The sequence below is a fragment of the Pseudonocardia xishanensis genome, assembly GCF_039541715.1.
GTDB classification, from domain to species: Bacteria; Actinomycetota; Actinomycetes; order Mycobacteriales; family Pseudonocardiaceae; genus Pseudonocardia; species Pseudonocardia xishanensis.
Map to the genome: position 1 here is coordinate 1 of NZ_BAABGT010000070.1, position 48607 is coordinate 48607.

Annotated in this window: 53 protein-coding genes and 1 tRNA gene; 35 read left to right on the top strand and 19 right to left on the bottom strand. The window is 73.4% G+C overall.

Going from position 1 to position 48607, the window contains the following annotated elements; genetic code table 11:
- Window positions 1–41 precede the first annotated feature (41 nt).
- Window positions 42–1247, bottom strand: coding sequence for an O-antigen ligase family protein (locus ABD993_RS22665; protein WP_345421965.1), 1206 nt, complete (start codon window positions 1245–1247; stop codon window positions 42–44).
- A gap of 195 nt (window positions 1248–1442) precedes the next feature.
- On the opposite strand from ABD993_RS22665, the gene ABD993_RS22670 reads away from it, so the two are divergent.
- Complete coding sequence (locus ABD993_RS22670) at window positions 1443–2537, top strand: serine hydrolase domain-containing protein (protein ID WP_345421968.1); 1095 nt, start codon at window positions 1443–1445, stop codon at window positions 2535–2537.
- A 112-nt stretch (window positions 2538–2649) separates the two neighbouring features.
- Here ABD993_RS22670 and ABD993_RS22675 read toward each other — a convergent pair whose 3' ends face one another.
- Complete coding sequence (locus ABD993_RS22675; protein ID WP_345421970.1) at window positions 2650–4260, bottom strand: glycoside hydrolase family 13 protein; 1611 nt, start codon at window positions 4258–4260, stop codon at window positions 2650–2652.
- Between the two features lie 63 nt (window positions 4261–4323).
- Here ABD993_RS22675 and ABD993_RS22680 point away from each other — a divergent pair, with 63 nt between their 5' ends.
- Together ABD993_RS22680 and ABD993_RS22685 are read left to right on the top strand one after the other, a co-directional pair.
- Window positions 4324–5322 carry a LacI family DNA-binding transcriptional regulator gene (locus ABD993_RS22680; protein ID WP_345421973.1) on the top strand — a complete coding sequence of 333 codons (999 nt, stop codon included), beginning with the start codon at window positions 4324–4326 and terminating at the stop codon, window positions 5320–5322.
- A gap of 21 nt (window positions 5323–5343) precedes the next feature.
- Window positions 5344–5565, top strand: coding sequence for a hypothetical protein (locus tag ABD993_RS22685; protein ID WP_345421976.1), 222 nt, complete (start codon window positions 5344–5346; stop codon window positions 5563–5565).
- Window positions 5566–5575: 10 nt separating this feature from the next.
- Here ABD993_RS22685 and ABD993_RS22690 read toward each other — a convergent pair whose 3' ends face one another.
- Window positions 5576–5992 carry a MarR family winged helix-turn-helix transcriptional regulator gene (locus ABD993_RS22690; RefSeq protein ID WP_345421979.1) on the bottom strand — a complete coding sequence of 139 codons (417 nt, stop codon included), beginning with the start codon at window positions 5990–5992 and terminating at the stop codon, window positions 5576–5578.
- A 79-nt stretch (window positions 5993–6071) separates the two neighbouring features.
- On the opposite strand from ABD993_RS22690, the gene ABD993_RS22695 reads away from it, so the two are divergent.
- Window positions 6072–7268 (top strand): FAD-dependent oxidoreductase, encoded by a 1197-nt coding sequence (locus tag ABD993_RS22695; protein WP_345421982.1) that lies wholly within the window; start codon window positions 6072–6074, stop codon window positions 7266–7268.
- 17 nt (window positions 7269–7285) lie between these two features.
- Here ABD993_RS22695 and ABD993_RS22700 read toward each other — a convergent pair whose 3' ends face one another.
- Window positions 7286–9373, bottom strand: a complete 2088-nt coding sequence (locus ABD993_RS22700) for a copper-translocating P-type ATPase (RefSeq protein WP_345421985.1) — start codon at window positions 9371–9373, stop codon at window positions 7286–7288.
- Window positions 9374–9531: 158 nt separating this feature from the next.
- Here ABD993_RS22700 and eat point away from each other — a divergent pair, with 158 nt between their 5' ends.
- The 4 genes from eat to eutC are packed head-to-tail and all read left to right on the top strand — an operon-like array spanning window position 9532 to window position 13227.
- Complete coding sequence (gene eat, locus ABD993_RS22705; RefSeq protein ID WP_345421988.1) at window positions 9532–10935, top strand: ethanolamine permease; 1404 nt, start codon at window positions 9532–9534, stop codon at window positions 10933–10935.
- A complete protein-coding gene (locus tag ABD993_RS22710; protein WP_345421991.1) occupies window positions 10932–12311 on the top strand; it encodes an ethanolamine ammonia-lyase subunit EutB in 1380 nt (459 codons plus the stop codon). The genes eat and ABD993_RS22710 overlap by 4 nt, the downstream gene beginning before the upstream one ends.
- Window positions 12308–12499 carry a hypothetical protein gene (locus tag ABD993_RS22715; RefSeq protein ID WP_345421993.1) on the top strand — a complete coding sequence of 64 codons (192 nt, stop codon included), beginning with the start codon at window positions 12308–12310 and terminating at the stop codon, window positions 12497–12499. The genes ABD993_RS22710 and ABD993_RS22715 overlap by 4 nt, the downstream gene beginning before the upstream one ends.
- Window positions 12496–13227, top strand: a complete 732-nt coding sequence (eutC, locus tag ABD993_RS22720; RefSeq protein WP_345421996.1) for an ethanolamine ammonia-lyase subunit EutC — start codon at window positions 12496–12498, stop codon at window positions 13225–13227. Before ABD993_RS22715 ends, eutC begins: the two co-directional genes overlap by 4 nt.
- On the opposite strand, the gene ABD993_RS22725 is transcribed toward eutC, so the two are convergent.
- The gene (locus ABD993_RS22725) at window positions 13216–13602 is read right to left on the bottom strand and encodes a DUF6401 family natural product biosynthesis protein (protein WP_345421999.1); all 387 of its coding nucleotides are present in this window, start codon (window positions 13600–13602) and stop codon (window positions 13216–13218) included. The genes eutC and ABD993_RS22725 overlap by 12 nt on opposite strands.
- A gap of 301 nt (window positions 13603–13903) precedes the next feature.
- Here ABD993_RS22725 and ABD993_RS22730 point away from each other — a divergent pair, with 301 nt between their 5' ends.
- Complete coding sequence (locus ABD993_RS22730) at window positions 13904–15037, top strand: macrolide family glycosyltransferase (RefSeq protein WP_345422001.1); 1134 nt, start codon at window positions 13904–13906, stop codon at window positions 15035–15037.
- Window positions 15038–15103: 66 nt separating this feature from the next.
- Here ABD993_RS22730 and ABD993_RS22735 read toward each other — a convergent pair whose 3' ends face one another.
- The gene (locus ABD993_RS22735; protein ID WP_345422004.1) at window positions 15104–16144 is read right to left on the bottom strand and encodes an alpha/beta fold hydrolase; all 1041 of its coding nucleotides are present in this window, start codon (window positions 16142–16144) and stop codon (window positions 15104–15106) included.
- Window positions 16145–16306: 162 nt separating this feature from the next.
- The gene (locus ABD993_RS22740; protein WP_345422007.1) at window positions 16307–17854 is read right to left on the bottom strand and encodes a benzoate-CoA ligase family protein; all 1548 of its coding nucleotides are present in this window, start codon (window positions 17852–17854) and stop codon (window positions 16307–16309) included.
- A 127-nt stretch (window positions 17855–17981) separates the two neighbouring features.
- Between ABD993_RS22740 and ABD993_RS22745 the strand changes: the two genes are divergently transcribed.
- From ABD993_RS22745 to ABD993_RS36860, 3 genes are all read left to right on the top strand, one after another.
- A complete protein-coding gene (locus ABD993_RS22745) occupies window positions 17982–19784 on the top strand; it encodes an AAA family ATPase (protein ID WP_345422010.1) in 1803 nt (600 codons plus the stop codon).
- Between the two features lie 3 nt (window positions 19785–19787).
- A complete protein-coding gene (locus tag ABD993_RS22750; protein ID WP_345422013.1) occupies window positions 19788–20594 on the top strand; it encodes a PIG-L family deacetylase in 807 nt (268 codons plus the stop codon).
- Window positions 20595–20787: 193 nt separating this feature from the next.
- On the top strand, window positions 20788–21360 hold the full coding sequence (locus ABD993_RS36860) for a helix-turn-helix domain-containing protein (protein WP_425569110.1): 573 nt from the start codon (window positions 20788–20790) through the stop codon (window positions 21358–21360).
- Here the strand turns inward: ABD993_RS36860 and ABD993_RS22765 are convergent, their stop codons facing one another.
- Window positions 21361–21861: a GNAT family N-acetyltransferase gene (locus ABD993_RS22765; RefSeq protein WP_345422019.1), complete on the bottom strand. Its 501-nt coding sequence runs from the start codon at window positions 21859–21861 to the stop codon at window positions 21361–21363.
- Between the two features lie 191 nt (window positions 21862–22052).
- Between ABD993_RS22765 and ctaD the strand changes: the two genes are divergently transcribed.
- The 3 genes from ctaD to ABD993_RS22780 all read left to right on the top strand — a co-directional run bounded on the left by ctaD (window position 22053) and on the right by ABD993_RS22780 (window position 25831).
- Entirely contained in the window at window positions 22053–23807 is a 1755-nt protein-coding gene (gene ctaD, locus ABD993_RS22770; protein ID WP_345422020.1) for an aa3-type cytochrome oxidase subunit I, read from the top strand.
- Window positions 23808–25040, top strand: a complete 1233-nt coding sequence (gene serB, locus ABD993_RS22775) for a phosphoserine phosphatase SerB (RefSeq protein ID WP_345422022.1) — start codon at window positions 23808–23810, stop codon at window positions 25038–25040.
- A 128-nt stretch (window positions 25041–25168) separates the two neighbouring features.
- The gene (locus ABD993_RS22780; RefSeq protein ID WP_425569106.1) at window positions 25169–25831 is read left to right on the top strand and encodes a peptidyl-tRNA hydrolase; all 663 of its coding nucleotides are present in this window, start codon (window positions 25169–25171) and stop codon (window positions 25829–25831) included.
- Between the two features lie 132 nt (window positions 25832–25963).
- Here the strand turns inward: ABD993_RS22780 and ABD993_RS22785 are convergent, their stop codons facing one another.
- Complete coding sequence (locus tag ABD993_RS22785) at window positions 25964–27988, bottom strand: ATP-dependent DNA helicase (protein WP_345422025.1); 2025 nt, start codon at window positions 27986–27988, stop codon at window positions 25964–25966.
- A 131-nt stretch (window positions 27989–28119) separates the two neighbouring features.
- On the opposite strand from ABD993_RS22785, the gene ABD993_RS22790 reads away from it, so the two are divergent.
- Complete coding sequence (locus ABD993_RS22790; protein ID WP_345422028.1) at window positions 28120–28989, top strand: thioesterase family protein; 870 nt, start codon at window positions 28120–28122, stop codon at window positions 28987–28989.
- Here ABD993_RS22790 and ABD993_RS22795 read toward each other — a convergent pair.
- Window positions 28986–29612 (bottom strand): TetR/AcrR family transcriptional regulator, encoded by a 627-nt coding sequence (locus tag ABD993_RS22795; protein WP_345422031.1) that lies wholly within the window; start codon window positions 29610–29612, stop codon window positions 28986–28988. The genes ABD993_RS22790 and ABD993_RS22795 overlap by 4 nt on opposite strands.
- A 107-nt stretch (window positions 29613–29719) precedes the next feature.
- Here ABD993_RS22795 and ABD993_RS22800 point away from each other — a divergent pair, with 107 nt between their 5' ends.
- Window positions 29720–30919 carry a cytochrome P450 gene (locus ABD993_RS22800; protein ID WP_345422034.1) on the top strand — a complete coding sequence of 400 codons (1200 nt, stop codon included), beginning with the start codon at window positions 29720–29722 and terminating at the stop codon, window positions 30917–30919.
- Window positions 30920–30982: 63 nt separating this feature from the next.
- On the opposite strand, the gene ABD993_RS22805 is transcribed toward ABD993_RS22800, so the two are convergent.
- The gene (locus ABD993_RS22805; RefSeq protein ID WP_345422037.1) at window positions 30983–31762 is read right to left on the bottom strand and encodes a class I SAM-dependent methyltransferase; all 780 of its coding nucleotides are present in this window, start codon (window positions 31760–31762) and stop codon (window positions 30983–30985) included.
- 77 nt (window positions 31763–31839) lie between these two features.
- Here ABD993_RS22805 and ABD993_RS22810 point away from each other — a divergent pair, with 77 nt between their 5' ends.
- On the top strand, window positions 31840–32706 hold the full coding sequence (locus ABD993_RS22810) for an AraC family transcriptional regulator (RefSeq protein WP_345422040.1): 867 nt from the start codon (window positions 31840–31842) through the stop codon (window positions 32704–32706).
- Here ABD993_RS22810 and ABD993_RS22815 read toward each other — a convergent pair.
- Both ABD993_RS22815 and ABD993_RS22820 read right to left on the bottom strand, forming a co-directional pair.
- A complete protein-coding gene (locus tag ABD993_RS22815; RefSeq protein ID WP_345422043.1) occupies window positions 32693–33244 on the bottom strand; it encodes an isochorismatase family protein in 552 nt (183 codons plus the stop codon). The genes ABD993_RS22810 and ABD993_RS22815 overlap by 14 nt on opposite strands.
- Window positions 33244–34530: a nicotinate phosphoribosyltransferase gene (locus ABD993_RS22820; RefSeq protein ID WP_345422046.1), complete on the bottom strand. Its 1287-nt coding sequence runs from the start codon at window positions 34528–34530 to the stop codon at window positions 33244–33246. The genes ABD993_RS22815 and ABD993_RS22820 overlap by 1 nt, the downstream gene beginning before the upstream one ends.
- A 55-nt stretch (window positions 34531–34585) precedes the next feature.
- Between ABD993_RS22820 and clpS the strand changes: the two genes are divergently transcribed.
- The 8 genes from clpS (at window position 34586) to ABD993_RS22860 (ending at window position 39748) form a co-directional block, all read left to right on the top strand.
- Complete coding sequence (clpS, locus tag ABD993_RS22825) at window positions 34586–34888, top strand: ATP-dependent Clp protease adapter ClpS (protein ID WP_345422049.1); 303 nt, start codon at window positions 34586–34588, stop codon at window positions 34886–34888.
- Window positions 34885–35436 carry a DUF2017 domain-containing protein gene (locus ABD993_RS22830; protein WP_345422051.1) on the top strand — a complete coding sequence of 184 codons (552 nt, stop codon included), beginning with the start codon at window positions 34885–34887 and terminating at the stop codon, window positions 35434–35436. The genes clpS and ABD993_RS22830 overlap by 4 nt, the downstream gene beginning before the upstream one ends.
- 66 nt (window positions 35437–35502) lie before the next feature.
- A complete protein-coding gene (locus ABD993_RS22835; protein WP_345422053.1) occupies window positions 35503–35862 on the top strand; it encodes a hypothetical protein in 360 nt (119 codons plus the stop codon).
- Window positions 35859–36428, top strand: coding sequence for a DUF3558 family protein (locus ABD993_RS22840; protein ID WP_345422055.1), 570 nt, complete (start codon window positions 35859–35861; stop codon window positions 36426–36428). The genes ABD993_RS22835 and ABD993_RS22840 overlap by 4 nt, the downstream gene beginning before the upstream one ends.
- A 16-nt stretch (window positions 36429–36444) precedes the next feature.
- Window positions 36445–37899, top strand: a complete 1455-nt coding sequence (locus ABD993_RS22845) for a hypothetical protein (RefSeq protein ID WP_345422058.1) — start codon at window positions 36445–36447, stop codon at window positions 37897–37899.
- Window positions 37900–37950: 51 nt separating this feature from the next.
- Complete coding sequence (locus ABD993_RS22850) at window positions 37951–38421, top strand: M67 family metallopeptidase (RefSeq protein ID WP_345422061.1); 471 nt, start codon at window positions 37951–37953, stop codon at window positions 38419–38421.
- A gap of 51 nt (window positions 38422–38472) precedes the next feature.
- On the top strand, window positions 38473–38751 hold the full coding sequence (locus tag ABD993_RS22855; RefSeq protein ID WP_345422063.1) for a MoaD/ThiS family protein: 279 nt from the start codon (window positions 38473–38475) through the stop codon (window positions 38749–38751).
- Between the two features lie 46 nt (window positions 38752–38797).
- On the top strand, window positions 38798–39748 hold the full coding sequence (locus ABD993_RS22860) for a PLP-dependent cysteine synthase family protein (RefSeq protein ID WP_345422066.1): 951 nt from the start codon (window positions 38798–38800) through the stop codon (window positions 39746–39748).
- A gap of 65 nt (window positions 39749–39813) precedes the next feature.
- Here ABD993_RS22860 and ABD993_RS22865 read toward each other — a convergent pair whose 3' ends face one another.
- Window positions 39814–40269, bottom strand: a complete 456-nt coding sequence (locus tag ABD993_RS22865; RefSeq protein ID WP_345422069.1) for an MFS transporter — start codon at window positions 40267–40269, stop codon at window positions 39814–39816.
- Window positions 40269–41267, bottom strand: a complete 999-nt coding sequence (locus tag ABD993_RS22870) for an MFS transporter (RefSeq protein ID WP_345422072.1) — start codon at window positions 41265–41267, stop codon at window positions 40269–40271. Before ABD993_RS22870 ends, ABD993_RS22865 begins: the two co-directional genes overlap by 1 nt.
- Window positions 41268–41408: 141 nt before the next feature.
- On the opposite strand from ABD993_RS22870, the gene ABD993_RS22875 reads away from it, so the two are divergent.
- The 7 genes from ABD993_RS22875 to rdgB are packed head-to-tail and all read left to right on the top strand — an operon-like array spanning window position 41409 to window position 45720.
- Window positions 41409–42041, top strand: a complete 633-nt coding sequence (locus ABD993_RS22875; RefSeq protein WP_345422075.1) for a rhomboid family intramembrane serine protease — start codon at window positions 41409–41411, stop codon at window positions 42039–42041.
- 7 nt (window positions 42042–42048) lie between these two features.
- A complete protein-coding gene (gene murI / locus ABD993_RS22880) occupies window positions 42049–42861 on the top strand; it encodes a glutamate racemase (protein WP_345422077.1) in 813 nt (270 codons plus the stop codon).
- Window positions 42862–42871: 10 nt separating this feature from the next.
- Window positions 42872–43234: a hypothetical protein gene (locus ABD993_RS22885; protein ID WP_345422080.1), complete on the top strand. Its 363-nt coding sequence runs from the start codon at window positions 42872–42874 to the stop codon at window positions 43232–43234.
- The gene (locus ABD993_RS22890) at window positions 43227–43631 is read left to right on the top strand and encodes a hypothetical protein (protein ID WP_345422082.1); all 405 of its coding nucleotides are present in this window, start codon (window positions 43227–43229) and stop codon (window positions 43629–43631) included. The genes ABD993_RS22885 and ABD993_RS22890 overlap by 8 nt, the downstream gene beginning before the upstream one ends.
- Window positions 43628–44392, top strand: a complete 765-nt coding sequence (locus ABD993_RS22895) for an MBL fold metallo-hydrolase (protein WP_345422085.1) — start codon at window positions 43628–43630, stop codon at window positions 44390–44392. The genes ABD993_RS22890 and ABD993_RS22895 overlap by 4 nt, the downstream gene beginning before the upstream one ends.
- A 9-nt stretch (window positions 44393–44401) precedes the next feature.
- The gene (gene rph / locus ABD993_RS22900) at window positions 44402–45121 is read left to right on the top strand and encodes a ribonuclease PH (RefSeq protein WP_345422088.1); all 720 of its coding nucleotides are present in this window, start codon (window positions 44402–44404) and stop codon (window positions 45119–45121) included.
- Complete coding sequence (rdgB, locus tag ABD993_RS22905) at window positions 45118–45720, top strand: RdgB/HAM1 family non-canonical purine NTP pyrophosphatase (RefSeq protein ID WP_345422091.1); 603 nt, start codon at window positions 45118–45120, stop codon at window positions 45718–45720. The genes rph and rdgB overlap by 4 nt, the downstream gene beginning before the upstream one ends.
- A gap of 78 nt (window positions 45721–45798) precedes the next feature.
- Here rdgB and ABD993_RS22910 read toward each other — a convergent pair whose 3' ends face one another.
- Complete coding sequence (locus ABD993_RS22910) at window positions 45799–46197, bottom strand: carboxymuconolactone decarboxylase family protein (RefSeq protein ID WP_345422094.1); 399 nt, start codon at window positions 46195–46197, stop codon at window positions 45799–45801.
- Window positions 46198–46424: 227 nt separating this feature from the next.
- Between ABD993_RS22910 and ABD993_RS22915 the strand changes: the two genes are divergently transcribed.
- Entirely contained in the window at window positions 46425–47090 is a 666-nt protein-coding gene (locus ABD993_RS22915) for a TVP38/TMEM64 family protein (protein WP_345422097.1), read from the top strand.
- Here ABD993_RS22915 and ABD993_RS22920 read toward each other — a convergent pair.
- The 3 genes from ABD993_RS22920 to bcp all read right to left on the bottom strand — a co-directional run bounded on the left by ABD993_RS22920 (window position 47091) and on the right by bcp (window position 48241).
- Window positions 47091–47164: transfer RNA gene (locus ABD993_RS22920), tRNA-Leu, on the bottom strand.
- Window positions 47165–47296: 132 nt separating this feature from the next.
- Window positions 47297–47497, bottom strand: a complete 201-nt coding sequence (locus tag ABD993_RS22925) for a hypothetical protein (RefSeq protein ID WP_345422099.1) — start codon at window positions 47495–47497, stop codon at window positions 47297–47299.
- A 276-nt stretch (window positions 47498–47773) separates the two neighbouring features.
- Window positions 47774–48241 carry a thioredoxin-dependent thiol peroxidase gene (gene bcp / locus ABD993_RS22930; RefSeq protein ID WP_345422102.1) on the bottom strand — a complete coding sequence of 156 codons (468 nt, stop codon included), beginning with the start codon at window positions 48239–48241 and terminating at the stop codon, window positions 47774–47776.
- A gap of 89 nt (window positions 48242–48330) precedes the next feature.
- Between bcp and ABD993_RS22935 the strand changes: the two genes are divergently transcribed.
- Entirely contained in the window at window positions 48331–48552 is a 222-nt protein-coding gene (locus ABD993_RS22935; RefSeq protein WP_345422105.1) for a DUF3618 domain-containing protein, read from the top strand.
- The last annotated feature ends 55 nt before the right edge of the window (window positions 48553–48607 follow it).

The window sequence follows — 48607 nt, forward strand, 5'->3', positions numbered from 1 at the left end:
GGAGTCCTCCTCGCTGCGGTCGTCATCCACGCCCGCCTCAGTTAAGAGACACGCTCTAGTGCCAGCGCCCCGGCCAGCACCAGCGCGAGCCCGACCAGGCCGGTCTCCGCCGCGACCTGCAGGTACTCGAGGTGGGTGAACCAGGCGTGGACCAGCTGCCCGGCGTGGTTGACGTAGGTCAGGTCCAGGCCGCCGGGACCGACCCCGAACAGCGGCGAGTCGGCGAGGCGGTCCAGCGTCTCCCGCGCCAGGGCGAACCGGTCCGACGAACCGCCGTTCAGTCGGGTGTCGGCGATCGCTCCCACGGCCAGGGTGGCCGGTGCCGCACCCCCGAGTGGCCCGACGGCGACGCCCGCCGCGGCGAGCGCGACCGCGCCGCCGAACGCGACGAGGCGAGCCCGACCGCCGAGCAGCACCGCGGCCCCCGCGGCGAGCCCCGCCGCGGCCGGCAGCGGCTGTGCCGCTGACCCTTCGGGGAACGACGGGAGCAGCCCCACCAGCCCGAACCCGGTCGCGACGGGAACGCGCGCCAGGCTGCGCAGCCGTGCCCGACCCTCCCGCGCGGCGAGGAGGACGACGAGCCCGACCGCCAGCCCCAGTGCGCCGCCGCGGCTCATCGTCGCGGCGAGCCCGAGCAGCAGGACCGAGCACAGCACCGCACGATGCCGCGCGTCGTCCACCGTGGTGACCGCGACGAGCAGCACGATGACCAGCACGGCGGCCGCCGCGTTCGCGTAGGTGAGGGTCGACGCCGCTCGCCACAGCCCGACCGACGGCATCGACAGCGGTGCCAGGTGGAAGGCGGTGCCGAGCCACCCCGCCCCCGCGACGACGACCCCGAGGGCGAGCACCACGCTGCGCACCACGTCACGGCCGCCGGCCGTGAGTCCCGCGGTCGTGACGGTCGTGGCGGCCAGGACGAGCGCGACCGCGACCGTCGGCAGGGCACGCAGCCCGTCACCCGCGGCGACGGCGCGGAGCGCCGCCCAGAGCGCGAAGGCCGTCCACCAGAGCGCGGCGGTCCCGGCCGGGGTGAGGTGGGTACGGTCCCGCGACCGGCGGAGCGCGAGGACCGCCGCCGTGCCCGCCGCCGCCACGACCAGGGCGGCGACCAGCACGAACGGTCCCGGATGGAACGCGCCCTGAGCGAGCACGGCGACCGCGAGTGCGGCACCGATGAGCGTGGCGACGGCACGGTCGCCGCGGACTTCCGGATGGACGCGCTGTGGCGTCGGTGTGATGAGCATGATGTTCCCCCTGTGACGGAGGGTGCTCCTGATGCCGACTGCCGGGGACCTCGATGACCCGAAGGGGCGACCTCACGGACGGGTGATCTTCGGCGATCATGCACACGTGGTGACCGTTCACGGCTCGATGTCGCACACGGTGAACACCGTCGTGTCCGGCCGATGAGTCCCGGCCACCCCGCCGGTCCTCCTCTCGTGTCCGACATCGACAAGGTGCTCAGGTCGTTCGTGGACGACGGGTCCGTGCCCGGCCTCGTGTACGCCGTGGAACGCGGCGAGCGGAGCGAGGTCGGGGTGCTCGGCGGGACCGGCCCGGGTGGGCCCGCGCTGCGTCGGGACAGCCTCTTCCGGATCGCCTCGACCTCGAAGCCGATCACCGCGGCGGCGGCGCTCGCGCAGGTCGAGGCCGGGCTCTACGCGCTGGACGAACCGGTCGACCGGCTGCTCCCGGAGCTCGCGAACCCCCGGGTGCTCCGGCGGGAGGACTCGGAGCTCGACGACACCGTCCCCGCCCGGCGCCCGATCACCGTCGAGGACCTGCTCACCTTCCGACCCGGGTTCGGTGCACCGCCCCTCGCCCCGGGCACCCTGCCGTGGCAGCGGGCCTGGTCCGCGGCCCGGCTGGGCGGCGACGGCCCGCCCGGCTCCCATCCCGTACCGGAGCCCGCCGAGTGGATGCGCCGGCTGGGCGAGCTGCCGCTGCTCGCCCAGCCGGGGGAACGGTGGCTCTACCACGCGGGCGCCGACGCCCTCGGTGTCCTGGTCGCGCGCGCCGCCGGGGCCTCGCTGAGCGCCGCCTTGGAGGCGCTGGTGTTCGACCCGCTCGCGATGCGCGACACCGCGTTCCAGGTGCGCGACCTCGACCGCTTCCAGCCGCAGTGGCGAGACGGCGAGGTGTTCGATCCCGTCGACGGCGCGTGGTCGCGACCGCAGGCGTTCGAGTCCGGGGGCGGCGGCCTGGTGTCCACAGTGGACGATCTGCTGGCGTTCGGTCGGATGTTCCGGCGCGGCGGCTCACCGGTGCTCTCGGCCGGGTCCGTCGCGGCGATGTGCCGGGACCGGCTCACCCCGGACCAGCGGACCGCGAGCGCGCTGTTCCTCGGCGACCGCGGCTGGGGCCTCGGGACCAGCGTGGGGCCGGACGGCAGGCACGGCTGGGACGGCGGTCTCGGCACCGTCTGGTTCGTCGACCCCGCCCGCGACCTCACGGCGGTCCTGCTCACCCAGGTCCTCTGGCCGGGCCCCTGGGGTCCCCCGATCGCCCACGCCTTCCGCACGGCCGTCGGCTGACCCCCGCCGATGTCCGGCTCACGCGCGGAAGGGGGACTCGCGGGTCTGGAGTGGGGGACTCGCCGACACCACTCCGCGAGTCCCTCACTTCCGACGTGCGAGTCGGACGGCGTCAGACGCGGAGCCAGGCGGTGGTGTCCTGGGGCAGGAGCCCCTGCTCGGTCAGGGGGGCGCTGGTCAGGACGACCTCCGCGCCCTCGGGGAGGGCGAAGGGCTCGGCGTCCACGTTCAGCAGGACCGCGAAGCCGGGGTCGCGGACGAAGCCGAGCGCACCGGGAGGCACGTCCAGCCAGGTCAGCGGGCCGTCGCCCAGCGCGGGCTCCGCCCGGCGGATCCGCAGCGCCGCCCGGTAGAGGTTCAGCACCGAGTCGGGGTCCTTGTCCTCCCGGTCCGCGGTGAAGCGCACGAACCAGTCCGGCTGCGGCAGCCACGGCTGCCCCGACCCCGGCCCGAACCCGAACGGCGGGGCGTCCCCGGACCACGGGATCGGGACCCGGCAGCCGTCCCGGCCGCGCTCGGTGTGCCCGGAGCGCCGCCAGGTCGGGTCGTCCAGGCTGGCCTCGGGCAGGTCCTCCACCTCGGGCAGGCCCAGCTCGTCCCCCTGGTAGACGTACGCGCCACCGGGCAGCGCCAGGATCAGCAGCGCCGCCGCCCGACCCCGGCGCACACCGAGCTCCAGGTCGGCGGGCTCGCCGAGCAGCGAGTCCAGTGACGTGCCGAGACCCGCTCCCGGGTCGCGGGCGAGCCGCGACACGTGCCGCGCGACGTCGTGGTTCGACAGCACCCACGTCGCGGGCGCGCCCACGAGCGCGTGCTCGCGCAGCGTCCGCTCCACCGACTCGCGCAGGGCGGGGGCCCGCCACGGCGCCTTGAGGAAGTCGAAGTTGAAGGCCGTGTGCAGCTCGTCCGCGCGCAGGTAGCGGGCGAAGCGGTCCGCCTCGGGCACCCACGCCTCGGCCACGAACACCCGCGGCGGGTCGTAGGAGTCCGCGAGGGCGCGCCAGCTGCGGTAGACGTCGTGCACCTCGTCCCGGTCCCAGTGCGGGTGGGGGCCGGGATCGTGGTGGCCCTTGTCGCCGACGTCCGGCAGGCCCTCCTCCTTGATCAACGAGTTCGCGACGTCGATCCGGAACCCGTCCACCCCGCGGTCGAACCAGAACCGCAGGGTCTCCTCGAAGTCCGCGCGGACCTCGGGGTTCTCCCAGTTGACGTCCGGCTGCTCGGGGTCGAACAGGTGCAGGTACCACTCGCCGTCCGGCACCCGGGTCCAGGCACGGCCGCCGAACATGGCCTTCCAGTCGTTCGGCGGCTCCTCGCCGCTGTCCCGGAAGATGTAGCGCGCGCGGGCCGCCGAGCCGGGGCCCGCGGCCAGTGCCTCCTGGAACCACGCGTGCTGCGACGACGTGTGGTTCGGGACGATGTCCAGGATCACCCGCATCCCGCGCTCGTGGGCCTCGCGGACCAGCGCCTCGGCCTCGTCCAGGGTGCCGAACCGCGGCTCGATCGCGCGGTAGTCGGACACGTCGTACCCGGCGTCGGCGAGCGGGGACGGGTACCAGGGGTTGATCCACAGCGCGTCGACGCCCAGGTCGGCGAGGTGGTCCAGCCTGCTGCGCAGGCCGTTCACGTCGCCGATCCCGTCGCCGTCGCCGTCCGCGAAGCTGCGGATGTAGACCTGGTAGATCACGGCGCTGCGCCACCAGGCGGCGTCGGGCTCGGGCATGGGACCTCCTCCACACGTTCCACGTCTTGTTCCATACTGTTCCATACGAGCTCGGGAGGTGCGATGCCAGGCAGACCGACGATCCGGGACGTGGCGCGGCTGGCGGGCGTCGCCCCGTCCACGGTGTCCCGCTCCCTGACCGGCACCTCCTACGTCGCGGCGGACACCCGCGAACGGATCCGCCGGGCGGCCGCCGAGCTGGCGTACGCGCCCACCGAGCGTCCCCGACGACCGGCGGCCCCGCACGCCGTGGCCGCGCTGGCGCGCTTCCCGTCGGCCTGGTTCTTCGCCGAGGCCGTCGGCGGGGTGGAGCGGGTGCTGCGGGCGGGTGGCTACCAGGTGGTGCTGCACAACGTCGGCGATCCCGCCGCCCGCGCCGACCTCCCCGGCGACGACTGGGGGCTGGCCGGGCTGATCGTCGTCGCCTCGTCCTTCACCGACGCCGAACGGGCGCGGCTGCTCGAGCTGCGGGTGCCGGTGACCGTCGTCGGCGGGAGCTGGCCGGGGATGCCGCGGGTGGGGATCGACGACCGGGCGGGCGCGGCCACCGCGGTGCGGCACCTGATCGGGCTCGGGCACACCGAGATCGCCCTGCTGGGTTTCGACCCGGACGACGGCGTCGGCCGCGAGGTCACCGAGGCCCGCACCCGGGGCTACGTCGACGCGCTGACCGACGCCGGTCTCGAGGTCCGTCCGGAGTGGATGGTCGCGCTCGGCGACGACGCGGTGGCGGGCGCGCGCGCCGTCGAGCTGCTGCTGGGTGGTGCGCGGCTGCCGACCGCGGTCTTCGCGATGTCGGACGAGATGGCCCTCGGCGCCCTGCGGACGCTGCGCCGGGCGGGCGTCGACGTGCCGGGGCGGATGTCCGTCATCGGGTTCGACGACCAGGCGGTCGCCGAGTACGCCGACCTCACCACCATCGCCCAACCGGCTCGTGAGCAGGGCGAATGCGCCGCCGCGCTGCTCCTGGAGGCGGTGGACGACACTCTCGACGGCACACCCGACATCGACCTGCCGACCCGCCTGGTCGTCCGCGGGACCACGGGGCCGCCGCCGCGCTGAGCCGGTTTCCGTCGGTGGGCCGTGCTGCACTGGACGCAGGAGGTGGTCGCCATGCACGTCCCCGGGCACTGGCGCGTGCGCGGTTGGGTCCGCTCGTACTTCCGGGGTCCCCACGGTCCGGGGGTCGAGCAGCTGTCGTTCCCGGAGGAGGCCGAGATCCCCCGGCCGCGGGAGCCGGAGCCGGATCCCGCCCGCGCGGAGGCGTCGACCGCGGGCCGTCCGCCGCGGGCGCCCGCGGGCTGAGCGGCGTCGCCTACTGCGCGAGATCGCGCAGGAAGTCGGCGATCGTGCGCTGCTCCTCCGGCGTGCGTCGTTCGAGCAGGCCGAGCACGTACCGGCCGTGCTCGGCGTACTGCGGGTGCATGCGCTCGGTCGTCGCGGCCTCGTCCCGGCGCACGATGACCTTGCGGCGGTCCGTCGCGTCCCGGTCTCGGCGCACGAACCCGGCCCTCTCGAGCCGGTCGACCACCCCCGTCACCGTGCCGGAGGTCAGTCCCGTCAGCTCGGCGAGCCTGCCCGGGGTCAGGGGGCCGTGGACGTCCAGCAGGGTCAGGAACTGGGAGTCCGTGGGGCCGAGGCCGAGCCGCTGGGCCACCGCGTGGTTGTTCAGCACCACGGAGGCGATGAACCGGACCAGCGATCCCATGATCTCGTCCTGGACGTCCGCCATCTCTCTCCTTGACAAGTATCTCGCTCAACCAAGAGACTCGTCTGAACGAGATACTTGGTGCTTCGAGTGAGGATACGAGATGACGACGGCTCTGGTGATCGGCGCGGGGGTCGCGGGCCCGGTGCTCGCGATGGCCTTGCAGAAGGCGGGCCTGCACGCCGAGCTCTACGAGGGCGCCGAGACCATGGCGGACGACCGCGGTTCCTGGCTGACGCTGCAGGTCAACGGCATGGACGCGCTCCGGGCGGTGGACGCGCACCACGTCGTCGAGCCGCTGGGGTTCCCGTCCCTGCGGATGCGGTTCCACTCCGGGACCGGGCGCGAGCTGGGTGTGATGACCATGGGCGATCCACTGCCGGACGGCACGGTCAGCCGGCTGATGCAGCGCTCGGAGCTCTACCGCGCGCTGCGGGACGAGGCCGTCGCCCGGGGCGCGGAGATCCGGCTCGGCGCGCGGCTGACGGGTGCCGAACGCGTCGGCGACCGGGTGCGGGCGACCTTCGCCGACGGGTCCACCGCCGAGGGGGACCTGCTGGTCGGCTGCGACGGCATCCGGTCGCGGGTGCGCACGCTCATCGACCCGGCCGCGCCGCCGGTCCGGTACGTGCCGGTGCTCAACGTCGGCGGGCTCGTCGAGGACTTCCCGCTGGACACGCCGTCGGACGAGTTCCAGATGATGTTCGGCAAGCGGTGCTTCTTCGGCTGGTCGGCCACCCCGACGGGCGGCGCGGCCTGGTTCGCCAACCCGCCGCGCCGCGAGGAGCCCGGCCCCGGAGTGCTCGCGGCGATGACGGACGCGGACTGGCGCGCCCGGCTGCTCGACCTGCTGTCGGTGGACGACTCGCCCGCCTGCGACATCGTCCGGGCCACCCCGGGGCCGCTGTTCGGGTGGGCCACCTTCGACATCCCCCGCGTCCCGACCTGGCACCGGGAGCGGATGATCGTGATCGGCGACGCGGCCCACGCGACCTCGCCCGCGGCGGGGCAGGGTGCGGCGATGGCGATCGAGGACGCCGTGGTGCTGGCGAAGTGCCTGCGCGACCGGCCCGTCGAGGAGGCGTTCGCGCACTTCGAGGGGCTGCGCCGCGCCCGGGTGGAGGCGGTGGTGGCCGCCGGGCGGCGGGGTAGCAACCAGAAGGCGCCCGGGCGGGTCGGGCGCGTGCTGCGGGACGCCTTCATGCCGATGATGCTGCGCCGGATGAGCACGAAGGGCGGCGTCTCGCCCGAGTGGCTGCACCGGCACCACATCGAGTGGGACGAGACGACGCCCGTCTGACGGCCCCCGGCGGCGGCTCAGCCGCCGGGGGTCAGGTCCACGCGGCGCAGCAGCTGCGCGTTGGCGGCGACGACGATCGTCGACAGGCTCATCAGGATCGCCCCGACCGCGGGCGGCAGCACGAACCCGACGCCCGCCAGCACTCCGGCCGCGAGCGGCACGCTCACGAGGTTGTAGCCGGCCGCCCACCAGAGGTTCTGGATCATCTTCCGGTAGCCGGCGCGGGACAGCGTGATCACCGACAGCACCGCGCGCGGGTCGTCCGAGGCCAGGACGACGCCCGCGGACTCGATGGCGACGTCCGTCCCCGCGCCGATCGCGATCCCGACGTCCGCCCGGGCCAGGGCGGGCGCGTCGTTGACCCCGTCGCCGACCATCGCGACGGTCAGGCCGCGCTCCTGCAGCCGCGCCACCTCGGCGTCCTTGTCCTGCGGGAGCACCTCGGCGCGCACCTCGTCGACGCCCACCTGCGCCCCGACCGCCTCCGCGACGGGCCGGGCGTCACCGGTGATCATGACGGTGTGCACGTGTCGTGCGCGCAGTGCGGTGATCGCCGCGCGGGACTCGGGCCGGACGGCGTCGGCGAGGGCGAGCGCGCCCACGACCTCGTCCCCGTCCCCGTCCCTGTCCCCGCGCAGGACGTAGAGCACCGTGCTGCCCCGGGCCGACCACTCCGCGGCCTTCTCGGCGACGTCGACGGCCGGCGTGGCGCCCGCCTCGCGGAGCAGGCCCGGCCCGCCCACCGCGATCTCGGCGCCGTCGACCGTCGCGCGCACCCCGCGCCCGGTGAGCGACCGGAACCCGGTGGCCCGCGGTCCGGGTGCGCTCACCGCCGAGTCGGTGGCCGCGGCGACGACGGCCTTGGCCAGCGGGTGCTCGCTGTCGGCCTCGACCGCCGCGGCCAGGGCCAGGGTGTCCGGCGCGCCGACCGTGTCGACGACGGTGGGGCGGCCGGTGGTCAGGGTGCCGGTCTTGTCCAGCAGCACGGCGTCGACGGTCCGCATCCGCTCGAGCGCGAGCCGGTCCTTGACCAGGATCCCGGCCCGGGCGGCGCGCGCGGTCGAGATCGCGATGACCAGCGGGATCGCCAGGCCCAGGGCGTGCGGGCAGGAGATCACCAGCACCGTGAGGGTCCGCTCGACCGCCTCGGACAGGGTCCCGACCAGCGACCACACGACGAAGGTCACCACGGCCACGGCGGCGGCGAACCAGAACAGCAGCGCCGCGGCCCGGTCGGCGAGCGCCTGGGCCCGCGACCGGGAGTTCTGCGCCTGCTCGACGAGCCGTCGGATGCCGGCGAGCGCGGTGTCCTCGCCGACCCGGTCCACCCGGACGCGGATCGCCGAGTCCGTGGCGACGGTGCCCGCGACCACCCGATCGCCGACGCCGCGCGCGACCGCGCGGGACTCGCCCGTGATCATGGACTCGTCCAGCTCGGCGGCGCCGTCGACGACCACGCCGTCCGCGGGCACCCGCCCGCCGGAGCGGACGAGCACCACGTCGCCCGTCTCGAGGGCCGACAGCGCCACCTGCTCGACCTCCCCGTCGACGACCCGCTCGGCGGAGTCGGGGAGCAGGGCGGCGAGGGCGTCGAGCGCGCCGGAGGCCTGGCCGAGCGCGCGCATCTCGAGCCAGTGCCCGAGCAGCATGATCACGACGAGGAGCGCCAACTCCCACCAGAAGTCCAGCATGAGCAGGCCCGCGGTGGTGAGCGCGCTCGCCGCGAACGCGACGGTGATCGCCAGCGCGACGAGCAGCATCATCCCGGGCCGCCGGTCCGTGATCTCGGACCAGGCGCCGGTCAGGAAGGGGGCGCCGCCCCACAGGAAGATCACGGTGCCCAGGGCGGGGGAGACCCAGCCGCTGGCCGGGGGCAGGGGGTAGCCGAGGAGGTCGGCGAACATCGGGCTGAACGCCACGACCGGGACGGCGAGGAGCAGCGTCCACCAGAACCGGGCGCGGAACATCGCGGCGTGGTCGCCGTGCCCCGCGTGCCCCGCGTGCCCCGCGTGGCCCGCGTGTTCCCCGCCGTGGTGCCCGTCGTGCTCGTGGTGGTGTCCCGTCGGGTCGCCGGTCGCCACTCCCGGGTGTTCCATCCGCTCCATGCTGCCCTCCTTGCTCGGCCGTTCGTGCTTCCGCACGAAACCCGGATACCCCCCCTGGGTATTCCCACGCCCTCGAAACCCAGCCGTGAGACGCCCGTAACGGCACATTCCTACCGTTCGGGCCGAAACCCGACGCCGACCCGACGGAGAGGCTCCCCGTGAGCAGCACACCGCACGACACCGGCGACTACCTCGCGAAACGGCAGCTCCGCACCGGCGCCGCCGGGTGGGTGCTGCTGGCCGGGCTCGGCGTCAGCTACGTGATCTCCGGCGACTACTCGGGCTGGAACTTCGGCCTCGCCGAGGGCGGCTTCGGCGGCCTTCTCCTCGCCGGGATCGTGATCGCCGCGATGTACTTCGCGATGGTCCTCGGGATGGCCGAGCTGTCCAGCGCCCTGCCGACGGCGGGTGGCGGGTACACCTTCGCCCGTCGCGCGCTCGGCCCGTGGGGCGGCTTCGCCACGGGCACGGCGATCCTGCTCGAGTACGCCATCGCCCCCGCAGCCATCGCGACGTTCATCGGCGCCTACGTGGAGTCGCTGAACCTCTTCGGGATCACCGACGGTTGGTGGGTCTACCTCGTCGTCTACGTCCTGTTCATCGGCATCCACCTCTCCGGTGCGGGCGAGGCGCTCAAGGCGATGTTCGTGATCACGGCGATCGCCGTCGTCGGGCTGGTGGTGTTCGCCGTGGCCGCGATCCCGCTCTTCGACCCGGCCAACCTCACCGACATCCCGCCGACGGACGCCGCGGGCGCCTCCGAGTTCCTCCCCTTCGGCGCGATCGGCATCTGGGCGGCGGTGCCGTTCGCGATCTGGTTCTTCCTGGCCGTCGAGGGCGTCCCGCTCGCGGCCGAGGAGGCCAGCGAGCCGGAGCGGAACGTGCCGCGCGGGATCGTGGTGAGCATGCTGATCCTGCTGGTCACCGGGGCCGTGGTGCTGGTCCTCTCGACCGGTGCGCTCGGCGCGGAGGCGCTGTCGGAGTCCGGCAACCCGCTGGTCGAGGCCCTCGGGTCCGGGGCGGCCGCGACGGTCGTGAACTACATCGGGCTCGCGGGGCTCGTCGCGAGCTTCTTCTCGATCATGTACGCGTACTCGCGGCAGACCTTCGCGCTCTCCCGGGCCGGCTACCTGCCGCGGGCGTTGTCCGTCACGAACTCGCGCAAGGCGCCGACGCTCGCGCTCATCGTCCCCGGCGTGATCGGCTTCTTGCTCTCGCTCACCGGCCAGGGCGCGATGCTGCTGAACATGGCGGTGTTCGGCGCGGCCGTGAGCTACGTGCTGATGATGGTGAGCCACATCGTGCTGCGTCGCCGCGAGCCGGACATGCCGCGGCCCTACAACACCCCCGGCGGCGTCTGGACGACCGGGTTCGCGCTGGTCGTCGCCGTCATCTCGGTGATCGCGACGTTCCTCGTCGACAGCGTCGCGGCGCTCTGGACGCTGGGCGCCTTCGCGGTGTTCATGGCCTACTTCGCCTTCTACAGTCGGCACCGTCTCGTCGCGAACGCCCCGGACGAGGAGTTCGCCGCGCTGGCCGAGGCGGAGAAGGAGCTCGGATGACGCGTCGCCAGACCCTCGGTGGGCACACGCACGAGTTCGCGGACCTCAGGGCGCTGCTCGCCGCGGCCACGCCGGAGCGGTCCGGGGACGTGCTGGCCGGGGTCGCGGCGTCCTCGGAGCAGGAGCGGGTCGCGGCGCAGGGGATCCTCGCGGACCTGCCGCTGGCGGTGTTCCTGGAGGAGCAGGTCGTCCCGTACGAGTCGGACGAGGTCACCCGGCTGATCGTCGACTCCCACGACGCGGCCGCGTTCGCCCCGGTCGCGGGGATGACGGTGGGCGGGTTCCGCGACCACCTGCTGGACCCGCGCACCGACACCGTCGCCTTGAAGGACGGGCTCACCCCGGAGATGGTGGCCGCGGTGTCCAAGCTGATGCGGGTGCAGGACCTGGTCGCGGTGGCCCGCCGCACCCCCGTCGTCACCGGGTTCCGCTCGACGATCGGGCGTCCGGGCACGCTGGCCACCCGGTTGCAGCCCAACCACCCCACGGACGACCCGGTCGGGGTGACCGCGTCCATCGTGGACGGTCTGCTGCTCGGGTGCGGGGACGCCGTCGTCGGGATCAACCCGGCCACCGACTCCCCGCAACGCACCACCGACCTGCTGAAGTTGATCGACGAGATCCGCGAGCGGTACGCCATCCCCACCCAGAGCTGCGTGCTCGCGCACGTCACCACGTCGATCGAGATCATGCGGCGCGGCGCGCCGGTCGACCTGGTCTTCCAGTCCATCGCCGGGACCGAGGCCGCCAACGACGGCTTCGGTGTGACCCTGGCCCTGCTGCGCGAGGCCCATCAGGCGGCCCGGGAGCTGGACCGGGGCACGGTCGGCACGAACTGCATGTACTTCGAGACCGGGCAGGGCGCGGCGCTGTCCGCGGACGCCCACCACGGCGTGGACCAGCAGACCCTGGAGGTCCGCGCCTACGGGGTGGCGCGCGCGTTCGATCCGCTGCTGGTCAACACCGTCGTCGGGTTCATCGGACCGGAGTACCTCTACGACGGCAAGCAGATCACCCGCGCCGGGTTGGAGGACCACTTCTGCGGGAAGCTGCTCGGCGTCCCGATGGGCGTGGACGTCTGCTACACCAACCACGCCGAGGCCGACGCGGACGACACCGACACCCTGCTGACCCTGCTGGGCGTGGCCGGGTGCTCGTTCGTGATCTGCGTGCCCGGCGGGGACGACGTGATGCTGCACTACCAGTCGCTGTCGTTCCATGATGCGCTCTACGCACGACAGGTGCTGGGGCTCGCCCCCGCACCGGAGTTCGCGACCTGGCTGGAGGGGATGGGGCTCATGTCCGGAGACGGGCGCATCACCGAGCTGGACGCGGGGTCCTCGGCACTGCGCCGGCTCACGATGGGTGTGCAGTGAGCAGGTCGGAGGCGTGGTCCCGGAGGGCCGGGGAGGCGACCGGCTCGCGGCGGGTCACCGCGGGCTCGGTGGACGGCGGGCTGGTGGACGACATCGACGCGCTCCTGGCCGAGGAGGAGTCCGCCCCGACGGCACCGGCGGCACCGGACGACCAGGACGGCCCGCCCACCCGTGAGCCGTCGCGGTGACCGACGCTGCGGCGAGCACCGATCCCTTCGACCGGCTGCGGTCCGCCACGCGGGCTCGCGTCGCGCTCGGCCGCGCAGGCGACGCGCTGCCCACCTCCCGGTTGCTGGAGCTGCGGGCGGCGCACGCCGCCGCGCGAGACGCCGTGCACTCCCCACTGGACGCCGAGGCCCTCGCGGCCGAGATCCGGGGGCTCGACTGTGAGGTGCTGCTGGTCCGCAGCGCCGCCGCCGACCGGGCGGTGTACCTGCAACGTCCCGACCTGGGCCGACGGCTCGGCGCGGGGGAGCTGCCCCGCGGCGACTACGACGTGGCCTTCGTGGTGGCGGACGGGCTCTCGCCGCTCGCGGTGCACACCCACGCGGTACCGATGCTGCGCGAGATCCTGGACCGGCTCCGCGGGTGGACCGTGGCGCCGATCGTCGTCGCGACGCAGGCACGGGTAGCGCTGGGGGACGAGGTCGCGGCCGCGCTCGGTGCGCGCAGCGTCGTCGTCCTGGTGGGGGAGCGGCCGGGGATGAGCTCCACGGACTCGCTTGGGCTCTACCTCACCTGGGACCCCAAGCGGGGGCGGCGGGACTCGGAGCGCAACTGTCTGTCGAACGTCCGCCCGCCGCACGGCACGGGCTACACCGAGGCCGCGACCGTCCTGGCGATGCTGCTGGAGGAGTCCCGCAGGCTGCGGCTGTCCGGGGTGGCGCTGAAGGCGGACCCGGCGCTAGAGGCCTGAGATCTGGCAGACCGCGATCAGGCGCAGGGTGGCCCAGTCCGTGGGGCGCCAGGTGCCGTCCTGCGGCATGGGGATCGAGGCGCCGCCCCGGCGCTGCTCGTCCAGCAGGGCGCCCGCGTAGGCGGCCAGCCGGACCGAGTCCGCGGACGTGCGCGCGGGGGCCAGGGTCGCGACCGCGCCCCGGCCGCGGGGCCGGGCCCCGTCCCGCACGATGTCCCGCACCGCCGCCGCGTGCTGGTCGACCAGCGCGGCGAGGCCCGGTTCGGCCGCGGTGGCGCGGAGCCCGGGGCGGCCGACGGTGTCCATCAACCGACGCAACAGGCGGCGGGCGGACCATTCGGCGACGGCGGTCCGCATATCGTGCAGCAGGCTCACGCGCGAATCGTAGCGAGGGATCTCACCGGATCGGGTGAACTGAGAGCCGGGCGGCCCGTCGTCAGCGGCCGTCGGTGACACAGCGCGATCACTCATCACCCGCGCACGCCGGCCGGGCGGCGGGGGACGCCCGGCGGCGGGGGACGCCCGGCGGCGCGAAATTCGTGGTGGCCCCCCGTCGGTCTCGGCTAGCGTCGGCTGCGTGCTGCTGGAACTCCTCTACGGCTGACGAGCCCCGACGACCCGCCGCTCCGGCGGGCGGGTCGTGCTGCCCCCGTCACCTCGTTCCCAGGAGTACAGCGTGTCCCACATCCTCATGTCCGGCGTCGGCGCGCACGGACACACCAACCCGCACCTCGGCGTCGTCGCCGAGCTGGTCGACCGCGGGCACACCGTCCGCTGGGTCATCCCCGCGGACTTCGCCGAGACGGTCGCGGAGGCCGGTGCCGAACCGTTCGTCGTCGAGTCGGTGACGCCGACCTCGGGTGCACCGTGGCCTGCGGACCCGATCGCGGGCACCGCCCTGTTCCTCGACGAGCTGGAGCACGTGTTCCCGCAGGTGGAGCACCTGCGGCCCGACCTCGTGCTCTACGACATCGGCGGCTACGCGGGCCACGCGCTCGCGGAGCGGCACGGCATCCCGCACGTGCAGCTCTCACCGGCGATGGTCGCGTGGGAGGGGTTCGAGACCGACCTCGCCGACGACCTGGCCTTCCGGCGGGAGCCCGCGTTCCAGGCGTACCTCGCCCGGTTCGCGGCCTGGCTCCACGCGCACGACATCGGGCTCACCCCGGACGACTTCACCGGGCGGCCCGCCCGCTGTCTGGTGGAGATCCCCGAGGTCATGCAGCCCTTCGCCGACCGCGTCGATCCCGGGCGGTACCGGTTCACGGGACCCGCACTGGACCGGCGCGGGGGTGAGTGGCCCGCCGCAGACGCCCCGCTGGTCCTCGTGTCGCTCGGGTCGGCCTACACCGACCAGCCCGAGCTCTACCGCGCCTGCGCGGAGGCGTTCGCGCCGCTGGGGTGGCGGGTGGTGATCGCGCACGGCGACCACGTCACGCCGGCGGACCTCGGGCCGGTGCCCGCGGGCGTCGAGCTGCACCGGTGGGTGCCGCAGTTCGCGGTGCTGGGGCGGGCCTCGCTGTTCGTGACCCACGCCGGCATGGGCGGCTGCACCGAGGGGCTCTACCAGGGCGTTCCCATGATCGCGGTGCCGCAGGCCGTCGACCAGTTCGGCAACGCGGCCACGCTGGAGGGCCTCGGCGTCGCGCGGCGGGTGGGCACGGACGCCACACCCGACGAGCTGCGTGCGGCGCTGGAGTGGTCGCAGACGGAGTCCGTGCGTGCCCGCAGCGCGGAGCTGCGGGACCGGGTCCGGGCAGAGGGTGGGGCGGGCGCGGCGGCGGACTACGTGGAGACCCTCCTGCCCTGAGCCCCCACCCGAGGTCCGACTCGGACGTCGGAAGTGGGGGACTCGCGCGTGAGTCGGACGTCGAGATCAGGAGGGGAGGAAGTCCTGGAGGACGGCGAGCCAGGCGTCGGCGGCGTCGACGTGGGGGCCGTGGCCCGAGCCCTCGAACATCTCCATCCGCACGCTCCCGCCCCGCGCCGCGTACTCCTGCAGCACCGTGCGGATCTGGGTGACCATCGGCTGGGCCGGGTAGACGTCGGCGCCGGGCCAGTCGGGGACCACCCCGCCCGCGCCGAGGACGCCGAAGTCCAGCGGTGAGGCGTCCGAGACCACCAGGTCCGCGGTGCCGTGCGTCCACAGGATCGGGGGCTTCGGGTCCAGGTCCACGATGTCCGCCCAGTGGCAGTACTTGGGGGACAGGGCGTTCAGGATGCCGCGGGTGCCGGGGGCGACGCCCGGCCAGTTCGGCGAGGAGGTCGCGTCGCCCGGGTAGCCGTCCGGGCCGGTCAGGGTCTTGAGGACCTCCGCGACCAGGATGTCCTCGCGCTCCGCGGGCAGGGTGAACGACGGCGACCAGTACAGCGCGCGCAGCATGCTGCGGACCGTGAAGGGGCTGTCGGCGGAGGTGTCGCCCGCGTCGATCCGCGCGACCACCTCGGGGTTCGCCCCGCCGCCCCCGGAGCCGGCGTAGTCCGCGTGGGCGGGGGTGCCGTCGGCGAACACGCCGCCGTAGCCGTAGGGGGACACCGGGTCCAGGAACGTCAGGGAGGCGACGGGCCACTGCCGGGCGTAGGTCGCGATCGCCGCGCCCGCGGTCGACCAGCCGACGAGGTGCGGGGGTTCGGAGAGGTCGAGCGCGCCGAGCAGGGCGTGCAGGTCGTCCGCCCAGTCGCCGAGGCCGCGGGTGGCGTCGAGCGCCTTGGGCTCGGTGTCGCCGAAGCCGCGCATGTCCGGGGCGAGCACCCGGAACCGTGCGGCGAGTGCGGGCATGAGGTGCTCGTGGAACCGGCCCGTCGAGAGGTTGCCGTGCAGCAGCACGAGCGTCGGGCCGGTTCCGGCCTCCAGGTAGTGCATGCGGAGGCGGTCGGTGTCGACGGTGGCGGACCGCACCCCGGGCAGCAGTGTCATGACGCGGATCGTGCTGGCGGGCGGCGCCCATGGTCAAGAGGCGCCCCGCCGCGGTCGGACCGATGCACGAGAGCACTGCTCGTGACTCCCGCAGTTCCTCCTCGGACCGGAACTGCGCATCGCCCACGGCGTCCCGCTCGGGATCGGGTGCGTGCTGCTCGCTCAGGCCGGGACGGCCGCCCGCTCCCGCAACCGGTAACGCTGCACCTTGCCGGTGGCGGTCTTCGGCAGCTCGCCGACGACCACCACCCGGCGCGGCCGCTTGAACGCGGCCAGCCCGGCGCGGCAGAAGGCCACGACCTCCTCCGGGTCGACCACCGCCCCGTCGCGCGGGACGACGTACGCGACCGGCTTGTCCAGCCCGTCCTCGTCCGGCACCCCGACGACGACCGCCTCGGCCACCGCCGGGTGCTCCAGCAGCCGGGACTCCACCTCGGCGGGTGCCACCCAGATCCCGCCCACCTTGAGCACGTCGTCCGCCCGGCCGAGGCAGGTGAGCGAGCCGTCCGCGTTGCGCACGTACTGGTCCCCGGTGCGCATCCACTCACCCTGGAAGACCTGCCGGTTCACCGCGGTGCGACACCAGTAGCCGGTGCAGATCGAGTCGCCCGAGATCCACAGCATCCCGGACTCGTCGGTGCCCGTGATCACCGTGCCGTCCGTGCGGCGCAGCTCGATCTCGTAGCCGGGCACGGGGAACCCGCTGCTGCCGGGCACGACGGCGCCGGGCCGGTTGGAGATGAAGATGTGCAGGGCCTCGGTGGACCCGATGCCGTCGAGGATCTCGACGCCGAACCGGTCCCGGATGCCGGTGAACATCCGGGCCGGCAGCGTCTCCCCGGCCGACACGCCCTGCCGGACACCGGCGAGCGCGTCGTCGGGGAGGTCGGAGGCGAGCAGCGGGCCCCAGAAGCTCGGCACGGCGTAGAACAGCGTGACGCCGTGCTCGCGGATGCTCCTGGCCATCAGGTCAGGTGCCGGTCGGGCGGGTTCGAGCACCGTCGAGGCCCCGACGGACAGCGGGAAGAACATGCTGTTGCCGATGCCGTAGGCGAAGAAGAGCTTGGCGACCGAGAGGCAGACGTCGTCCGGGCGGATGGCCAGGACCTCGCGGCCGTAGGTCTCGCAGACGTACCGGATGTCGGCGTGCCGGTGCATGGCGCCCTTGGGCTTGCCCGTGGTCCCCGAGGTGTAGAGCCACAGCGCGGGGGACTCGTCCCAGGTGGGGTAGGCGTCCACCGGCGGACCCGCCTCGAGCATGTCCTCCCAGGTGAGGCACTCGACGGCGGGCGAGTCCGGCGTCGCGCCCGCGAGGACGAGGTGGCGCAGGTCCGGGGCCGCCGCGGCGGCGGTGTGTACGGCCTCGGCGAACTGGTGGCTGCCGATCAGGACCCGTGCCCGCGAGTCCGTGACCAGCACGGAGAGCTCCGCACCCGTGAGCATCGTGGAGCAGGGCACGGCGACCGCGCCGAGGTGCATGGTGGCGAGGATGGCCGTGAACAGCTCGACGTCGTCCGCCATGCACAGGACGACCCGCTCCTCGGGGCGCACCCCGATGCCTGCCAGGCCGCCCGCCACCCGTCGGACCTCGGCCGCCAGCTCCGCGTAGGTGAGGGTGCCCCGCGGGTGGTGGACCGCGGTGCGGGTGCCGTCGCCCGCCGACACCCGGCGCTCGGTCAGGTACTCCGCAGCGTTGAAGAGTTCACCCATGGTCGTGGCTCCTGTGCCGGTTCGGGTCCGTCGAACTCTACAGCGCGATCACGCGGCGTCAACGAGTCGTAGAAGATCAGCTCGCCGCTGTGCTACACACTGATCAGAGGAACCGAAGGAGGTGCCAGTGACCGCGGTCGTCGGGTTGCGCAGGGAACGTGAGGTGCTGACCGTGGCTCTGGCCACGGGCAGGCACGTCGTGCTGGAGGGCCCTCCGGGCACCGGGAAGTCGACGCTGCTGCGGGCGATCGCGCGAGACGTCGGCAAGAGCGTGGTGTTCGTCGAGGGCAACGCGGAGCTGACGCCGGCCCGGCTGGTGGGCTCGTTCGACCCGGCGTTGGTGCTCAACGAGGGCTACCAGCCGGACAGCTTCCTCGACGGCCCGCTGATCACGGCGATGCGCGACGGCGGGCTGCTGTACCTGGAGGAGCTGAACCGGGTCCCCGAGGAGACGCTCAACGTCCTCATCACCGTGCTCACCGAGGGCGAGATCGCGGTCCCGCGGCTCGGCACGGTCACCGCGGAGCCGGGGTTCCGGTTGATCGCGGCCATGAACCCGTTCGACGCGGTGGGCACCGCGCGGGTCAGCCAGGCCATCGCGGACCGGATGTGCCGGGTCGTGCTCGGCTACCAGGACGAGCCCGCCGAGCGGCAGATCACGACGTCGGTCAGCGGGGTGAACGGCTGGGTCACCGAGCTGTCCGTGAGCCTGACCCGGGCCACCCGGGACCACCGCGACCTGCGGATGGGGTCCTCGGTGCGCGGAGCGATCGACCTGGCCCACGTCCTCACCGGGCTCGCCGAGCTCCGCGGCGAGGACAAGCCCGCCCGCGAGACCGCCCGGGACGCCGCGCACGCCGCGCTCTCCGGCCGGATCAAGGTGACCGACGGGCTGGACCGCACCCCCGAGTCGATCATCGACGAGCTGCTGGACCGGTTCTGGCCCGAGGATCTCCCCGAGCCGTCCGAGAAGGAGACCGATCCGGGAAAAGCCGACGGCCCTCCGCCTAGCGCGGGGGGCCGGTCGGGCCGGGACAAGCCCTCGCCCAGCCGAGGGCAGCGCACGATGGGCCGCGGCGAGCTGGGCGCGCGGCACGAGCGGTTCGAGGACGTCTCGCCGGAGGTCGGGCAGCTCGACGAGCAGGCCTTCGACGCCGCGCTGGCCGAGGACCCCGAGGCGGCCGCGGCCCTGCTCGCGGACCTCGCCGTCGCCACGGACGTGAACCTGCGGGCGCAGGCCCGCAAGCTCGCCGGACGGGTGTTCCTGCAGCTCGGCAGGGTCGGGCCCGCCAAGGCGCGTGGGACCCGGCGGATCTCGGCGTCGCTGGGCGGCGACGGGGACCTCGACCTCGACCGGACGGTGGAGCGCTGGCAGCCGAGCGCGCAGCGGCCGCACGAGTTCGTCACGCGGCAGTGGACCGCGCACCGCAGGGCCGTCGCCCTGATCGTGGACATCTCCGGGTCGATGCAGGGGCTCGCGGTGGCGCTGGCCTCGGTGTCGGCGGCGGGTGTGGTGCTGGCGTCGGAGGGCAAGCTGGAGCCGGGCGTGTTCGCGTTCGGCTCGTCGGTCCGCACGCTGCAGCGCCAGGGGGTCCGGCGGCCGCCGGACGAGCTGGTGGGCGAGCTCGTCGCGCTGCGCGGGCACGGGACCACGGACGTCGCCGCGGCCCTGCGGGAGGCGGCGACGCAGCTCGCGGGCACCGTGGCGGACGAACGCCTGGTCGTGCTGCTCTCGGACTGCCTGCACACCTCCGGCGACGACCCGGCGACCGCGCTCGGCGGCATCGACCGCCTGCACGTGCTCAGCCCGCTGCCGGACGAGGAGTCGGAGAAGGCCGGGCGAGCGCTCGCCGCGCGGGGTGGCGGCAGCTACCAGGAGGTCCGCAGGCTCACCGACATCGCCCCGGCACTGACCCGGATACTCTGCTGAGTCGTGGGCACCATCGTGAGCTTCCATGCTCATCCTGACGACGAGTCGATCGCCACCGCCGGGACCCTGGCCAAGGCGGCCAAGGCCGGGCACCGGGTGGTGGTGGTCTTCGCGACCCGGGGCGAGCTCGGCGAGCCCGTGCCCGGGGTGCTGGCGGACGGCGAGCAGCTCTCGGTGCGGCGCTCCCAGGAGTGCCTCGACTCCGCGAAGGTGCTCGGTGCCGCGCGGGTGGAGTGGTTGGGCTACACCGACTCCGGGATGATGGGTGAGCCGTCGAACGAGGCGGGGTACTGCTTCTGGCAGGCGTCCGTCGAGCACGCCGCCAAGCGGCTCGCGGTGATCCTCGACGAGGAGGAGCCGGACGTCCTCACCACCTACGACGACAACGGCGCCTACGGCCACCCGGACCACATCCAGGTCCACCGGGTGGGCAAGCGGGCCGCCGAGCTGTCCGCCGTCCCTGTCGTCGCGCAGCAGACGATCAACCGGGACTGGATGCTCCGCGGCATGCAGGGGCTCCGGGACTCCGGGGAGACGCCGGAGGGCTGGGACATGCCCGAGAACGTGCCGCCGCCCACCTTCGGCAAGCCCGAGGCGGAGATCACGCACCGGGTCGAGGCGGTGGACTTCACCGAGCAGAAGCGGGCGTCGATGCGCTGCCACGCCAGCCAGATGGGCCCGGACCACTTCATGCTCGCCATGCCGGACCCGATCTTCGCGCTGGGCTTCGGCACCGAGTTCTACATCGTCTCCGATCCGCCGAGCATGGCTCCGGAGCTGTTCACCGACCTGTTCCTGCCCCTGCGCTGAGCGCGTCCGCCCCGCTGGTCCGCAACCGCCGCGGGCGGGCGCCCGCGGCGACCAGCTCGGCCCGGGCCCGACCCGCCACGGCTCCGGCGCCGCAGCCGAGCGCGAGGTCGAGTCCCCGGCGCAGGGGGGCCCTCGCCTCCACCCGACGTCCGCAGCGGCGAAGGGCGGTACCGAGCGCGAGCAGGGACTCGGCCTGCTCCAGCGGCAGCCCGTCGCCGACCTCGACCGCCTCCTCGAGCAGCGGGAGGTCGTCCGGCGCGACGAGCCCCGCGGCCCGCCTCTGGAGCTCGCGGTGGCGGCCCTCGGGGTGTTCTCGCCGGACCTGTGTGCGGAGCCCCGGCCCACCGACCCGCTCGCCGCGCTGGTGCACGCCTGCCACCTGCTGCGCGAGCACCGCGGCGACTCGCACCTCGCGGTGTGCGCGGTGGCGGGTCTCGACCCGGTCCAGATGAACGTGCTGACCGAGCTCTACTGCGGCTACCCGTTGGGCGCCTACACCGCGACCCGGGGCTGGCCCGCGGAGCGGATCGCGGCCGGCGCCGCCGACCTGCGCGAGCAGGGCCTGCTCGACGGCGACCTGCTGTCCCCCGCGGGGCTGCGGCTCCGAGAGGAGCTGGAGGCCCGGACGGACGCCATGCAACGGTCGGTGGTCGAGGCGGTCGGGCCGGATCTGGAGCCGATCATGAAGCAGCTCGACGCCTGGTCGGACGCCCTGGTCGCCGCGGGCGCGGCCCCACCGGACCCGGCGAAGCGGCTCGCGGGGTGATCAGAGCGTCAGCTCCCAGCGCCAGAGCGCGCCCTCCTCGGGGTCCTGGAGCTCCGCGACGCGGGTGAAGCCGCAGCGCCGCAGGACGACCGTGGACGGGCCCTCCTCGGCGAGGGTGTGGGCGCGCATCCGGCGGACCCCGCGGGCGTGGGCCGTGGCCACCCAGGTCTGCGCGGCCGCGGTGGCGTGGCCGCGGCCCCGTCTGCCGGGGGCCACGCTGTAGCCGATCTCGACCGCGCCGTCCCGGGGCGGTCCGGTGTACCCGCCGAGGCCCACCACCTCACCGGCCTCCGGATCGACGATGAGATGGCTGAACCACTCGGGCGGGGTGCCGCCCGCGAGCGCCTCGCGGGTGGCGGCGAGCGCCTCGGGGAAGGCGAGGTAGCCCTCGGCGAGCCGCAGGCCGTACCGCGCGGGGAACGCGTCCGGGTCCTCGATCAACGTGGTGACCTGCTCCATCGTGAGCGGACGGACCTCGGTGAGCCGGTAGTGGTCGGACACGGGGGCGCTCCTGCGGGTGCGACGGGAGCGTTCATGGTGCCCGATCGGGCGTGAGTCTGGCCCCCCGCGGTTGGGCGTTCTACCCTCCGTAGAGCACAATGCCCATGCACGCCTGCCCGATCACGTGGGGGCCGGTGTGCGGGAGATACAGTTCGGGCCTGCCCCACCACGAGGCCAGTGCAGGAGGCACAGTGACAGCCGTCGCGCCCAAGCCGATCGAGACGCGCCCGTACCCGGCGCATCGACCGGGCAAGGGTTCGGTGTTCCTCAAGATGTTGAGGACGACGGACCCCAAGGACATCGCGATCCTGTACCTGGTGACGTCCTTCGGCTTCTTCATGGCGGGCGGGGCGATGGCCCTGCTCATCCGTGCGGAGCTGGCGCGCCCGGGGCAGCAGATCCTCAGCTCCGAGCAGTACAACCAGATGTTCACGATGCACGGCACGATCATGCTGCTGCTGTACGCGACGCCGATCCTGTTCGGCTTCGCGAACTACATCGTGCCGCTGCAGATCGGCGCGCCGGACGTCGCGTTCCCCCGGCTGAACGCCTTCTCGTACTGGCTGTTCCTGTTCGGCGGCCTGATCGTGCTCTCCGGCTTCCTCACCCCAGGCGGCGCCGCGGACTTCGGGTGGTTCGCCTACACCCCGCTGTCCGACGCCATCCGCTCGCCCGGCGCCGGTGCCGACCTGTGGATCATGGGTCTGGCCGTCGGTGGTCTGGGCACCATCCTCGGTGGCGTCAACTTCGTGACGACCATCGTCTGCATGCGCGCCCCCGGCATGACGATGTTCCGGATGCCGATCTTCACCTGGAACATCTTCGTCACCGCGCTGCTGATCCTGATCGCGTTCCCGGTGCTCACCGCGGCGCTGTTCGGGCTGGCGGCGGACCGGCACCTCGGCGCCCACGTGTTCGACCCGGCCAACGGCGGGGTCATCCTCTGGCAGCACCTGTTCTGGTTCTTCGGCCATCCCGAGGTGTACATCGTCGCGCTGCCGTTCTTCGGCATCGTCTCGGAGATCTTCCCGGTCTTCTCCCGGAAGCCCATCTTCGGCTACAAGACGCTGATCTACGCCACGATCGCCATCGCGGCCCTGTCCGTCGCCGTGTGGGCGCACCACATGTACGCGACGGGCGCGGTGCTGCTGGCCTTCTTCTCCTTCACCACGTTCCTCATCGCCATCCCGACGGGCATCAAGTTCGTCAACTGGATCGGCACGATGTGGAAGGGCAAGCTCACGTTCGAGACGCCGATGCTGTTCTCGGTCGGCTTCCTCGCCACGTTCCTCTTCGGCGGCCTGACGGGCGTGCTGCTGGCCAGCCCGCCCATCGACTTCCACGTCTCCGACACGTACTTCGTGGTGGCGCACTTCCACTACGTCCTCTTCGGCACCATCGTGTTCGCCACCTACGCGGGCATCTACTTCTGGTTCCCGAAGATGACCGGCCGGATGCTGGACGAGACGCTGGGCAAGTTCCACTTCTGGACCACGTTCATCGGCTTCCACATGACGTTCCTGGTGCAGCACTGGCTGGGCAACGAGGGCATGCCGCGCCGGTACGTGGACTACCTGCCGTCGGACGGCTTCACCACGCTGAACATGATCAGCTCGATCGGCGCCTTCGTGCTGGGCGCCTCGACGCTGCCGTTCATCTGGAACGTCTTCCGCAGCTACCGCTACGGCCGCGTGGTCACCGTGGACGACCCGTGGGGCCACGGGAACTCGCTGGAGTGGGCCACCTCGTGCCCGCCCCCGCGGCACAACTTCACCGAGCTGCCCCGGATCCGGTCGGAGCGCCCGGCGTTCGAGCTGCACTACCCGCACCTCGTCGAGCGGGCCCGGGCCGAGGCACACGTCGGCGGGCACGCCGCGCCGTCCGAGATGCTCACCCAGGCCGTCGGCAAGGAAGAGCAGCCGGACGACGACCCCAAGTCCCGCTAGATGTCGCAAGGCCGGGCCCGGTCGTCCGTGCTCGTCACGGTGACCGGGCCGGACCGTCCCGGCGTCAGCTCGGTCCTGTTCACCGTGCTGACCCGGCACGCGGTCGACCTGTTGGACGTCGAGCAGGTCGTGATCCGCGGCAGGCTCACCCTGGGTGCTCTGGTCGCGGTCGCGGGGGACCCGGAGGAGCTGCAGGAGGCCGTCGAGGCCGCCATGCACAGCATCGGGATGCAGGTCCACACCACGCTGGGTGGGGACACGGACGTGCGGCGGCAGTCGACACACGCCGTCGTCGTGCTGGGGCGGCCGATCACGGCGCGTGCCTTCGGGATGGTCGCGCAGGCTCTGGCGGACGTCGGGGCGAACATCGACTCCATCCGCCGCGTCGCCGACTACCCGGTGACGGGCCTGGAGCTCGAGGTCTCGCCGAATCCGGACGACCCTGCGCAGCCGCACGGCACCCTGCGCGCCAAGCTGGTCGAGGTCGCGCGGGACGCGGGCGTGGACGTCGCCGTGGAGCGCGTCGGGCTCGCCCGGCGGTCGAAGCGGCTCATCACCTTCGACGTCGACTCCACGCTGGTGCAGGGCGAGGTCATCGAGATGCTGGCCGCCCGCGCCGGCGCCGAGGCGCAGGTCCGCGCGATCACCGAGGCGGCCATGCGGGGTGAGCTGGACTTCGCGGAGTCGCTCACGGCCCGGGTCGCCACGCTGGCGGGCCTGCCCGCCACCGTGATCGACGAGGTCGCGGCCGAGCTGGAGCTGATGCCCGGGGCGCGCACCACGATCCGCACCCTCAAGCGGCTCGGCTTCCGCTGCGGCGTGGTGTCCGGTGGGTTCACACAGGTCATCGCGGGTCTCGTGGACGAGCTGGGGCTGGACTTCTGCGCCGCCAACACCCTGGAGATCGTGGACGGGCAGCTCACCGGACGGGTCGTCGGGGAGATCGTGGACCGGCCGGGCAAGGCCGTGGCGCTGCGCCGGTTCGCCGACTCGCACGGCATCCCGATCGAGCAGACGGTCGCGGTCGGGGACGGCGCGAACGACATCGACATGCTCTCCGCCGCGGGGCTGGGGATCGCGTTCAACGCCAAGCCCGCGCTGCGGGAGATCGCGGACACCGCGCTCTCGCTGCCCTACCTCGACGTGGTGCTGTTCGTGCTGGGCATCACGCGGGACGAGGTGGAGAGCGCGGACGCCGAAGAGGGCGTGCTGAGGCGCGTCCCGATCGCATGAGCGCTGCCCTGCCCGGCGACGCTCGGGGACCCCAAGCGTCAGAGAGTGACGCTCGGGGTCCCCGAGCGTCGGGGTCGGGTGACGCTCGGGGTCCCCAAGCACCACGCACCGACGCTTGGGGTCCCCGAGTGTCGGTGCTCGACGTGCTCGCCGCACGGTACGGATCGGCGCCCACCTCCATCCCGCCCGAGGCGGACGGGATCGTGCGGGCCATGCCCGTCGTCCTGCGGATCGAGCGGGAGCCCCCGCCCAGCCGCACCGCGCTCCTGGAGGCGGCGGCGCAGGCCGCGTTGGCGGTGTGCACGGACGCGGAGCCGGAGTGGGAGGAGCCGCTGCGGCTCTGGATCGACGGCCGGATCCGCAAGATCGCCCGCCGCGCCCGCGGCGCGCACTGGGCGGCGGTGCAGGAGCTGCCGGGTGTCACCGTCGAGGTGGACGGCGCGGAGGCCAGGGCCCTGCTGCCCGGCCCGGTGGACGCCGTACCCAAGATCGTGTCCCGGCTGCAGATCGGCGGGACCGAGCTGCCCGCGGACTCACCGGGGCCCGCGCGGGCACCGGTCATCGCGCTCAACCCGGACGTCGACATGACCGTCGGGAAGGCCGCGGCCCAGGTCGGGCACGCCTCGATGATCCTCGGCGCGGTCCGCGGCTGGACCCACGCGCCGCGCTTCTCCGTCCGCCGGGACCGTGCGCTGTGGGCGGAGCTGGAGGCACGCGCGGACGCGGTCGCCGTCCGGGACGCCGGTTTCACCGAGGTCGATCCCGGCACCGTCACCTGCCGGGCGGGCTGAGGTCGACGGGCGCGGAGACGGTCGTCACCGGGCGCGGTGGTGTCGGACTCGGGCGCGGTGGTGTCGGACTCGCGGGGATGTGGATCCGTGGGGCCGCGTCAGACGCGCCGACGGCCGCCCCTGCCGAGGGGTTCAGGCGTCCCGCAGGCGGCTCAGCGCCGCGTGCACCTTCGCCGTGTCCGTGGTCTGCCAGAACGGCGGCAGCGACGCGCGCAGGAAGCCGCCGTAGCGGGCGGTGGCGATCCGGGAGTCCAGGATCGCCACCACGCCCCGGTCGTCGTTGCCGCGCAGCAACCGGCCGGCGCCCTGGGCCAGCAGCAGCGCGGCGTGGGTGGCGGAGACGGTGAGGAACCCGTTGCCGCCGCGGGAGTCCGCCGCCTTCTGCCGGGCGGCGACGAGCGGGTCGTCCGGGCGCGGGAACGGGATCCGGTCGATGATCACGCAGCTGAGCGAGGGGCCGGGGACGTCCACGCCCTGCCAGAGTGACAGGGTGCCGAACAGGCAGGTCTCGGTGTCCTCGGCGAACCGCTTGACCAGCAGCATCGTGGAGTCGTCCCCCTGGCACAGCAGGGGGACGGAGAGCTTGCCGCGCAAGGCCTCCGTGGCCTGCTTGGCGGCGCGCATGGAGGAGAAGAGGCCCAGCGTGCGCCCGCCCGCGGCCTCGACCAGACCCTGGATCTCCTCGAGGTGGGCGGGGGAGAGCCCGTCCCGCCCCGGGGGCGGCAGGTGCTTGGCGACGTAGAGGATGCCGCTGCGCTCGTGCGCGAACGGCGACCCGACGTCCAGGCCCTTCCACCTCGGTGCGTCCGGGTCGCGGACGGGGTCCGCGGAGTCCCCACCGGAGGCGGGCAGCCCCCACTGGCGGGCCAGCGCGTCGAACGAGCCGCCCAGGGCCAGGGTGGCGCTGGTCAGCACCGTGGTCCTCTGCGCGAACAGCCGCTCCCGCAGCAGCCCGCCGACCGACAGCGGCGCCACCCGCAGGACCTTGTGCCGGGCGCCGTCCGGACCCTGCTCGGCCAGCCAGACGACGTCGTACCGCTTGGCGGGGTCCGCCTCCTCGAAGGTCTTCAGCACCCGGACGACGTTCTCGGACACCTCGTCCAGCAGCGCGAGGGCGAGCTTGCGGCCGGTCGCGGCCTCCGGGTCCTCCTTGCGCTCCGAGCCCAGCGCCTGGCGGCACATGCCCGCGGCATCCCGGATCACGGTCAACGCGCCCGTCGCGGCCTGGGGGATGGTCTCCCAGCGGCCGGGCGGGAGGTCCTCAAGGACCATCCCGAGGCCCTCGCCCGCCTCGGCCAGCCGGTCGGCCAGGGAGTCCTCGACGAGCTTGGCGCAGCGCCGCGCGGCCGCGCCGACCGTGCCCGCGGTCAGCTCCCCGGTGGCGGCTCCGGTGACCCGGTCGACCAGCTCGTGGGCCTCGTCGATCACCACGACGTCGTGTTCCGGGAGGACGTTGGCGTCCCCCATCGCGTCGATCGCCAGCAGCGCGTGGTTGGTGACGACGACGTCCGCCCGCCCGGCCTCCCCGCGCGCCTTCTCCGCGAAGCAGTCCTCCCCGACCGGGCAGCGCGACACCCCGAGACACTCGCGCGCGGTGACCGAGACCTGCCGCCACGCGCTGTCCGGCACGCCCGGGACCAGCTCGTCCCGGTCGCCCGTCTCGGTGTCCGAGGCCCAGTCGTGCAGGCGCTTGACGTTGCGGCCCAGTGAGGAGATCGCGAACGCGTCGAACAGCTGGTCGTCCTCGGGCTCGGCCGTGTCGTCCCCGTGCAGCTTGTTCAGACACAGGTAGTTGCGGCGGCCCTTGAGGATGGCGAACGTGGGTTCCCTGCCGAGCGAGGCCTTGAGGGCCTTGGCCACCCGCGGCAGGTCCCGGTCGACGAGCTGGCGCTGCAGCGCGATCGTGGCCGTGGAGATCACGACCGTGGTGTCCCGCGCCATCGCGTGCCGGATCGCGGGGACGAGGTAGGCCAGCGACTTGCCGGTGCCGGTGCCCGCCTGCACGGCCAGGTGCTCGCCGGAGGACAGTGCCTTGCGCACCGCCTGGGCCATGGCGTCCTGGCCCTCGCGGCGGGTCCCGCCCACGGCGGTGACCGCGACCTCGAGCAGCTCGGCGACGCCGGGCAGGTCGGAGGTCCTCACGGGAGCGGCGGGCACCGGCCGACGATAGCCGCCCGGCCCGACACATCCGGCGGGAACCGCCGATCCCGCGCCGGGAGCGGCGGCCCACAACGTGATCTCCGCCCATCGGTGCAGCTCAGCCGGGTGGGGCAGGGCACCATGGTGCGGTGACGTCCACGCAGACCCGACCCGAGGCCGCGCAGTACCCGATGGTGCTGGAGGTGACCCCGCGCTACAGCGACCTGGACCCCAGCCGCCGAGTCGGCCGCGAGGCCCTGGTCCGCTGGTTCGAAGACGCGCGGATCCGGCTGTACCGCACGGTCTTCGCCGACGCATCCGCCGAGGCCGGGACGCTCGTGGTGTCGATCCGGGTGGACGTGCACGCGCCGCTGCGGATCGCGGACGACTACCGCGTGGGGCACGCCGTCACCCGCGTGGGCACCTCGTCGTTCAGCGACACCTACGGCGTCTTCCGCGGGGACGAGCTGGTGGCGACCGGCGCCGCGACCTGCGTCTACGTCGAGCGCGGCAAGCCGACGGGGATCCCCGCCGCGACCCGCGCCGCCCTGGAGGGACTGCGGCTGCCGCAGAGCGTCCCGGCCGAGCGCAGCAGCTACGCCGAGAGCAGGCTCGTCCGGGAGAACTACCCCTTCCGCTACGACGTCCGGACCCGTTTCGGGGACATCGACACCAACCGGCACGTCAACAACGTGACGCTGGCGGGTTGGTACCTCGACGGGCTGGCCGAGCTGCACACGGACGTCCTCGGCTACCCGGTCGGCGGCCCGCTGGACGGGCTGGCCCCCAGCTCGCTGACGGTGGAGTACCTCGCGGAGGTCCGCTACCCGGGCATCTACCAGCTGCGGGTCGGCGTGCGCGAGCTCGCGGACGGCGCCGTGGCCTACGAGGCCGGCCTGTTCGACGGCCACACCTGCGTGGGGTTGGCGGACGCCGCAGGCGCCGTCCGCACCGCGGACGCCGAGGGCCGCGACATCGACCTCACCGCGGCCTTCGAACCCTTCCGCATGCGCGGCTAGAACGGGCCCGCCGCGATCCGCAGGATCTCGGAGAGCCGCTCCCCGTGCGCCTCGGCGGCCGCGGGGGCGCCGATCTCGGCGGCCGCGGCGGCGAGGTCGTCCGTGGCGATCCGCAGGGCGGCGTTGACCACGGCCGCCTTGGTGCGGGCCTCCACCGAGTCCGCGGGCACACCCAGGCGGCGCGCGAAGACCTCGGTGAGCAGGGGTTCGGCCTGCTCCTGCACCAGCAGCCAGACCGCCCGCAGCGCCGGTTCGCGCGCGGTCATCCGGACGACGGCGAGCACGTCCTCCACCTCGCCGCCCGCCACCTCGCCGTCCCCGCCGAGCCGGTACTCGCCGCGCAGGTGGTCCAGCAGGTCCCTGTCCGGCGGCCAGGTGCGCAGGACCTCGTCGAAGGCCGCCACCGCGCTGCGCAGCAACGGCTCCACGCAGCTCTCCTTGGCGCGGAACCAGCGCCACACCGTCCGCTCGGACACCCCGGCGGCCTCGGCGATCTGCGCCCCCGAGGTCGCGGCGAGGCCCTGGGCCCGGAACAGCCGCACGGCGTGCCGGGAGATCTCCAGGCGCTGTCGGTCGCGCTGTTCCGTGCTCAGCGGCGGGCGGCCGCGCCGGGTCTCCTGCACCGCTCCTCCCGTCTGTCGCTTCTGTCCGGACACTATCGATGCTTTAAGTGGCAGTATCTGCCAACAATGCCTACCGTCGGAGGGACCGGTCCGAAAGGAGATCTCCGTTGACCACCACGGAAGAGCGTCGGCTCCCCTTCGCCCGCCCGAACGTCCTCGAGCTCGCCCCGGTCTACGAGGCGCTGCGTCGCGAGACACCCGTCGCCGCGGTGACGACGCCCGCGGGGGACCCCGCCTGGCTCGTCACCCGGTTCGACGAGGTCAAGCAGCTGCTGGGGGACAAGCGGTTCGGGCGCTCGCACCCCGATCCGGAGCGCGCCTCGCGGATCACCACCGCCGCGGTCCAGGAGGGCCCGAGCGGCAGCTACGAGACCGAGGCCGCCGACCACGCCCGGATGCGCAGGCTGCTCACGCCCGCGTTCTCCGCCAAGCGGATGCTGCGCCTGGAGGCGGACGTCCAGGCCCTGGTCGACGGCTGCGTGGACCGGATGGTCGCCGCGCACGAGACCGATCCCGTGGTCGACCTGCACGAGCTGCTGGCGCTCCCGGTGCCGGTCGCGGTGATCTGTGCGCTGCTCGGCGTCCCGGAGTCCGACGGGCCGCTGTTCCGCGCGCTGTCCGGGCGGATGGCGTCCGCGGCGCCCGGCGCGGTCGAGGCGCGCACCGAGTTCGGCCGCTACATGGCGGGTCTGGCCGAGGCCAAGCGCGCGAACCCGGGCGAGGACGTCATCTCCGACCTAGTGGCCGCCCAGGCGGCGGACGAGACCTTCGACTACTCGGAGATGACCAGGCTGGCGGTGGGCCTGCTCTTCGCCGGGCACGAGACGACGGTCAACCGGATCGGGTTGGGGACGCTGTTCCTCGGGACCCGGCGGGAGCACTGGGACGAGCTCGTCGCCGACCCGGACGGCCGGGTGAACGCGACCGTCGAGGAGATCATGCGTCTCGGCGCTCCGGGTGACCTGGGGCTGCTGCGCTACGCCCACGAGGACGTCTCGCTGGCCGGTGCGGAGATCCACCGCGGGGACGCGGTGATCCTGTCGATCAACGCGGCCAACCGGGATCCGGGGGCGTTCTCGGCTCCCGAGGAGTTCGACCCGGACCGCCCGGAGCGCGCGCACCTCGGGTTCGGCCACGGCGCCCACTTCTGCATCGGCGCCAGCCTCGCCCGCGTGGAGCTGCGCACGGTGTTCTCGACGCTGGCCCGCAGGCTCCCCGGCCTCCGGCTCGCGACGGAGGTCGAGGACCTGGACGTGCGCACCGGCCACATCACCGGCGGGGTGACGGAGCTGCCGGTCACCTGGTGAGCACCTTCGGCACCCGGCCGCCCCCTGTTCTGCCCGCACGGAGGCGTCAGGCTGCTGTGCTGGTCAGCGCTCGGCGCGGTAGAAGCTGAGCGGGCCGAGCCGGGTCGGGCGACGGCCGAGGAGGACTGCCTCGGCGAACCCGGCCTCGGCGAGCAGGTCGGTGACCGGGCGCGCAGGCCCGCCGTGGCCGTGCCCGTGCCCGTGCCCGTGGCCGTGCTGCTCGCCGGTCGGGTGCGCGCCGGGCGCGTGCTCGGTGGGCGTGTGACCCGGGTGCGCCCGATCGCCGTGCCCATGACCGCGGGGCTCCGCCCGGCCCAGCTTCGCCAGCACCGCGTGCACCCCGCGCATCGCGAGGTGCAGAGGGCTGCGCGGGGTGCCGCTGCGCGGATCGTGGTCGAGGTCGACCAGGTGCAGGCTGCCGCCGGGCGCGAGCACCCGGTGCACCTCGCGCAGCGCCGCGGCCTGGTCCTCGGCGGGCAGGTGGTGGAGCATCAGCGAGGACAGCACCCGGTCCACGGACCCGTCCGCCGCGGGCAGCTGCTGGGCGTACCCCTGCTCGAAGGTGATCGTGGCGCCCAGTTCCGCGGCCTTCTTCGCCGCGAGGGTCAGGGCGTCCTGGTCCGGATCGAGGCCGGTGAACAGGGCGTCGGGCACTGCGCGGGCGGCGAGCAGCAGCACGTTGCCGGAGCCGCAGCCGATCTCCAGTACCCGGGAGCCCGGGGCGATCCCGGCCTGGGCGACCAGCTGCCAGTACGCCGTGTCGATCCCGGCCGCGCGGCCGAACAGGTCGTAGAACGGCAGCATGGCCGGTGTGCCCATGGCGGGCAGGAAGTCCTTCGGCACGAGTCCTCCGTACGAATTTCGGGTGCACTGCTAGGTTCGTCCGGGGTTGACCTGCGGACAAGGGACGATCTGTGGCGATGGGTGGACGTTCTTCGGGTGTGCCGCTCGTCGAGTACGGCGCGCTGGGGAGCACCGCGGTCACGGTGTGGCGGGGCGCCTCCGGAACGCGGCCCTTCGCCGGTGCCCACGCCCACGACTTCCTGGCGTTGTTCTACGTGGTGAGCGGCACCGTGCACCGCCGCGTCGACGACCGGGACTGGGAGCTCGGCGAGGGGGACGCCTTCGTGGTGTCGCCCGGTGCCGTGGTGGGTCCGGCCGAACCGCGGGTGCGGGCGGACCTCTGGAACGTGTTCTTCCCGGCGGCGGCCGTCGATCCCGCGGCCGCGGCCGCGCTCGTCTCCTGGCGCGGGCACCCGCTGCTCGCGCCGTTCGTCGGCGAGCTCCGCGGTGGGGCGCAACGCATCCCGGTGCCCGAACCGGAGCGCGCGGCCTGGCTGCGCACCTTCGCCGAGCTGCAGGAGGAGCTCACCGCCCGCCGCGACGGCCACGTCGAGGCCGCCCGCGCCCACCTGACGCTGCTGCTGGTGCGGCTGGGCAGGCTCGGCGTCGACGGGCGCGGGCAGGTCGACCCCGTCGTCGCGCAGGTCTTCGCGGTCGTCGAGGAGCGGTTCGCCGAGCCGATCTCGCTGCGGGACGTGGCCGCCGCCGTCGGGCTGACCCCCGGCCACCTGACGACGGTGGTCGGCCGCGCGACCGGCCGCACCGTCCAGCAGTGGATCACGGAACGGCGCATGCGGGAGGCGCGCAGGCTGCTGGTCGACACCACGGCGACGGTCGCCGAGATCGCGGGGCGGGTGGGCTACCGCGATCCCGGCTACTTCGTCCGCCGGTTCCGCGCGGCGCACGGCCGCACGCCCACGGAGTGGCGCGTCAGCGGAGGATGACCCCGGCCTCCTTCAGCTCGACGAGGGTCCGGTCGGTCGACTCGGGGGCCACGCCCGCGCACAGGTCCGGCAGGAGGCGGGTGGCCAGGCCTGCCCCCAGCGCGTCCAGCGCGGTGGCCCGCACGCAGTAGTCGGTGGCGATCCCGACCACGTCGACGGCGTCGATCCCCTTGTGGTGCAACCACTGCTGCAGCGTCGCGTGCCCGGGTTCGGCGCCCTGGAAGCCGGAGTACGCGGCGGTGAACTGGCCCTTGTCGAACACCGCCTCGATCCGCGCGACGTCCAGCGACGGGTGGAAGCTCGCCCCGGGCGTCCCGGCCACGCAGTGCACCGGCCAGCTGTGCACGAAGTCCGGGGTGTCGCTGAAGTGGTCCCCGGGGTCGACGTGGAAGTCCCGCGTCGCGACGACGGCGGCGTACTCCCCGCTGCGGGCCTGCGCGGAGATCTCGGCCGCGACCGCGGCCCCACCGGCCACGGCGAGCGAGCCGCCCTCGCAGAAGTCGTTCTGGACGTCGACGATGATCAGGCCGCGCGCCATCACGCCTCCGGGAAGACGGTCGGGATCGCGGGATCGCCCTTGGACAGCTTGAGGCCCTCCCACGGCACCGACACCAGCGCCTGGCGCAGCCGCTCGCGGCCCTCCTCCAGCGTCGGCAGGTCCGGCAGGGTGTCGCCGCCGCGGACGAGCGGGATCGGCAGCACCCGGTCGTGTGGGCCGACCTGCTGCGGGCTGGCGGCCGGGTGCACGACCTCCTCCACCGCCGTGCCGGTGGGCTTGTAGCGGCGCAGCGCGGACTTGCGCCCGCCGCGGGACTCCTTGCTCGACGAGCGCTTCGCCACCGGCCGCCCGTCCACCTCGACGAGCTTGTAGACCATGCCCGCGGTCGGCGCCCCGGACCCGGTGACCACGCTCGTCCCCACGCCGTAGGAGTCCACCGGCTCCGCCCGCAGCGAGGCGATGGCGTACTCGTCCAGGTCGCCGGAGAGCACGATCCGGGTGTTCACCGCGCCGAGCGAGTCCAGCTGCTCGCGGGCCTGGTGGGCCATGACGCCGAGGTCCCCGGAGTCGATCCGGATCGCGCCGAGCTCCGGCCCCGCGGCCTCGATCGCCAGCTCGATGCCGTGCCGGATGTCGTAGGTGTCCACGAGCAGGGTGGTGTCCGTGCCCAGGGCCTCGACCTGCGCGGAGAAGGCCTCCAGCTCGTCGTCGTGCAGGAGGATCCAGGCGTGCGCGGCCGTGCCGGCGGCGGGGACGCCGTAGCGACGGGCGGCCTCCAGGTTCGACGTGGTGGCGAAGCCCGCGAGGTAGGCCGCGCGGGCCGCGGCGACGGCCGCCTGCTCGTGGGTGCGCCGCCCGCCCATCTCGATGATCGGGCGGGACCCCGCGGCGGTGACCATGCGCGCGGCCGCCGAGGCGATCGCGCTGTCGTGGTTGAGGATGCTCAGGAAGAGGGTCTCGAGGACGCAGGCGTCCGCGAAGGTGCCGGTGACGGTCAGGATCGGGGAGCCGGGGAAGTAGAGCTCGCCCTCGGGGTAGCCGTCGACATCTCCGGAGAAGCGGTAGTCGGCCAGCCACTTGAGCATCCGCTCGTCCAGCACGCCCTCCAGCGAGGACAGCTCGGCGTCTCCGAACCGGAAGTCCTGCAAGGACTCCAGCACCCGGCCGGTGCCCGCGACGACGCCGTAGCGGCGTCCGTCCGGCAGCCGCCGCGCGAACAGCTCGAAGGTGCACCGGCGGTCCGCGGTGCCGTCGGCGAGCGCCGCGGCGACCATGGTCAGCTCGTACATGTCGGTGAGGAGCGCAGTGCTCCCGTTGCCGCTCATGCGGGGAGCCTATGCGGCGTTCTGCGCGTGTGGGGGAGCGTGTCACCATGGAGACATGTCCGCGCCGCTGAGCTCGCCCGCCACGCGGGTGGACCCTGCCGTCGACCCGGATACGGAGATCACGGGCGACACGCCCTGGCAGGCCATCGTGTGGAACGACCCGGTCAACCTCATGTCCTACGTGACCTACGTGCTGCAGAAGGTGTTCGGGTACCCGGAGCCGAAGGCCACCGCGCTGATGCTGGACGTGCACCACAAGGGCAAGGCCGCCGTCTCCAGCGGGGACAAGGACAAGGTGGAGGGAGACGTCGCGAAGCTCCACGCGGCGGGTCTCTGGGCCACCATGCAGCGCACGTGAACGGCTGGAAGAAGTCCGGGCGCGGTGCGCGGGCCAAGCTCGTGGCGACCCTCGAGGAGCAGGAGTCGACGGTCCTGCGCGGGCTGGTCGGCGAGGTCGTGCAGATGCTGGACGGGCGCGTGGCCGAGTCCCCCGCGGACGAGCTGGCCGAGCTGACGGGCATCCGTACCGGCCCCTCCACCCGGCCGGACGACCGCGTCCTGGCCCGGCTGCTGCCGGACTTCACCATGGAGGACGCGGACCTCGCCGCCGGCCTGCGCTCGCTGCACGAGCCCGCGTTGATCGAGGCCAAGCGGAGTGCCGCGGACACGCTGCTCGCCGGGCTGCCGCCGCGGGGCGGGCGGGTCGAGCTGTCGGTCGAGCACGCGGACGAGTGGCTGGCCGCGCTCAACGACGTCCGGCTGGCCCTGGGCACGGCCCTGGACGTCTCGGAGGACACCCCGGAGAGCTTCCCGGAGGACGACCCGAGGGGGCCGCACCTCGGGGTCTACCACTGGCTGACGTTCGTGCAGGACTCGCTGGTCCAGGCCCGCTCCCAGCTGCTCTGATTCACGATCGCGAACGGTTTCGCGGATCTCTGGGATTCGTGGGGGTCCCGCTGAGATCATCGGCGCGTGACCACACCCGGGCCCGGCTACTGGCGCCTGCTGGACTCCGCGCGGGAGGAGTACGTCCCCACCGCGGGCGGGGCGATGGTGATCGACCTGGACAAGGCCCGGGAGGCGCTGCGGCAGCTGAGGGCTGCGGCGGATCAGCTCTCTGACCTTCGTGACCGGTTCGCCTTGCCGAGTATCCAGGCGCCGGGTGCCGATGTGGTGAGCCGGAACGCCGCCGAACAGGCGAACCGCATGATCTTCGCCGGCCGCTACTACCTCCGCCGCTGGCACGAGGATCTGCTGGCCGGGATGGTGGCACTCGAGCAACAGATCGCCGGCTACGAGGCTGTCGATCGAGCCAGCTCCTCCCGCGCATGAGGGCGATTCAGCATCGGCTCGGGGTGGGGCTCGTCGCCGTTCTCAGCGGACTGGTGGCTTGTGCAGGACCTTCGCCCGTGCGTGTCGAATCCCCACAGCCCACTCAGCCCCCTGCGGGTCGTCCGGTGCCGGACCTTCCGCGCGAGATCGACGCGACCGGCATCTCGGCCTGTGCAATTCTCTCCAGCGAGCAACTCGTGGCCGTCCGGATGGACCCGGCCTCGGCGGAAGACAGCAGCGACCGAGTCGCCAGCTCATGTCGCTGGAGGTCAGCGGATCGCTACGAGAAGATGACGTTGATCGTGAACAGCGACTACGCCGTCGACCTCCTCTACGCGGCGAGTGACGCCGCACCGTTCTTCGAGGAGTTCGAACTACGAGGTCAGCCTGCCGCCAGGGAGGACCCACCTGACTCCAGCATCTGCACGATCTATGTCGTCCTGGCCCGGGACCAGTTGTTCACCGTCGAGTACAGCACCCAGGCCACCGACCGCCCGGTGCGGTCGTGCGAGGCGGCGGAGAGCACGGCCGGGCAGGTGATCGATGCGATCGCCGCACGTCGGTGACACGGGGAGGGACACCATGGGGGCGGGTGCCGAGGGGTACCGGACGACGAACGAGTCCTTCGGGATGATGCCGATGGCGAAGATCCGGGATCCGCTCCTGGCCGGGGGCGACACCGCCTCGCTCACGGCTGCCGCGGACGCCCTGGACGCGGTGGCGACCGGGCTGGCGACCGTGAACGACTCGTTGTCGGCCGTCGAGCGGTCGTATGCGGAGGCGCACCAGGGGGACGCCGCCGAGCAGACGAAGATGTACCTGCGGAAGCTGGGCGAGCCGGGGCGGGTGGGCGCGCTGACGTTCACCGGCGCCGCCCGTGCCCTCCGCGCCCAGGCGGACCACTACGTCGCGGCCCGCGCTCGGCTGGAGAGCCTCGACCCGCCGTCGGGCGGCGGGATCCCGGTGCGCACGGTGATGGAGGTCGCGCAGAAGCAGCGGCGGCTCGAGGCCGCCGAGATCGCGACCGGCTACCAGGCCGACTCCAACGCCACCATCACCGCGTTCGAGTCCTTCGCGCCGATCTCCCTGCCGACCCCGGACGGTCGAGCGGCCACCGTGCCGGAGGTCGTGTGGCCGTCCACCGGCGGCCCGGTGGTCGGGCTCGACCCGGCGAGCACGTCGGCGGCTCCCGGGTCCGGGGCGGGTCCGGGGCACGCAGCCGTCCCCGCCGCGCCGATGGTTCCCGGGGCGGACGGTGGCGACCCGGGGAGGGCGGCGGTCGCTCCGACGGGAGGGGCGTCGACCGGGGCCGGTCCGGGACGTCTCGCCGGGCCGCGGTCCGGTGCGGATCCCGTCGGCCTCGCCGAGATGCCGGCCACAGGGGCAGCGGGGACGGCCACGCGGGCCGGGATGACCGGGGCTACCGGCTCCGGCCTCCCAGGGGCAGCGGGCGCTCGGGCGGGCGCCGTGGTGCCCGGGGTCCGCGCGCCCGGGGTCGGGCCCTTTCGGTCGGGGACGAGGTCCCCGGCATCCGCTGGTTCGGCGTCCGGGACACCGGGCGGCGCGGGGCAGCGCGCGCCGGACCGCGCCTCGATCCCGCGCTCGCCGGGCGGCGTACCGACTCCGCGCTCGACGGATGGCGCCTCGGCACCGCGCTCGTCCGGCCCGCGGTCCTCGGGCCCCGCGCCGGAGCAGGGCGGTGTCCTGCGGCCCCGCCCGGCGGGAGCGGGGGAGCCGTGGACCGGCGGGCGGGGTGCCGCGGGGCCGGGTGGAGCAGCAGGTGAGCGGCTCGGAGCGGCGCGGCCGCTCGGGGAGCGGGCGCCGGGGTTCGCCGGGGTCGAGGAGAACCCGCGGGCGGGTACGGGGGCGCGGCAGGCGTCGTCGTCACATCTGCCGTTCGTGCCCGGTGGGGCGGCCGGGACGCGACCGGGGGAGTCCAGGGCGCGGCCGGACTGGCTGGTCGAGGACGATCCGGAGGGGGTGTGGCTCGGGGAGGTGCCGCCGTACGGACCACCGGTGCTCGGCCGCGACGTGTGAGCCTGGTCGGGCGGGTGTGCTCTTGTCGGGGGTGTTACGTAGGCTTGTCCCGTGCTCGTCATCCGGAAGGATCTCCTGGAGGAGATCGTCGCCCACGCCCGCCGGGACCATCCGGACGAGGCGTGCGGCGTCATCGCCGGACCCGAGGGCTCGGACCGGCCGGAGCGCTTCATCCCGATGCTGAACGCCGCGCGGTCACCCACGTTCTACGAGTTCGACTCGGGTGACCTGCTGCGCCTCTACCGGGACATGGACGCGCGGGACGAGGTGCCCGTGGTGATCTACCACTCGCACACCGCGACCGAGGCCCACCCGTCGCGCACCGACATCTCCTACGCCTCCGAGCCCGAGGCGCACTACGTGCTGGTCTCCACCCGCGACTCGGCGGAGACGAACCACACGGGCCACGAGTTCCGGTCGTTCCGGATCGTCGACGGTGTGGTGACCGAGGAAGAAGTTCAGGTCGTGGAGACTTATATGTTCGCGCACACCGGCGCGGACGACGTCCCCGACCTGGGCTGAACCGTCCCCGTCACCCCGCTCACACGATTCGATCAGGAGTACCGAAGAACCATGGCCGTCACCGTCTCCATCCCGACCATCCTCCGCACCCACACCGGCGGCGAGAAGGCCGTCGAGGCGAAGGGGTCCACCGTCGCCGAGGTGATCGAGGACCTGGAGTCGCGCCACAGCGGCCTCAAGGACCGCCTCCTGTCGGACGGCAAGCTCCACCGCTTCGTCAACATCTACGTCGACGACGAGGACGTCCGCTTCGCTGGTGGCCTGGAGGCCCCGGTCAAGGAGACCTCCACCCTGACCATCCTGCCGGCCGTCGCCGGCGGCATGCGCTGACCTGAGCACCCGGGCCCATCCATCCGGGCCCACTCTTGGAGGAGCGATGGCGCGCTACGACTCGTTGCTGCAGGCCGTCGGGGACACCCCGCTGGTCGGTCTGCCGTCGCTGTCGCCCGCGGAGAACGTCCGGCTGTGGGCCAAGCTCGAGGACCGCAACCCCACCGGCTCGATCAAGGACCGGCCCGCGCTGGCCATGATCGAGAAGGCGGAGGCGGACGGGCTGCTGAAGCCCGGCTGCACGATCCTCGAGCCCACCTCCGGCAACACCGGGATCTCGCTGGCCATGGCCGCGAAGCTCAAGGGTTACAAGATCGTCTGCGTGATGCCGGAGAACACCTCCGAGGAGCGTCGCCAGCTGCTCACGATGTACGGCGCGCAGATCATCTCCTCACCTGCCGCGGGCGGGTCGAACCAGGCTGTCGCGATGGCCAAGGAGATCGCCGCGGACAACCCGGACTGGGTCATGCTCTACCAGTACGGGAACCCGGCGAACGCGGACGCGCACTACCGGACCACCGGCCCGGAGATCCTCCGCGACTGCCCCGAGATCACGCACTTCGTGGCGGGCCTCGGGACCACGGGCACCCTCGTCGGAACTGGTCGGTACCTGCGCGAGCAGAAGCCGGACGTGCAGATCATCGCGGCGGAGCCCCGCTACGGCGAGCTGGTCTACGGCCTGCGCAACCTCGACGAGGGGTTCGTCCCGGAGCTCTACGACCCCAGCGTGCTCACCGGCCGCTACTCGGTCGGCAGCTACGACGCGCTGCGCCGCACCCGCGAGCTCGTGGAGAAGGAGGGCATCTTCGCCGGCATCTCCACCGGGGGGATCCTGCACGCCGCCCTCGCGGTCGCCGAGAAGGCCGCGGGCTCGAACGAGACCGCGGACATCGTGCTCGTGGTGTGCGACGGCGGCTGGAAGTACCTCTCCACCGGCGCCTACTCCGGCGAGCTGGACGAGGCCGCGGAAGGCATCGACGGCCACCTCTGGGCCTGACGACCCGCGCCACGGCCTGTCGACCGGGCCCACCATCCGGCGTGATCGACAGGCTCGTGTGCCGGTCACCCCACGTGCGCGACCGGCGGGGTCGCGGCGACCTCGCTCCGGCCGGCGCGCACCAGGACCAGGATCAGCGCGGTGCCGAGCAGCAGCAGGGCGGCCGCCCAGGCGAAGGCGACGACGTAGCTGTGCACCGCCGCGTCCATCACCTGTGCGGGATCGGTGATCGGGTGCTCGGCGATCCAGCTCGCCGCGGCGGTGGTCGCGATGGTGTTGAGCAGGGCGGTACCCAGGGAGGCACCGACCTGCTGGGTGGCGTTGAGCACCGCCGACGCCGCACCCGCGTCCTGGTTGCCCACCCCGACCAGCGCGAGGCTCGCCAGCGGGACGAAGGACAGCCCGAGACCGAGCCCGAGGACGAGCTGGGCCGGGAGCAGCAGCGTGAGGAACGAGCTGTCGACGGTGATCCGGGTGAGCAGCACCATCCCCGCCGCCGCGACGAGCCCGCCCGCCACCATCAGCGGCAGGGGCCGATCCGCGGCATGAGCCTGCTCGCCAGACCCGCCGCGACGAGCACCCCGCCCGTGACCGGCAGCGACGCCAGCCCCGCCTCCAGCGGTGTGTAGCCCAGCACGATCTGGAAGTAGAACGTGAGGAACAGGAACGCGCCGAGCAGGCCGGCGCCGACCAGCGTGGAGAACAGGTAGGCGCCACCGCGGTCCCGCTGGACCAGCAGCGCCAGCGGCACCAGGGGGTGCGTGGACCGCGCCTCGATCGCCACGAACGCCACGAGCAGCACCACCGCGACCCCGAAGCTGCCCAGCGCCCACGCCGAGGACCACCCGTCCTCGCCGGCGCGGGTGAACCCGTAGACCAGCGCGACCAGCCCGGCGGTCACCGCGACCGCGCCGGGGACGTCGTACCGGGTGTCCCCGTCCGCCCGGCTCTCCGGCACGAAGACCAGCGCCAACGCCACGGCGACCACCGAGATCGGGATGTTGACCAGCAGGCACCAGCGCCAGTCCGCGTACTCGGTGAGCACCCCGCCGAGCACCAGCCCGACCGCCGACCCGCCACCCGCGATCGCCCCGAACACGCTGAACGCCTTGGCCCGCTCGCCGGGCTCGGTGAACAGCACCGTGAGCAGGGCCAACCCCGCGGGCGCGAGCAGCGCGCCGAAGATCCCCTGCAGGCCGCGCGCGGCGAACAGCATGATCGCGTCCTGCGCGAGCCCGCCCAACGCCGAGGCGAGCGCGAACCCCAGCGCACCGACGACGAAGGTGCGCTTGCGCCCCCAGTAGTCCGCGATCCGGCCGCCGAGCAGCAGCAGCCCGCCGAACGCGAGCGTGTACGCCGTGACCACCCACTGGCGGTCCGCGTCCGAGATGACGAGGTGGGCCTGCGCCTGCGGGAGCGCGATGTTCACGATCGTGGCGTCCAGCACCACCATGAGCTGGGCCAACGCGATGACGAACAGCGCGGCCCAGCGGCCCGGGTGCGGGGTGGGGGCGGACATGGTGGGGCTCCAGACGAGAGGGCTCGGGGCTCCGCGACGCCGGGGAGCGCGATCGCCACCATCCTGCCAAGGGGGTCCGACGGTTCCGGTTCTCAGCCTGCTCACGGCAGAGTGACACCGTTCGCCAGTACATTCGACGGCATGGCCCTGCCGCAGGTCCCCTCGCCGACACCGCCGCGCACCATCGCCCGGATCATCCCGCCGCATCCGCTGCGGGCCGCGGTGATCATGCTGATGTTCACCGCAGCCCTCTACGTGCTGGAGGCCGTCGACCAGGCCACCGGCGAGACCCTCGACGACGACGGCATCATCGCCCGCAACGTCGACGGGCTCTGGGGCATCGTCTGGGCCCCCCTGCTGCACGGCGGCTGGTTCCACCTCTGGGCCAACACCGTGCCGTTCCTGGTGTTCGGCTGGCTCGCGATGGCGGGCGGGCTGCGGCAGTGGATCGGGGTCACGGCCCTCATCTGGGTCGGCAGCGGGCTCCTCGTCTGGCTGACCGCCCCGAGCCTCAGCTCGACCATCGGCATGTCCGGCGTGATCTTCGGCTGGCTGCTGTTCCTGCTGGTCCGCGGCTTCTTCGCCCGCTCCGGCAGGCAGATCGCGCTGGGCGTGGTCCTGCTGCTGTTCGAGGGTGGGATGCTGTTCGGCGTGCTCCCCGGCACCCCCGGGGTCTCGTGGCAGGCCCACCTGTTCGGGGCGCTGTTCGGCGTCCTGGCCGCGTGGATCGTCGCACGGGCCGACCGCCCCGGAACCCGCACGATCACCGTCTAGGAGCCCCGTGAGAGACGCCCCCATCGGCATCTTCGACTCCGGTGTCGGCGGCCTGACCGTCGCGCGCGCCGTGATCGACCTGCTCCCCGCCGAGCGGATCGTCTACGTCGGCGACACCGCGCACGGCCCGTACGGCCCGCTGAAGATCGCCGACATCCGCGGGCACGCCCTCGCGGTCGGGGACGATCTCGTCGAGCGCGGGGTGAAGCTGCTGGTCATCGCGTGCAACACGGCGTCCGCGGCCTGCCTGGCGGACGCCAGGGAACGCTATCCGGTGCCCGTCGTCGAGGTGGTCCTACCCGCCGTCCGACGGGCGGTGGCCGCCACCCGCAGCGGCCGGATCGGCGTGATCGGCACGCAGGCCACGATCGCGTCGGGGGCCTACACGGACTCGTTCGCCGCCGCCCGGGACATCGAGGTCACCGCGGTGGCCTGCCCGCGGTTCGTGGACTTCGTCGAGCGCGGGATGACCAGCGGGCGGCAGGTGCTCGGCCTCGCCCAGAGCTACCTCGAGCCGCTGCAGCGGGCGCAGGTGGACACCGTCGTGCTCGGCTGCACGCACTACCCGCTGCTCGCGGGCGTGCTGCAGATCGTGCTCGGCGAGGACGTCACCCTGGTCTCCAGCGCGGACGAGACGGCCAAGGACGTCTACCGGACCCTGCTGCAGCGCGACCTCGCCCGCGAACCCACCGACCCGCCGCCCGCGCCGCACGAGTTCCTGGCCACCGGCGACCCGGAGCCGTTCCGCCGGTTGGGCCGCCGGTTCCTGGGTCCGGAGATCGCGAGGGTCGGGCAGGTCGGGGCGGGGGCGCTCCGGTAGCGTCGAAAACGTGATCGGCGCGCTGGAGATCGTGGCCTACGTGGCCGCCGCGGCGGTGGCGGTCTACGGGATCGTCACGACCCTGCGCAACCGTCCGCCGGACCGGACCCACCGCCTCGCGGTGGGGGCGTTCGAGGCCGTCCTGGTCGTCCAGGCGGTGATCGCCGCGGTGCGGGTCCTCGGCGGGGTGACCCTGCCCGAACAGTCGACGTTCCTGATCTATCTGCTGGTCAGCGTGTGCGTCATGCCGATCGCGCTGCAGTTCGCCACGGCCGAGCCGACCAGGTGGGGCGGCACGGTGATCGCGGTCGCGGCGATCGGGACCGGCGTGGCGGTCTGGCGGCTGCACGGGTTGTGGGTGGCCGGTGCCTGAGCCCCGGCCCACGTCGAGCGGGCCCGGCCGCGTCCTCGTCGCGGTCTATGCGATCTTCGCCCTGTCCGCCACGGCGCGGGCGCTCGTGCAGATCGTCGGTCGCTTCTCCGAGGCGCCGGTGGCCTACCTGCTGTCGCTGCTCGCGGGCGTCGTCTACATCCTGGCGACGGTCGGGCTCGCCGGGCGCGGACCCGCGTACCGGCGGCTGGCCTGGGCGGCGGTCGGGTTCGAGCTGGTCGGGGTGCTCGTCGTCGGCACCCTCACGGTCCTCGACGCGGGCGACTTCCCGGACGACACGGTCTGGTCCTTCTACGGCCGCGGCTACGGGTTCATCCCGCTGGTACTGCCGTTCGTGGGGCTCTGGTGGTTGCGGCGCACTAGGGTCCCCGGTCCATGAGGCTCGTGGTGCTGGGGTGTTCCGGCAGCGGTCCGGGACCGGACTCGCCCGCGTCGGGATACCTCGTCGAGGCGGGTACGACTCGGCTCGCGCTGGACCTGGGCAACGGCACGTTCGGCGCGCTGCAGCGGGTCCTGGACCCCTGGCTGCTCGACGCCGTCGTCTTCAGCCACCTGCACCCGGACCACTGTGCGGACTTCTCGGCGCTGTCGGTGTGGCGCCGCTACCACCCGAGTCCCCCGGCGGGGGTGGGCGCGCTGCCGGTGTTCGCGCCCGCGGAGGCCGCGGAGCGGTTCGCCGCCGCGTACGCACCGAACGCCGCCCAGCGGACCACCGCCGAGTTCGACGGGATCCTCGGGTTCCGCACCCATGTCTCGGAGGTCGCGGTCGGGGAGGCGGTGCTGCGCACCGCGGCGGTGGACCATCCCTGCGAGGCGTACGCCCTGCGCGTCGAGCACGGGGGGCGGAGCCTGGTCTACAGCGGGGACACCGGGCCGTGCGCGGGGCTGGTCGAGCTGGCCCGGGGCGCGGACGTCCTGCTCTGCGAGGCCTCCTGGCCGCATTCGGACGCCATGCCCTCCGGGGTGCACCTGTCCGGCAGGCAGGCGGGGGAGCACGCCGCGGCCGCGGGGGTCGGACGGCTGCTGCTCACCCACGTCCCGGCCTGGACCGATCCGCAGGCCGTGCTGGCCGAGGCGGAGGCCGCGTTCGCGGGGCCCGTCGAGCTGGTGCGGGCGGGCGGGGAGTACGAGGTCTCGTAACCTGTCGGGGTGACGCGAGCAGACGGCAGGACCGACGACGAGCTGCGCCCCGTGCGCATCACCCGTGGCTTCCAGAAGCACCCGGCCGGATCGGTGCTGGTGGAGTTCGGGGACACGAAGGTGCTGTGCGCGGCCAGCGTGACCGAGGGTGTGCCGCGCTGGCGCAAGGGATCCGGGCTGGGCTGGCTGACCGCGGAGTACGCGATGCTGCCCTCGGCCACCAACACCCGCTCCGACCGGGAGTCGGTGAAGGGGCGTGTCGGCGGGCGGACACACGAGATCAGCAGGCTGATCGGCCGGTCCCTGCGCGCCTGCATCGACCTGAAGGCGCTGGGCGAGAACACGATCGCCCTGGACTGCGACGTGCTGCAGGCGGACGGCGGCACCCGGACCGCCGCGATCACCGGCGCCTACGTGGCCCTGGCGGACGCGGTGAGCTGGCTGGGCGAGCGGAACAGGCTGGCCGACCCCAAGCCGTTGTCCTGCCAGATCGCGGCGGTCAGCGTCGGGGTGGTGGACGGGCGGGTGCGGCTGGACCTGCCCTACGAGGAGGACTCGCGCGCCGAGGTCGACATGAACGTCGTCGCGACGGACACCGGCACCCTCGTCGAGGTCCAGGGCACCGGCGAGGGCGCGACCTACACGCGCGGCACGCTGGACGCGATGCTGGACTCCGCGCTGGCCGGGATCGAGGAGCTCACCCGGCTGCAGCGGGAGGCGCTGTCGTGAAGGTGCTGCTCGCCACCCGGAACGCGGGCAAGCTCGTCGAGCTGCGGCGGCTGTCCTCGGGCGCGGGGATCGAGGTGCTCGGGCTGGCGGACGTCCCCGAGTTCCCGGAGGCGCCCGAGACCGGCGCGACCTTCGCGGAGAACGCGCTGGCCAAGGCCCGCGACGCCGCGCTCGCCACGGGGCTGCCCTCCGTGGCGGACGACTCGGGGCTGGCCGTGGACGCGCTGAACGGGATGCCGGGGGTGCTCTCCGCCCGCTGGAGCGGCAAGCACGGGGACGACCTCGCCAACCTGCAGCTGCTGCTGGGCCAGCTCGGGGACGTGCCGGACGAGCGCCGCGGCGGCGCGTTCGTCTGCGCGGCCGCGCTCGTGGTGCCGGGCGGGTCCGGTGTGGACGGCGAGACCGTGGTGCACGGGGAGTGGCGCGGGACGATCGTGCGCGAGCCCCGGGGGAGCAACGGCTTCGGCTACGACCCGATCTTCGTCCCGGAGGGGGAGAAGCGGACCAGCGCCGAGCTGAGCCCCGAGGAGAAGGACGCCGCGAGCCACCGCGGCCTGGCCTTCCGCGCCCTCCTGCCGTACCTCGCCGAGCTCGCCTGACGCCGGCGGGGTCGGTTCGCCCTGGGCGCCCGGTCGGCTCGGCGGGGCTCGACCCGGCGCGGTCGATTCGGCGCTTGCTCAGTCCGTCGGGTCGTCCTCGGCGAGGACACGCCTGGCCACCGCGAACGCGCTGTTGGCGGCGGGGACGCCGCAGTAGATCGCGCTCTGCAGCAGCACCTCCACGATCTCCTCGCGGCTGAGCCCGTTGCGCAGGGCGGCGCGCAGATGCAGCTCCAGCTCGGCGAGGTGGCCGTGCGCGACGAGGGCGGTCAGCGTGATCGCGCTGCGCATCCTGCGGTCCAGGCCGGGCCGGGTCCAGATCCCGCCCCACGCGTAACGAGTGATCATCTCCTGGAACTCGCCGGTGATCGTGTCCGCCCGCTCCAGCGACGCGTCGACGTGCGAGGCGCCCAACACCTCACGGCGGACGGCGAGGCCCGCGGGATCGAGGTCCAGCTCGCGCTTGTCGGTACTCACGAGCCGCACCGTAACCGTGCCGGTCCCCCCGGCCCGCACCCCTTCCGCCGTCCGGAAGCGTCACCCGCGATCCCGACACCCCGGCGCCCGAGCCCGACCCAGAGCCCGCGATCCCGACCCCAGCGCGGGCTCTGGGGTCGGACTCGCGGGGGGCGGGATTGCGGGGTCGGTGGTGGGGTGGTGGGTGTGACGGAGGCCGGGGTGGTGTGGTCGGTACCGTCGGGGCGATGAAGCGGTGGCGACCGGTGCTGGCCGGGATCGGGGTGCTCGCCCTGCTCGTGGTGGTCGTCGTCGCGGTGCGGCTCTACGGCTTCCCCGGCGTCTCGGACCTGCGGCGGATCACGGCCGAGGCCGGTCCCTGGGCACCGCTGCTCTTCCTCGGGCTCCAGGCGGTGCTGTGCGTGGCGCCGGTACCCCGCACGGTGTTCACGGTGGCCGCGGGCGCGTTGTTCGGGACCGCCGTGGGCCTGCTGGTCACCCTCGCGGCCACGACGGCGGCCGGGGTGATCGCGTACTTCCTGGTCCGTGCGACGGGCGGGCGGCTCGTGGAGCGCTACGTCCGCGGCTCCGCGGTCCACTGGGCGCGGCGCAGGCTCGACCACCACGGCGTCCTCGCGGTGACCTCGATGCGGCTGGTCCCGCTCGTGCCCTTCGCGGCCCTCAACTACGTGTGCGGCCTGTCCGCGGTACGGTTCGCGCCGTACCTCGTCGGCACGGTCGTGGGCATCGTCCCCGGCACGGTCGCGATCGTGGTGCTGGGCGACGCGGTGACCGGCAGGCCCTCACCGGGCCTGATCGCGGTCTCGGTGGTGTGCGGCCTGATCGGCCTGGCGGGCATCGTCGTCGCCGCCCGCAGGCCCCTCCCGGAGGAGGAGCCCGCGGCGGCGAGGTAGTGCCGGCGGCGGGATTCGAACCCGCACTGACGGGATCCTAAGTCCCGGCTCTCTGCCAGTTGGAGTACGCCGGCCTGCTCCTTTTGCGGTTCCGCCCCGCCCACGTCTCAGTGATCGCGTGGCAGTTCGGACACAGAATACGGAGGTTCTCCAGCCTGTTGTCGGTGTGGTCGCCGTTGACGTGACCGAGTTCGAGCGGCAGCGGCCTACCTCACCAGTCGGGCGACCCTGCGCCGGCGTTTGATCGCCGCCGAGCCACGCGCCCACGCCTGCCCCGTGCAGTGCGACGTGTCCAGTCCCAGGCGCCGAATGTGGCCCGACACCGCGCGGAACATGCCGCCGTTGGGCGTGTACCCGAGCCGGCGCAACACGCCGTGCACGGTCTGCTCGGCCGCGACCGCGGCCACGAGTTGCTCGTCCGTGTAGCGCCGTCCAGTAGGCGGTGATCCTGCCGTCGCGCGGGGATGTGCGTGCATCGATCCGGAGACGCACGATGTGCGCGCGGAGGACGTCGTACTTGCCCGGGAGGATCCCGAGCCGTCGACAGACCTCCGCCGACGTCCTGCTCGCGGCGACCGCCTCGATCAGCTGCTGGTCCGTCCATCTCCGTGCTCGGGGCATGCCCGCACGCTGGGAACCACCACCGACACGACGGCGCCGGCCGGCGAGGTTATCCACAGGCCTCAGATCTTGAGGTCCTTGCGGAGCTTGGCGACGTGGCCCGTGGCGCGGACGTTGTACTGCGCGGCTTCGATCCGGCCCTCCTCGTCCACCAGGAACGTGGAGCGGATGACGCCGGTGACCGTCTTGCCGTACATCGTCTTCTCGCCGAAGGCGCCCCACTCCTGCAGGACCGTCTTGTCCGGGTCGGACAGCAGGGGGAAGGTCAGCCCCTCGGCGTCCCGGAACTTCGCGAGCTTGGCGGGCTTGTCGGGGGAGACGCCGAGGACCTCAATGCCCTCGCCGTTCAGCTCGGCCAGGTTGTCCCGGAAGTCGCAGGCCTGCTTGGTGCAGCCCGGGGTGGAGGCGGCCGGGTAGAAGTAGACGATCACCTTGCGGCCGCGGTACTCGGCGAGCGAGACGGGCTTGTCGTCGGCGTCGGAGAGGGTGAAGTCCGGGGCCTGGTCGCCCACGGCGAGACGGGTGGTCATCCCCCGATCCTGGCACGCCCGCCGCGCTGCCCCGAACGCCCTCGTCTACGGTGTGGCGCAAGTGAGTCCCACCCGAGAAGGAGTGTGTCGTGGCCCGCGACCCGGAGAACATCCAGCAGGAGATCGAGAAGACCCGGGACGCGCTCGCCGCCAGCCTGGACGCGCTGACCGACCGCGCGAACCCGAAGCGCTTCGTGGACACCGGCAAGGCGCAGGTCCAGGAGAGGCTCGCCGACCCGAAGATCAGGTACGCGCTGATCGGCGTCGGCGTGATCCTCGCCGCCGCCGTGCTGAAGAAGCTGTTCTCCTAGACGAGTAATTCCTAACGGCGTGGCTGCCGGGGATATGGCAGGAGGGTGTTGAAGG

Coding starts and splice junctions, on each gene's coding strand:
- ABD993_RS22665 (WP_345421965.1), bottom strand. CDS start 1,247: ATGCTCATCACACCGACGCCACAGCGCGTCCATCCGGAAGTCCGCGGC.
- ABD993_RS22675 (WP_345421970.1), bottom strand. CDS start 4,260: ATGCCCGAGCCCGACGCCGCCTGGTGGCGCAGCGCCGTGATCTACCAG.
- ABD993_RS22680 (WP_345421973.1), top strand. CDS start 4,324: ATGCCAGGCAGACCGACGATCCGGGACGTGGCGCGGCTGGCGGGCGTC.
- ABD993_RS22690 (WP_345421979.1), bottom strand. CDS start 5,992: ATGGCGGACGTCCAGGACGAGATCATGGGATCGCTGGTCCGGTTCATC.
- ABD993_RS22695 (WP_345421982.1), top strand. CDS start 6,072: ATGACGACGGCTCTGGTGATCGGCGCGGGGGTCGCGGGCCCGGTGCTC.
- ABD993_RS22700 (WP_345421985.1), bottom strand. CDS start 9,373: ATGGAGCGGATGGAACACCCGGGAGTGGCGACCGGCGACCCGACGGGA.
- ABD993_RS22710 (WP_345421991.1), top strand. CDS start 10,932: ATGACGCGTCGCCAGACCCTCGGTGGGCACACGCACGAGTTCGCGGAC.
- ABD993_RS22735 (WP_345422004.1), bottom strand. CDS start 16,144: ATGACACTGCTGCCCGGGGTGCGGTCCGCCACCGTCGACACCGACCGC.
- ABD993_RS22740 (WP_345422007.1), bottom strand. CDS start 17,854: ATGGGTGAACTCTTCAACGCTGCGGAGTACCTGACCGAGCGCCGGGTG.
- serB (WP_345422022.1), top strand. CDS start 23,808: ATGTCGCAAGGCCGGGCCCGGTCGTCCGTGCTCGTCACGGTGACCGGG.
- ABD993_RS22810 (WP_345422040.1), top strand. CDS start 31,840: ATGGGTGGACGTTCTTCGGGTGTGCCGCTCGTCGAGTACGGCGCGCTG.
- ABD993_RS22815 (WP_345422043.1), bottom strand. CDS start 33,244: ATGGCGCGCGGCCTGATCATCGTCGACGTCCAGAACGACTTCTGCGAG.
- ABD993_RS22820 (WP_345422046.1), bottom strand. CDS start 34,530: ATGAGCGGCAACGGGAGCACTGCGCTCCTCACCGACATGTACGAGCTG.
- clpS (WP_345422049.1), top strand. CDS start 34,586: ATGTCCGCGCCGCTGAGCTCGCCCGCCACGCGGGTGGACCCTGCCGTC.
- ABD993_RS22840 (WP_345422055.1), top strand. CDS start 35,859: ATGAGGGCGATTCAGCATCGGCTCGGGGTGGGGCTCGTCGCCGTTCTC.
- ABD993_RS22845 (WP_345422058.1), top strand. CDS start 36,445: ATGGGGGCGGGTGCCGAGGGGTACCGGACGACGAACGAGTCCTTCGGG.
- ABD993_RS22855 (WP_345422063.1), top strand. CDS start 38,473: ATGGCCGTCACCGTCTCCATCCCGACCATCCTCCGCACCCACACCGGC.
- ABD993_RS22860 (WP_345422066.1), top strand. CDS start 38,798: ATGGCGCGCTACGACTCGTTGCTGCAGGCCGTCGGGGACACCCCGCTG.
- ABD993_RS22865 (WP_345422069.1), bottom strand. CDS start 40,269: ATGGTGGCGGGCGGGCTCGTCGCGGCGGCGGGGATGGTGCTGCTCACC.
- ABD993_RS22870 (WP_345422072.1), bottom strand. CDS start 41,267: ATGTCCGCCCCCACCCCGCACCCGGGCCGCTGGGCCGCGCTGTTCGTC.
- ABD993_RS22875 (WP_345422075.1), top strand. CDS start 41,409: ATGGCCCTGCCGCAGGTCCCCTCGCCGACACCGCCGCGCACCATCGCC.
- ABD993_RS22895 (WP_345422085.1), top strand. CDS start 43,628: ATGAGGCTCGTGGTGCTGGGGTGTTCCGGCAGCGGTCCGGGACCGGAC.
- ABD993_RS22915 (WP_345422097.1), top strand. CDS start 46,425: ATGAAGCGGTGGCGACCGGTGCTGGCCGGGATCGGGGTGCTCGCCCTG.
- bcp (WP_345422102.1), bottom strand. CDS start 48,241: ATGACCACCCGTCTCGCCGTGGGCGACCAGGCCCCGGACTTCACCCTC.